The 56,492-nt window shown below is 60.1% G+C and carries 56 protein-coding genes (2 of these 56 only partly in view); 24 read left to right on the top strand and 32 right to left on the bottom strand.

Features of this window, described 5'->3' with window-relative positions:
* The 14 genes from J5278_RS06680 to J5278_RS06615 form a co-directional block, all read left to right on the top strand.
* On the top strand, nt 1–391 hold the final stretch of the coding sequence (locus tag J5278_RS06680) for a Zn-dependent hydrolase (RefSeq protein ID WP_209184439.1). Its footprint begins 863 nt before the window's first position; 391 of the gene's 1,254 nt are visible here — the last part of the coding sequence; the start codon falls outside the window, past its left edge; the stop codon is at nt 389–391.
* 162 nt (nt 392–553) lie between these two features.
* Complete coding sequence (hydA, locus tag J5278_RS06675; protein WP_209184440.1) at nt 554–2,008, top strand: dihydropyrimidinase; 1,455 nt, start codon at nt 554–556, stop codon at nt 2,006–2,008.
* A 2-nt stretch (nt 2,009–2,010) separates the two neighbouring features.
* Nucleotides 2,011–2,388, top strand: coding sequence for a hypothetical protein (locus J5278_RS06670; RefSeq protein ID WP_209184441.1), 378 nt, complete (start codon nt 2,011–2,013; stop codon nt 2,386–2,388).
* Entirely contained in the window at nt 2,379–3,194 is an 816-nt protein-coding gene (locus J5278_RS06665; RefSeq protein WP_209184442.1) for an ABC transporter ATP-binding protein, read from the top strand. Before J5278_RS06670 ends, J5278_RS06665 begins: the two co-directional genes overlap by 10 nt.
* A gap of 3 nt (nt 3,195–3,197) precedes the next feature.
* On the top strand, nt 3,198–3,533 hold the full coding sequence (locus tag J5278_RS06660) for a hypothetical protein (RefSeq protein ID WP_209184443.1): 336 nt from the start codon (nt 3,198–3,200) through the stop codon (nt 3,531–3,533).
* A gap of 2 nt (nt 3,534–3,535) precedes the next feature.
* Entirely contained in the window at nt 3,536–4,423 is an 888-nt protein-coding gene (locus J5278_RS06655; protein ID WP_209184444.1) for an ABC transporter permease, read from the top strand.
* Nucleotides 4,420–5,547 (top strand): ABC transporter permease, encoded by a 1,128-nt coding sequence (locus tag J5278_RS06650; RefSeq protein ID WP_209184445.1) that lies wholly within the window; start codon nt 4,420–4,422, stop codon nt 5,545–5,547. The genes J5278_RS06655 and J5278_RS06650 overlap by 4 nt, the downstream gene beginning before the upstream one ends.
* 59 nt (nt 5,548–5,606) lie before the next feature.
* Complete coding sequence (locus J5278_RS06645; protein ID WP_209184446.1) at nt 5,607–6,575, top strand: ABC transporter substrate-binding protein; 969 nt, start codon at nt 5,607–5,609, stop codon at nt 6,573–6,575.
* A gap of 341 nt (nt 6,576–6,916) precedes the next feature.
* Nucleotides 6,917–7,333, top strand: a complete 417-nt coding sequence (locus tag J5278_RS06640; protein ID WP_142823485.1) for a hypothetical protein — start codon at nt 6,917–6,919, stop codon at nt 7,331–7,333.
* Nucleotides 7,334–7,374: 41 nt separating this feature from the next.
* Nucleotides 7,375–8,838 carry a CHAD domain-containing protein gene (locus tag J5278_RS06635; RefSeq protein ID WP_209184447.1) on the top strand — a complete coding sequence of 488 codons (1,464 nt, stop codon included), beginning with the start codon at nt 7,375–7,377 and terminating at the stop codon, nt 8,836–8,838.
* Nucleotides 8,839–8,886: 48 nt separating this feature from the next.
* Entirely contained in the window at nt 8,887–9,360 is a 474-nt protein-coding gene (locus J5278_RS06630; protein WP_209184448.1) for an NUDIX hydrolase, read from the top strand.
* Nucleotides 9,361–9,645: 285 nt separating this feature from the next.
* On the top strand, nt 9,646–10,836 hold the full coding sequence (locus J5278_RS06625) for an efflux RND transporter periplasmic adaptor subunit (RefSeq protein ID WP_209184597.1): 1,191 nt from the start codon (nt 9,646–9,648) through the stop codon (nt 10,834–10,836).
* An 11-nt stretch (nt 10,837–10,847) separates the two neighbouring features.
* Nucleotides 10,848–14,162 (top strand): efflux RND transporter permease subunit, encoded by a 3,315-nt coding sequence (locus tag J5278_RS06620; RefSeq protein WP_209184449.1) that lies wholly within the window; start codon nt 10,848–10,850, stop codon nt 14,160–14,162.
* Nucleotides 14,163–14,292: 130 nt separating this feature from the next.
* Nucleotides 14,293–14,976: a Crp/Fnr family transcriptional regulator gene (locus J5278_RS06615; protein ID WP_219258327.1), complete on the top strand. Its 684-nt coding sequence runs from the start codon at nt 14,293–14,295 to the stop codon at nt 14,974–14,976.
* Nucleotides 14,977–14,979: 3 nt separating this feature from the next.
* On the opposite strand, the gene ureG is transcribed toward J5278_RS06615, so the two are convergent.
* The 18 genes from ureG to urtA all read right to left on the bottom strand — a co-directional run bounded on the left by ureG (nt 14,980) and on the right by urtA (nt 29,863).
* Entirely contained in the window at nt 14,980–15,591 is a 612-nt protein-coding gene (ureG, locus tag J5278_RS06610; RefSeq protein ID WP_209184451.1) for an urease accessory protein UreG, read from the bottom strand.
* Nucleotides 15,592–15,700: 109 nt separating this feature from the next.
* Entirely contained in the window at nt 15,701–16,369 is a 669-nt protein-coding gene (locus J5278_RS06605) for an urease accessory protein UreF (RefSeq protein WP_209184452.1), read from the bottom strand.
* Nucleotides 16,370–16,374: 5 nt separating this feature from the next.
* Complete coding sequence (ureE, locus tag J5278_RS06600; RefSeq protein ID WP_209184453.1) at nt 16,375–16,839, bottom strand: urease accessory protein UreE; 465 nt, start codon at nt 16,837–16,839, stop codon at nt 16,375–16,377.
* 47 nt (nt 16,840–16,886) lie between these two features.
* Nucleotides 16,887–17,669 carry a GGDEF domain-containing protein gene (locus J5278_RS06595; RefSeq protein WP_209184454.1) on the bottom strand — a complete coding sequence of 261 codons (783 nt, stop codon included), beginning with the start codon at nt 17,667–17,669 and terminating at the stop codon, nt 16,887–16,889.
* A gap of 436 nt (nt 17,670–18,105) precedes the next feature.
* A complete protein-coding gene (locus J5278_RS06590; RefSeq protein WP_142823622.1) occupies nt 18,106–18,645 on the bottom strand; it encodes a peroxiredoxin in 540 nt (179 codons plus the stop codon).
* 189 nt (nt 18,646–18,834) lie between these two features.
* Complete coding sequence (locus J5278_RS06585) at nt 18,835–19,119, bottom strand: hypothetical protein (RefSeq protein ID WP_209184455.1); 285 nt, start codon at nt 19,117–19,119, stop codon at nt 18,835–18,837.
* A 35-nt stretch (nt 19,120–19,154) separates the two neighbouring features.
* Complete coding sequence (locus J5278_RS06580) at nt 19,155–19,409, bottom strand: hypothetical protein (protein ID WP_209184456.1); 255 nt, start codon at nt 19,407–19,409, stop codon at nt 19,155–19,157.
* Nucleotides 19,410–19,917: 508 nt separating this feature from the next.
* A complete protein-coding gene (gene ureC, locus J5278_RS06575) occupies nt 19,918–21,630 on the bottom strand; it encodes an urease subunit alpha (RefSeq protein WP_111222539.1) in 1,713 nt (570 codons plus the stop codon).
* A gap of 133 nt (nt 21,631–21,763) precedes the next feature.
* The gene (locus J5278_RS06570; protein ID WP_209184457.1) at nt 21,764–22,180 is read right to left on the bottom strand and encodes a lysozyme inhibitor LprI family protein; all 417 of its coding nucleotides are present in this window, start codon (nt 22,178–22,180) and stop codon (nt 21,764–21,766) included.
* Nucleotides 22,181–22,204: 24 nt separating this feature from the next.
* Nucleotides 22,205–22,510, bottom strand: a complete 306-nt coding sequence (locus tag J5278_RS06565; protein ID WP_209184458.1) for an urease subunit beta — start codon at nt 22,508–22,510, stop codon at nt 22,205–22,207.
* 13 nt (nt 22,511–22,523) lie between these two features.
* Nucleotides 22,524–22,778 carry a DUF1272 domain-containing protein gene (locus tag J5278_RS06560; protein ID WP_209184459.1) on the bottom strand — a complete coding sequence of 85 codons (255 nt, stop codon included), beginning with the start codon at nt 22,776–22,778 and terminating at the stop codon, nt 22,524–22,526.
* 6 nt (nt 22,779–22,784) lie between these two features.
* On the bottom strand, nt 22,785–23,087 hold the full coding sequence (locus J5278_RS06555) for an urease subunit gamma (RefSeq protein WP_142823498.1): 303 nt from the start codon (nt 23,085–23,087) through the stop codon (nt 22,785–22,787).
* Nucleotides 23,088–23,106: 19 nt separating this feature from the next.
* A complete protein-coding gene (locus J5278_RS06550) occupies nt 23,107–23,928 on the bottom strand; it encodes an urease accessory protein UreD (RefSeq protein ID WP_209184460.1) in 822 nt (273 codons plus the stop codon).
* A gap of 103 nt (nt 23,929–24,031) precedes the next feature.
* Nucleotides 24,032–24,727, bottom strand: a complete 696-nt coding sequence (gene urtE / locus J5278_RS06545; RefSeq protein WP_142823500.1) for an urea ABC transporter ATP-binding subunit UrtE — start codon at nt 24,725–24,727, stop codon at nt 24,032–24,034.
* 193 nt (nt 24,728–24,920) lie between these two features.
* Complete coding sequence (gene urtD, locus J5278_RS06540; protein ID WP_111222533.1) at nt 24,921–25,676, bottom strand: urea ABC transporter ATP-binding protein UrtD; 756 nt, start codon at nt 25,674–25,676, stop codon at nt 24,921–24,923.
* A gap of 4 nt (nt 25,677–25,680) precedes the next feature.
* Nucleotides 25,681–26,841 (bottom strand): urea ABC transporter permease subunit UrtC, encoded by a 1,161-nt coding sequence (gene urtC / locus J5278_RS06535; RefSeq protein WP_209184461.1) that lies wholly within the window; start codon nt 26,839–26,841, stop codon nt 25,681–25,683.
* Nucleotides 26,838–28,454 (bottom strand): urea ABC transporter permease subunit UrtB, encoded by a 1,617-nt coding sequence (gene urtB / locus J5278_RS06530; protein ID WP_209187533.1) that lies wholly within the window; start codon nt 28,452–28,454, stop codon nt 26,838–26,840. Before urtB ends, urtC begins: the two co-directional genes overlap by 4 nt.
* 113 nt (nt 28,455–28,567) lie before the next feature.
* Nucleotides 28,568–29,863: an urea ABC transporter substrate-binding protein gene (urtA, locus tag J5278_RS06525; protein WP_209184463.1), complete on the bottom strand. Its 1,296-nt coding sequence runs from the start codon at nt 29,861–29,863 to the stop codon at nt 28,568–28,570.
* 214 nt (nt 29,864–30,077) lie between these two features.
* Here urtA and J5278_RS06520 point away from each other — a divergent pair, with 214 nt between their 5' ends.
* Genes J5278_RS06520 through J5278_RS06510 form a run of 3 tightly spaced genes read left to right on the top strand, consistent with a single transcriptional unit; the run spans nt 30,078 to nt 35,031 of the window.
* On the top strand, nt 30,078–33,464 hold the full coding sequence (locus tag J5278_RS06520; RefSeq protein ID WP_209184464.1) for an ATP-binding protein: 3,387 nt from the start codon (nt 30,078–30,080) through the stop codon (nt 33,462–33,464).
* Entirely contained in the window at nt 33,457–34,380 is a 924-nt protein-coding gene (locus tag J5278_RS06515) for a response regulator (protein WP_209184465.1), read from the top strand. Before J5278_RS06520 ends, J5278_RS06515 begins: the two co-directional genes overlap by 8 nt.
* 42 nt (nt 34,381–34,422) lie before the next feature.
* A complete protein-coding gene (locus J5278_RS06510; RefSeq protein WP_209184466.1) occupies nt 34,423–35,031 on the top strand; it encodes an AAA family ATPase in 609 nt (202 codons plus the stop codon).
* A gap of 1 nt (nt 35,032) precedes the next feature.
* Here the strand turns inward: J5278_RS06510 and J5278_RS06505 are convergent, their stop codons facing one another.
* From J5278_RS06505 to J5278_RS06455, 11 genes are all read right to left on the bottom strand, one after another.
* The gene (locus J5278_RS06505) at nt 35,033–36,157 is read right to left on the bottom strand and encodes a branched-chain amino acid ABC transporter substrate-binding protein (RefSeq protein WP_111222527.1); all 1,125 of its coding nucleotides are present in this window, start codon (nt 36,155–36,157) and stop codon (nt 35,033–35,035) included.
* A gap of 118 nt (nt 36,158–36,275) precedes the next feature.
* Nucleotides 36,276–36,629, bottom strand: coding sequence for a DUF6867 family protein (locus J5278_RS06500; protein WP_209184467.1), 354 nt, complete (start codon nt 36,627–36,629; stop codon nt 36,276–36,278).
* 23 nt (nt 36,630–36,652) lie between these two features.
* Complete coding sequence (locus tag J5278_RS06495) at nt 36,653–37,381, bottom strand: ABC transporter ATP-binding protein (protein ID WP_142823508.1); 729 nt, start codon at nt 37,379–37,381, stop codon at nt 36,653–36,655.
* A 1-nt stretch (nt 37,382) separates the two neighbouring features.
* Nucleotides 37,383–38,246: an ABC transporter ATP-binding protein gene (locus J5278_RS06490; RefSeq protein WP_142823509.1), complete on the bottom strand. Its 864-nt coding sequence runs from the start codon at nt 38,244–38,246 to the stop codon at nt 37,383–37,385.
* Nucleotides 38,246–39,637 (bottom strand): high-affinity branched-chain amino acid ABC transporter permease LivM, encoded by a 1,392-nt coding sequence (livM, locus tag J5278_RS06485; protein WP_142823510.1) that lies wholly within the window; start codon nt 39,635–39,637, stop codon nt 38,246–38,248. Before livM ends, J5278_RS06490 begins: the two co-directional genes overlap by 1 nt.
* 4 nt (nt 39,638–39,641) lie before the next feature.
* Nucleotides 39,642–40,544 carry a branched-chain amino acid ABC transporter permease gene (locus tag J5278_RS06480; protein ID WP_142823511.1) on the bottom strand — a complete coding sequence of 301 codons (903 nt, stop codon included), beginning with the start codon at nt 40,542–40,544 and terminating at the stop codon, nt 39,642–39,644.
* Between the two features lie 307 nt (nt 40,545–40,851).
* On the bottom strand, nt 40,852–43,278 hold the full coding sequence (locus J5278_RS06475; protein ID WP_209184468.1) for an FAD-dependent oxidoreductase: 2,427 nt from the start codon (nt 43,276–43,278) through the stop codon (nt 40,852–40,854).
* 233 nt (nt 43,279–43,511) lie between these two features.
* A complete protein-coding gene (locus J5278_RS06470; protein ID WP_209184469.1) occupies nt 43,512–44,066 on the bottom strand; it encodes a sarcosine oxidase subunit gamma in 555 nt (184 codons plus the stop codon).
* 10 nt (nt 44,067–44,076) lie between these two features.
* Complete coding sequence (locus tag J5278_RS06465) at nt 44,077–47,034, bottom strand: sarcosine oxidase subunit alpha family protein (protein ID WP_209184470.1); 2,958 nt, start codon at nt 47,032–47,034, stop codon at nt 44,077–44,079.
* Nucleotides 47,031–47,309, bottom strand: a complete 279-nt coding sequence (locus tag J5278_RS06460; protein ID WP_209184471.1) for a sarcosine oxidase subunit delta — start codon at nt 47,307–47,309, stop codon at nt 47,031–47,033. Before J5278_RS06460 ends, J5278_RS06465 begins: the two co-directional genes overlap by 4 nt.
* Before the next feature lie 12 nt (nt 47,310–47,321).
* Nucleotides 47,322–48,572 (bottom strand): sarcosine oxidase subunit beta family protein, encoded by a 1,251-nt coding sequence (locus tag J5278_RS06455; protein ID WP_209184472.1) that lies wholly within the window; start codon nt 48,570–48,572, stop codon nt 47,322–47,324.
* Between the two features lie 418 nt (nt 48,573–48,990).
* Here J5278_RS06455 and J5278_RS06450 point away from each other — a divergent pair, with 418 nt between their 5' ends.
* Nucleotides 48,991–49,794, top strand: coding sequence for an Abi-alpha family protein (locus J5278_RS06450; protein ID WP_209184473.1), 804 nt, complete (start codon nt 48,991–48,993; stop codon nt 49,792–49,794).
* Between the two features lie 229 nt (nt 49,795–50,023).
* The gene (locus J5278_RS06445) at nt 50,024–50,755 is read left to right on the top strand and encodes a polysaccharide deacetylase family protein (protein ID WP_247749776.1); all 732 of its coding nucleotides are present in this window, start codon (nt 50,024–50,026) and stop codon (nt 50,753–50,755) included.
* Here the strand turns inward: J5278_RS06445 and J5278_RS06440 are convergent.
* Entirely contained in the window at nt 50,727–51,572 is an 846-nt protein-coding gene (locus J5278_RS06440) for a glycosyltransferase family 2 protein (protein ID WP_209184474.1), read from the bottom strand. The two genes, J5278_RS06445 and J5278_RS06440, sit on opposite strands and share 29 nt — an antisense overlap.
* A gap of 362 nt (nt 51,573–51,934) precedes the next feature.
* Here J5278_RS06440 and cysQ point away from each other — a divergent pair, with 362 nt between their 5' ends.
* From cysQ to J5278_RS06420, 4 genes are all read left to right on the top strand, one after another.
* Nucleotides 51,935–52,729: a 3'(2'),5'-bisphosphate nucleotidase CysQ gene (gene cysQ, locus J5278_RS06435; protein WP_209184475.1), complete on the top strand. Its 795-nt coding sequence runs from the start codon at nt 51,935–51,937 to the stop codon at nt 52,727–52,729.
* 136 nt (nt 52,730–52,865) lie between these two features.
* Nucleotides 52,866–53,906: a DUF2793 domain-containing protein gene (locus J5278_RS06430; protein WP_209184476.1), complete on the top strand. Its 1,041-nt coding sequence runs from the start codon at nt 52,866–52,868 to the stop codon at nt 53,904–53,906.
* A gap of 23 nt (nt 53,907–53,929) precedes the next feature.
* On the top strand, nt 53,930–54,115 hold the full coding sequence (locus J5278_RS06425) for a hypothetical protein (RefSeq protein WP_209184477.1): 186 nt from the start codon (nt 53,930–53,932) through the stop codon (nt 54,113–54,115).
* A gap of 213 nt (nt 54,116–54,328) precedes the next feature.
* Nucleotides 54,329–54,604 carry a DUF1153 domain-containing protein gene (locus J5278_RS06420; protein ID WP_111222512.1) on the top strand — a complete coding sequence of 92 codons (276 nt, stop codon included), beginning with the start codon at nt 54,329–54,331 and terminating at the stop codon, nt 54,602–54,604.
* A gap of 25 nt (nt 54,605–54,629) precedes the next feature.
* On the opposite strand, the gene J5278_RS06415 is transcribed toward J5278_RS06420, so the two are convergent.
* Both J5278_RS06415 and J5278_RS06410 read right to left on the bottom strand, forming a co-directional pair.
* The gene (locus J5278_RS06415) at nt 54,630–55,100 is read right to left on the bottom strand and encodes a paraquat-inducible protein A (protein WP_209184478.1); all 471 of its coding nucleotides are present in this window, start codon (nt 55,098–55,100) and stop codon (nt 54,630–54,632) included.
* A 180-nt stretch (nt 55,101–55,280) separates the two neighbouring features.
* Nucleotides 55,281–55,631, bottom strand: coding sequence for a flagellar export protein FliJ (locus J5278_RS06410; RefSeq protein ID WP_111222510.1), 351 nt, complete (start codon nt 55,629–55,631; stop codon nt 55,281–55,283).
* 439 nt (nt 55,632–56,070) lie between these two features.
* Between J5278_RS06410 and ctrA the strand changes: the two genes are divergently transcribed.
* On the top strand, nt 56,071–56,492 hold the 5' portion of the coding sequence (ctrA, locus tag J5278_RS06405) for a response regulator transcription factor CtrA (protein WP_111222509.1). It continues 280 nt past the right edge of the window; 422 of the gene's 702 nt are visible here — the first part of the coding sequence; its start codon is at nt 56,071–56,073; its stop codon lies off the right edge, out of view.

Here is a 56,492-nt window from a genome sequence, read left to right as displayed (position 1 = left end):
CACAGTCGACATCCGGACGCCGGATCTAGCCAAACTCGACCGGATGCGCGAAAGGATCGAGACCGAGGCGGCAGGCATCGCCGAAGCCCTCGGCGTCGGCTGCTCTATCGAGGCCGTCGGCCATTTCGATCCGGTCACCTTCGATCCAACATTGGTGTCAGCGGTCCGCAACGCCGCCGAAAAGCTCGGCCTCAGCCACATGAACATCATCTCCGGCGCCGGCCACGACGCCTGCTGGGCCGCAAAGGTGGCCCCTGCCACGATGATCATGTGCCCCTGCGTCGGCGGCCTCAGCCACAACGAGGCGGAAGAGATTTCCAAGGAATGGGCGTCAGCCGGCGCCGACGTACTGTTCCACGCGGTGGTGGAGACGGCGGGGATCGTGGAGTAGACGATGCTGGTCACGTCGAGCGATAGCAAGGCTGCGGGGGCTGTGTCTTCTCCCTTCTCCCCTGCGGGGAGAAGGGGACGCATGCCGCACTCCCGGCGAGGCACGATCCTCTCTTAAGAAAACGTTTGAACACCGAAAATTTCACAATCGGGAACGAAAGCCATGAGCACAGTCATTAAGAACGGCACCGTTGTCACGGTCGACCTGACCTACAAGGCCGACGTCAAGATCGAGGACGGTGTGATTGTCGAGATCGGGCCAAACCTTTTGGGCAACGAAGTGCTCGACGCCACCGGCTGTTATGTCATGCCGGGCGGGATCGATCCGCATGTGCATCTCGAGATGCCGTTCATGGGCACCTACTCGGCCGACAATTTCGAAAGCGGCACGCGCGCAGCGCTTGCAGGTGGCACGACGATGGTCGTCGATTTCTGCCTGCCGGAGCCCGGCCAGTCGCTGCTCGATGCGCTAAACCGCTGGGACAACAAGTCCGCCAGCGCCAATTGCGACTATGCCTTCCACATGGCGGTGACCTGGTGGGGCGAGCAGGTCTTCAACGAGATGGAGACTGTCGTCAAGGACAAGGGCATCAACTCCTTCAAGCACTTCATGGCCTACAAGGGTGCCCTGATGGTCGACGACGACGAGATGTTCCACTCGTTCTCGCGCTGCGCCGAGCTTGGCGCCTTGCCGATGGTGCATGCCGAGAACGGCGATATCGTCGCCCAGATGCAGGCAAAGCTGATGGCGGCGGGTAACAATGGTCCCGAGGCCCACGCCTATTCCCGGCCTGCCGCTGTCGAGGGCGAAGCGACCAACCGCGCTATCATCATCGCCGATATGGCCGGCGCGCCGCTCTATGTCGTCCACACCTCCTGCGAGCAGGCACACGAGGCGATCCGCCGCGCCCGCCAGAATGGCATGCGCGTCTATGGCGAGCCGCTGATCCAGCACCTGACGCTCGACGAGACCGAATATTTCGACGAGGACTGGGACCACGCCGCCCGCCGCGTCATGTCGCCACCGTTCCGCTCGAAGCTGCATCAGGACAGCCTGTGGGCGGGTCTGCAGTCAGGCTCGCTGCAATGCGTCGCGACTGACCACTGTGCCTTCACCACCGAGCAGAAGCGCTTCGGCGTCGGCGACTTCACCAAGATCCCCAACGGCACGGGCGGCCTCGAAGACCGTCTGCCGATGCTGTGGACCCATGGCGTCGCCACTGGCCGCCTGACGATGAACGAGTTCGTCGCGGTCACCTCCACCAACATTGCCAAGATCCTGAACATGTATCCGAAGAAGGGCGCGATCCTAGTCGGTGCGGACGCCGATATCGTCGTCTGGGACCCCACGCGCGCCAAGACGATCTCGGCTGGAAACCAGCAGTCGGCCATCGACTACAACGTCTTCGAGGGCAAGCAGGTCATCGGACTGCCGCGCTATACGCTGACGCGCGGTGTCGTTGCCATCGAGGAGACGACGGTGAAGACCCAGGAAGGCCACGGCAAGTTTGTAAAGCGCGAACCCTTCGCCGCCGTCAACAAGGCCCTCTCCACCTGGAAAGACGTCGTCGCGCCCCGCAAGGTCCAGCGCACCGGCATCCCGGCAAGCGGGGTGTAACTGTGCGCGCCCGCCACCTTCTGGTCACCGCCATTCTGCTCGTCCCGACCTATGCCAACGCCGATGGCCTGGGACTGGCCATCGGCGGCAACTATGGCAGCAAGGAAGGATGCATCTATGCAAAGACCGGAGAATCGAGCGGCGCCGATACATTCCTGCTGCTGACGCCGGATGCCGTGACGACGTCCGTTTCTAGCTGCGAGTTCAAGAAGATCGTCAAGACCAGCAACGACAGGTTCACCGTCACTGCCGCGTGCCAGGCAGAAGGTGAAGACAGCGCTGGAGAAGAGAGAGTTGATATCATCCGTGTAGACAAGAGCAGTTACCGCATCCTTTTCGAGGACGGGACAAAATTGGGACCCGTGAAGAAATGTCGGTAATCGCATCCACGCCAGAACAGAAGATCGCGGCATCCGTCGTGTCTGCCCGAAATCTCTGTCTCACCTACCAGACGAGCGATGGTCCGGTGCATGCGCTGAGCAACGTCGATCTCGATGTCCGCAAGGGCGATTTCATCTCCTTCATCGGCCCTTCCGGCTGCGGCAAGACAACCTTTCTGCGCTGCATCGCCGATCTCGAAAAGAAGACCTCAGGTGAAATCGACGTCAACGGCATGACGCCTGAAGAGGCCCGCAAGGCGCGTGCCTATGGCTATGTCTTCCAGGCACCCGCTCTCTATCCGTGGCGTACCATCGAGAAGAATATCTCCCTGCCGCTGGAGATCATGGGCTACGCCAAGGACGAGCGCGACAAGCGCATCGCCCGGACGCTGGACCTCGTCAACCTCACAGGCTTCGAGAAGAAGCATCCCTGGCAACTGTCGGGCGGCATGCAGCAGCGCGCCTCGATCGCCCGGGCGCTCGCCTTTGACGCCGACCTCCTGCTGATGGACGAGCCTTTCGGCGCACTCGACGAGATCGTCCGTGATCATCTGAACGAGCAACTGCTGAAACTCTGGGCCCGCACCAACAAGACGATCTGCTTCGTCACCCACTCGATCCCCGAAGCGGTCTACCTGTCGACGAGGATCGTCGTGATGTCGCCGCGCCCCGGCCGGGTGACCGATATCATCGAATCGACGCTGCCGGCGGAGCGCCCTCTCGGCATCCGAGAAACGCCCGAATTCCTTGCCATCGCCCATCGCGTCCGCGAAGGCTTGCGCGCCGGCCACTCCTATGAGGAATAAGCCATGAACGGCACCTTCCTCCTCTGGCTCGGCGGCGCCATGCTGATCTTCCTCGGCGGCGCCACCGCATCGCGGGCCTATATCGCCACCAGCAATGTCCTGATCCTCGTGCTGTCCCTCGGGCTCTACTGTGTCGGAAACCTGATGATGGTGCGGCTGATGCGCGAGGGCGGCCTTGGCCTTGCCATCTCCGCCTCGGCCATCGTGCAATTGGTCGCCATCAACATCATCGCCTTTGCCGTCTTCGGCGAACGCCTCAGCTTGGCGCAGATGGCAGGCGTCGGGCTCGGCGTCGTCTCGATGGCGCTGATGCTGCTTCCTTTGCAGGGAAAGGCGTGAGCATGGAGAACGAACAGTTTTTCCGGCACAAGTTCATTCCCGTGACGACCGTTCTCCTCGCCATCCTGGCGATCTGGTATGTCGCCACCGTTATCATGAACGCCCCTTTCCAGATCGACCTCGACAGCCGCGCCGGCGTGTCCACAGGCCCACTGGAGTTCATCGGCAGGACGATGGCGCAGCCGAAGCCGACGCTTCCGGCGCCGCACCAGGTGGCAATCGCGGTTTTCGACAACACCTTCCTGCGCGCCATCGATAGCAACCGCAGCCTCGTCTACAACGCCTGGATCACGCTGACATCCACAGCCGTCGGCTTCGTTTTCGGCACGCTTCTCGGCATCCTCATCGCCATCGGCATCGTCCATGTGGTCACGCTCGACCGCAGCCTGATGCCTTGGATCATCGCCTCCCAGACCGTGCCGGTGCTCGCCATCGCGCCGATGGTCATCGTCGTGCTCGCCGCGGTCGACATCACCGGGCTGATCCCCAAGGCACTGATTTCGACCTACTTGTCGTTTTTCCCGGTGACGGTCGGCATGGTCAAGGGTCTTCGCTCACCCGAAGCCATGCACCTAGACCTCATGCGCACCTACAAGGCCACAGCCACCCAGACATTCTGGAAGCTGCGTCTGCCCGCGTCCGTGCCTTACCTGTTCACCTCGATGAAGGTCGGTATTGCGGCGAGCCTGGTCGGCGCCATCGTCGCTGAATTGCCGACCGGCGCTGTCGCCGGCATCGGCGCAAAACTCCTCGCCGGCTCCTATTACAGCCAGACGATCGACATCTGGGCGGCCCTCGTCGCGGGCTCGGTGCTGGCGGCCCTCCTCGTCGGCATTGTCAGCATTGCCGCCCGCATCGTCGACCGTGCGATGGGGAGGCGCCCATCATGAAGAACCTCCAGTATTCCTGGCAAAGCCTCGTGGCGATCCTACTTTGCATCGGCGCCGCCCTCACCTTTCCGCTGATCGAGCCGGGCAGCGGCGACCCCATCCTGCCCGGTATCAGCGCCCTGATCTTCTTCATGATCATCATCTCATGCTTTCTGTCGCAGTTGACACTGCCGCCGGCGATCAGTGCTGCCATCCTGTTTCTGGCAGCCCATGAAGTCGCCTGGCTGCTGTTGACCGCAATCACCGGCAATGAGGGCGCCGCCAGACTGTCATTCTTCCTTTTGCTGGCATCGGCGTGGCTGCTTGCCTGGCGCTGCGTCAGCATTCTTTCGGATATCCGCCCGCACTCGCGCTTTTCCGGTACGGTCCTGAGGCTGCTTATTCCGGCGATCTTCGGTGCCTGGATCCTGATCATCTGGGAGGCCGCTACGCGTGGCGCCGGCATCCCGTTCATCATCCTGCCGCCGCCGAGTGCCATTGCCGTCCGAATTGCCAGCTCCTTGCCGATCCTTGCCGCCGACGTTCGCCAGACGATCTTCAAGGCGGTGATCGCCGGCTACGTCATCGGCTGCATCAGCGGATTTCTGGTGGCGATCCTCGCCGACCGCTTCGCTTTCCTGAGGCGCGGCCTGATGCCGATTGCCAACCTCGCCTCCGCCCTGCCAATCATCGGCGTCGCCCCGATCATGGTCATGTGGTTCGGCTTCGACTGGCAATCGAAGGCGGCCGTGGTTACCATCATGACCTTTTTTCCGATGCTGGTGAACACCGTGGCAGGCCTTGCGGCATCGGGAGCGATAGAGCGTGACCTGATGCGCACCTACGCCTCGAGTTACACCCAGACCCTGTTCAAGCTCCGGCTTCCAGCCGCAGCACCGTTCATCTTCAACGCATTGAAGATCAACTCGACGCTGGCTCTGATCGGTGCGATCGTCGCGGAATTCTTCGGCACCCCCATCGTCGGCATGGGCTTTCGCATCTCGACCGAAATCGGCCGGATGAACGTCGACATGGTGTGGGCGGAAATCACGGTGGCGGCGATTGCCGGCTCCGTTTTCTATGGCGTCGTGGCCTTGGTGGAAAGGGCAACGACTTTCTGGCATCCGTCGAGCCGTGGTGGCTAGACGGCCTGCTATCCTGGCCAGGGATCGCAGGCATAACTTCAGAGGGAAAAGGGAAGAAAATGAAAAAAATAGTCATGACATTGATGGCCGGCACCATGGCCGTTGCCGCAGCCCAGTCAGCACTTGCTGCCGACAAGGTGACGCTGCAGCTGAAATGGGTCGCGCAGGCCCAGTTCGGCGGCTACTACGTCGCCAAGGACAAGGGCTTCTACAAGGCGGAAGGCCTCGACGTCGACATCAAGCCGGGCGGTCCTGATGTCGCTCCTGAGCAGATCATCGCCGGCGGCGGCGCTGACGTGATCGTTGACTGGATGGGCGGCGCCCTGGTTGCCCGCGAAAAGGGCGTGCCGCTGATCAACATCGCCCAGCCATTCGAGAAGTCCGGCCTTGAAATGGTCTGCCGCAAGGACGGCCCGGTCAAGACCGAAGCCGACTTCAAGGGCCACACGCTCGGCGTCTGGTTCTACGGCAACGAATATCCATTCTTCGCCTGGATGAACAAGCTGAAGATCCCGACATCGGGCGGCACGGACGGTGTCACCGTCCTGAAGCAGAGCTTCGACGTCCAGCCGCTGATCCAGAAGCAGGCCGACTGCATCTCGGTGATGACCTACAACGAATATGGCCAGGTCCTCGATGCCGGCTTCAAACCTGAGGACCTCACCGTCTTCAACTATACCAAGCTCGGCGTGAACCTGCTGGAAGACGGCCTCTACGCCAACGAAACGAAGCTCAAAGACCCGGCCTTCAAGGAAAAGATGGTCAAGTTCGTCCGTGCCTCCATGAAGGGCTGGAAATACGCCGTCGAGCATCCTGACGAAGCCGCCGAAATCGTCGTCGACAATGGCGGCCAGGACGAAGCCCACCAGAAGTTCATGGCCGGCGAAGTCGCCAAGCTGATCGGCTCCGGCAAGCTCGACAAGGCACTCTACGAGCGCACCGAGAAGGCCCTGCTGGACCAGAAGATCATCACCAAGGAGCCAAAGGACGCCTGGACGCACGCCATCACCGATGCCGCGCTGAAGTAGTCTCTGAAGCTCGAAAAATCCTGAAACGCGCGGGTCCTCATGCCTGCGCGTTTCTGCGTTTGAGGGGTGGTGAAATTGCGGCGTCAGATCCCGGATCCCGAGGCAAAATAGGCTCGGAAACGATCGGTTCATCAACCACTTTCGCCCGACCCGGCCGAAATGAAGGCGCACGGGCTGTAAACTGATTGTCACCCGCAGCAGCTATCGTCGCGATATCTGGGTCCTCGACCTGCAGATTTTCATCCTGCGGTGGAGCATCCGCTCGGTAGCGGACTGCGTGTTGCCAGCCGCGCCATTTCCAGCGACACTCGCTTTGATCGCAGCCGAACGAGGAGACCGATATGAACAACATCTCCAGCGAAAACGACCCGGATTTCCGCCCGGCGTCCGCCTGCACGCTCTCGGCGATCTTCGACAGCAGGAGCGAAGCTGCATCGGCAGTCGCCCGCCTGCAAGACGCCGGCATTCCGTCCGAAGCCGTCCATTTCCTGCCCAATATCGCCAGCGAAGGCGACGAGCCGGCAACTGCAGCGGAGCCGGTCGACTTCTGGCACAAGCTCGAAAACTGGTTCTTCGCCGACCACGAGCGAGCCGCCTATTCCGAAGGCCTGCGACGCGGCGGTTTTCTGGTATCGGTGATCGACGTCGACAAGGCGCAGTACGACATCGCCCGCAATATCCTCGACGACGAAGGCTCCATCGACATCGACGAGCGTGCGGACCAGTGGCGTCGGGAAGGCTGGAGCGGCAAGCCTTAACACTTGAGGGCTATGGCGTGTTGCAACCTGGAGAATGACATTTGACACGCGAAATCGAACTGAAGCTCGAATTGTCGCAGGAAGCCAAGGACAGGCTTCTGAACTCGCCACTGCTGGGCGAGCCATTGGCGGTCTTCGAGCAGCGCGCGCTCTACTTCGACACCGCTGACCAGACGTTGCGCAACGCAGGCTTTTCGCTTCGCATCCGGCAGGCAGGCGATGTCCGCACCCAGACGATCAAGGCAACGCACCAGAGCACTGCCGGCCTGTTTGCACGCCCTGAATGGGAATCGACCGTCGAGACGGACGTCCCTGTTCTCGATCACACCGCGCCCATTTCCACAGACCTATGGCCCGATCTCGATGCCGATGCACTGGTGGTCCAGTTCATAGTGCAGGTGCAGCGAAAGAAATGGCTGCACAGGGAGGACGGCTCCGAAATCGAGATCGTCGTCGACGAGGGCATTGTCATCGCCGGGGACCGCCGAAGCCCGGTGTGCGAGGTCGAACTGGAATTGAAGGACGGCAACACCCTCGATCTCTTTCGCGCCGCGCGCACCATCCAGGATATCGACGGCCTGCGCCTCGGGGTGCTTTCGAAATCCGAACGCGGTTACGCCCTGATCGCGCCTTTGCAGCATTTTTATAAGGCCGAGCCCGTGCAGCTCGACCGAACGGCCAACGCCGTGACGGCCTTCCAGACCATTGCCCAATCCTGCTTCCGGCAATTTCGCCTGAACGAGACGGTGCTGGCCGATCGACGAAACCCGGAAGTGCTGCATCAGGGCCGCGTCGCCCTGCGCCGGCTCCGTTCGGCCTTGTCGATCTTCAAGCCTATCCTGGTCGATCCCGAGGCAGGCAGAATTGCCGCCGAACTGAAATGGCTGGCCTCGGTCATGGGCGATGCGCGCAACTTCGACATTCTCGTATCGACCGCAGACAACGGCGAGCTTCGCGACCGCCTGAAGGTTCTGCGCACCGAAAAATACGATCACGCCATAGAGGCGATGGCATCTCCGCGCGCACGGCGGTTGGCCATGGATTTCATCGAGTGGCTATGGTGCGGCGCCTATCTGGAGATGGAGGAAACCCGGGAAGCGCGCCACGCGCCGGCCTCGGAGTTCGCCTCCCATGCTCTCGACCGCCTGCGCAAGACCATCAGGCGAAATGCGAGACTTCTGGCAGATGGAACCGACACGGAGCGCCACGAGGTTAGAAAGGATGCGAAGAAACTTCGCTACGCCGCCGAGTTTTTCGCCTCCTTGTTCAGCGACAAGCAAGGACGAAGGCGCCACAGGGAGTTCGTGAAAGCTCTTGAGAAACTCCAGGAACATCTGGGCGGCGTCAACGATCTCGCCACGGCGCCGGCAGTCCTTCGTGATCACGGCCTGGAAGACCACCCGGATGCCGGCAGGCTATCCCCGACAGGAAAGAAGACCAAGTTGCTCCATGCATCCGCGGATGCGCTGGACGATCTGCTCGATGTCAAAAGGTTCTGGCGATGACGTCATCATTGGTATGGGTCCCATTGAAGGCTCCAGGTATGCGCTGCCATGGATGAGCCGACGGTGAAGCTGCAGACGGGGGCGCCTGCCCTGAAGCAGACTGCACAGCCGCTGTTCGAGCAGGCGGGCGCAATCTGCTATCGCCGGATTTCGCGCGAGGTGCTGCTGATCACCAGTCGTCGGAGCGGGCGATGGGGCATCCCCAAAGGCAATGTCGAAGCTGGCGAAACCTCCGCACAGGCGGCGGAGCGCGAAGCTTTCGAGGAGGCCGGCATACGCGGCACGTGCGCGCCCGAGATACTCGGAGCATTTGCCTACCGCAAGGAGGGCACGAACGCGTCCTACCGTGTTTCAGTCCACCTTCTCGATGTCCGCCTTGCCGTTACGGAGTTTCCGGAGAAAGGTCAGCGCATCATGAGATGGGTACCCTTTCCGGAGGCCATTGAAGCCGTGCACCAGCCCGGATTGAGAATGCTGCTCGGTGTCCTTGGAAAGAGCAGTCTTTTCGCCGAAAATTCATAGAGCCGGAACAGCATCCCGACGCCTTGTGGAAGTCCAACGGAGTGTCGCCACCTCCAATCTGGAGGGCGCTCTCAGGAACTTTCAAACAAGGCGCTTTCAAAACTTATTTTTGCTAGTATTGAACTTCATGATCCGAAGTTTGGAACGGGTCGTAACCTTGTCAAAGGGGTCTACGGCGCGTTTTCACAGGTGAGAGCGCTATTGCAGATGGCGAGTAAACCGAGCATCGAGAACTGCCGCATTTCCAAACGCCCGACGATCGACCGCAACATTCGAAAGAACAGCATGTTCCGCACGCCGCTCAAAGCCCAGACCACCGCATTCCTGCTCTTGAGCTTGCTGCCCGCCTTTGCCGCAAGCGCGGAGGAAACTGCTGTTGCGGCTCCCAAGCAGAACCTTCCAGCCATCGTCGTGACGCAGGCCGTGAAGCGCAACATGGTCGAGAAAATCGTCGCCACCGGAACGGTCAAGGCAGTCGAGGAAGTCTACATCCAGCCGCTCGTCGATGGCCTGCCGATCAAGACGTTGCATGCCGACGTTGGCGACAAGGTAACGGCCGGCAGCACGCTGGCGACGCTGAGCGACGATGCGCTGGTGCTCCAGAAAGCCGAGACGCAGGCAACGCGCGCCAAGGGTCAGGCGACGCTTGCCCAGTTGCACGCCCAGCTGATCGAGGCGCAAGCCAACGACGCCCAGACCGAATTGCAGCGCGCACGCTCCGTCGCCATGGGTGAAAAGGGGACCGTCTCGGTTTCGACCGTCGAGCAGGCAACGGCGTCGGCAGCAGCCAACAAGGCAAGGGTGACGTCGGCCGAACAAGCCATCGCCGTCCAGGAAGCCGATCTCAAGGTGGTCGACAGCCAGATCGCCGACATCGACCTGAAGCTTGCCCGCACCGGCGTCAAGACGCCCGTCAGCGGCACGGTCGCTTCGCGCAACGCCCGCGTTGGCGCCATTGCCAATGGCTCAGGCGATCCGCTGTTTACCATCATCCGGGACAGCGCCCTCGAGCTGGTCACCGACGTCTCAGAGAGCGATATAACCAAGATTCAGGCAGGGCAGAAGGCCACCGTCTCGCTCTCCGGCAGTCGCGAAAAGCTGACCGGCTCGGTGCGTCTCGTCTCCCCGACCGTCGATGCCGTCACCCGGCTCGGCGCGGTCCACATTTACATCGACGATGGCAGCAAGGCACGCGCCGGCATGTACGGCAGCACAGAGATCGTCATAAACCAGACGGACGGCATCGCCTTGCCGCTGACTGCTGTCAACAACGAGCCACAGGGATCGTCCGCCCGCAGGGTCGAAAACGGGATCGTCAAGTTCGTCAGCGTTGAAACCGGTATCCAGGACGGCGCCTACATCCAGATCGTCAAGGGCCTGAATGCCGGCGACGAGGTGGTGGCCAAGGCGGGTGCCTACGTGCGCGACGGCGACCACATTACGCCGGTGCACGATATGCCCGCTGCAACCAACTGAACGGGGCTCAGATGAATTTCTCCGCCTGGTCCATCCGCAATCCCGTCGCACCGCTGCTGGCTTTTGTGCTGCTGCTGTTTGTCGGCGTGCAAGCTTTCAACAAGCTGCCGATCACGCGCTTTCCGAATATCGACGTTCCCGTCGTCAACATCACCGTAACCCAGAACGGCGCCTCACCGGCGGAACTGGAAATGCAGGTGACCAAGGAGATCGAGGACGCCGTCGCCAGCATCAACGGCATCGACGAAATCCAGTCGACGATCAATGACGGCGTTTCCCAGACGGTTGTCGTCTTCCGCCTTGAAGTGCCGACGCAGCAGGCCGTCCAGGACACCAAGGACGCCGTCGACCGTATCCGCGGCAGCCTGCCGGGCAACGTCGACGAGCCGATCGTCTCCAAGGTCGATGTCGAAGGCCAGGCGATCCAGACCTTTGCGGTCTCGTCTCCCAATATGACGCTCGAGGAACTCTCGTGGTTCGTCGACGACACCGTCAAGCGCTCGCTACAGGGCCAGAAGGGCATCGGACGCGTCGACCGGTACGGCGGTGCGAACCGCGAGGTGCGCATCGAGCTCGATCCCGACAAGCTGAACGCCCATGGCATCACCGCGCTCAGCGTCAACCAGCAACTGCGCGGCACCAATATCGATCTCGGCTCAGGCCGTGGCCAGGTGGCCGGCAGCGAGCAGGCAATCCGCGTGCTCGGCGATGCCCGCGACGTGGCCCAGCTTGCCGACACCACGATTGCGCTGTCAAACGGGCGCTTCGTGAAGCTGTCCGACCTTGGCGCGATCAAGGATACTTACGAGGAGCCGAAATCCTTCTCGCGCTTCAACAACAATCCGGTGGTTACCTTCGGCGTCTTCCGCGCCAAGGGCGCCAGCGAAGTCAGCGTCGCAAAGACCGTGTCCGAAAGCCTCGCGAAGGTCAGGACGGAAAACCCGAACGTCAGCATCGAACTGATCGACGATTCGGTCTACTTCACCTATGGCAACTACGAGGCGGCCATCGACACACTGATGGAAGGCGCGCTGCTCGCCGTCATCGTTGTGTTCCTGTTCCTGAAGAACTGGCGCGCCACGTTGATCTCGGCCATCGCCCTCCCCCTGTCGGCCATTCCCACCTTCTGGATCATGGACCTGATGGGCTTCTCGCTCAATCTGGTGAGCTTCCTCGCGCTGACGCTGGCGACCGGCATCCTCGTCGACGACGCCATCGTCGAGATCGAAAATATCGCCCGCCACATCAAGATGGGCAAGACGCCGTACCGCGCGGCAATCGAGGCTGCCGATGAAATCGGCCTGGCGGTCATCGCCACCACCTTCACCATCATCGCCGTATTCGTGCCCGTCTCCTTCATGCCCGGCATCCCCGGCCAGTATTTTATCCAGTTCGGCCTGACCGTCGCCTTCTCCGTGTTCTTCTCGCTGCTGGTCGCCCGGCTTATCACGCCGATGATGGCAGCCTATCTGATGCGTGCCGAAGACGGCATGGACGATCATCACGACAATGACGGACGCATAATGCGCGGCTACACGCGGATGATCCGGGTGACCACGCGCTGGCGCTATACGACGCTGCTGGCGGCCATCGCCTTCCTGATCGGGTCCGTCTATTTTCTCTTCCAAGTGCCGGGCAGCTTCCTGCCGCCTGACGATGCTTCGCGGATCGTGCTCTCCGTCGAACTGCCGCCAAATGCCCGCCTCGACGACACCGACAAAGCGACTGACGCCGTCTACAAGCGGGTCAAGGATATCGCCGGCGTCGAAAGCGTCTTCGTGCTCGGAGGAGCGTCTCCGAAGGGCGACCTGGAATTGCGCCGCGCGACCGTGACGCTCGGGCTTTTCAAGCGCGACCAGTCGCTGGTAACAAGGCTCGTCAACGACGTCCTCGGCTCTATCCCGATCATCGGCCCACATTTGCCGAAGGTCACGCCGAAGGGCCGCGTTAGGCCACAGTGGGATATCGAGAAGGAAGTCTTTGCCAAGCTGCGTGATATCCCCGATGTCCGGATCACCAAGCTGAACGACCGCGGCGAACGCGATCTGTCGTTCAACTTCCTGTCGCGCAGCTCAACCGATCTCAACGGGGCCATTGCGACGCTGGAATCGAAGCTGCGGGCCGATCCGCTTCTGGCAAATGTCAGCCCCGATGGTGCCTTGCCGCGTCCGGAACTGCAGATCCATCCGCGCAAGGACGAGGCTGCCCGGCTCGGCATCACGCCGCAGGCGATATCCGACACCTTGCGGGTGGCTACCATCGGCGACAGCGATTCGTTGCTTGCGAAGATCTCGCTCGACGACCGCCAGATCCCGATCCGCGTTCAGGCATCTCTCGACATGCGGCGCGATCTCGCCGCCATCCGCGCACTCAGGATCCAGACGGCAACCGGCGGCACGGTGCCGCTATCGACGGTGGCCGACATCGACTATTCTGAAGGCCTGAGTTCGATCAAGCGCAACAACCGTTACCGCGTCGTCTCCATCGGCGCCGACCTGCCGCAGGGAGTCGCGCTGAACAGTGCGTCCGACCGTTTCCGCCAGATCGTCGCCGGCGCGAACATTCCGGCAAGCGTCCACCTGGCCGAAAGCGGCGACGCCAAGGTACAGAACGAAATGCAGCAGGGCTTCATCAATGCCATGCTGCTGGGGCTGCTATTGGTTCTGTCGGTGCTGATCCTGCTGTTCAAGGATGTCATCCAGCCCTTCACCATCCTGTTCTCGCTGCCGCTTGCCATCGGCGGCGTCGCAGCAGCGCTGATCGTCACCCACAACCCGCTGTCCATGCCGGTGCTGATCGGCATCCTCATGCTGATGGGCATCGTGACCAAGAACGCCATCCTGCTCGTCGATTTCGCCATCGAGATGATGCACAAGGGCATGCCGCGCGTCGAAGCCATGGTCGAAGCCGGACGCAAGCGCGCGCGGCCGATCATCATGACTTCGATTGCCATGTCGGCCGGTATGCTGCCCTCGGCATTGGGCGTCGGCGAAGGCGGCTCGTTCCGCGCGCCGATGGCAATTGCCGTCATCGGCGGCATCATCGTCTCAACCGTGCTGAGCCTGATTGTCGTGCCGTCCTTCTTCCTCATCATGGACGACTTGTCGCGTCTGCTCGGCTGGCTCTTCGGACGTCTGGTCGGGCGCAGGGATGCCGACGACGTCGTTGTTACCCAGGAAAGTCTCGCAGCAGCCATGGCGGCGAACCGGGCGGAACTCACCGATCTGGAGCGGCGCTTCGAGCGGCTGGAGCAAAAGGATCCTTCCCACCGGGCGGGCGACGATAAACGGTATATCCTCAACTTGCCGCCTCACGCCGCTGAATAATGTGCGATAGTAACAGGCGGGTACGAAAGCGCTGCGATGGCTGGCCGACAGGGGCATCCTTGATCCAGGTCAAGTTGGTGAAAGCCTCGGGTGGCTATAATGAACATTATATTCTTGGAGGGCTTCGTGCATGAGCAGTCTGCTGCCGATGGGCGAGCGTGAGAAGTCGCTTCTCCGAACAATGCCGTTTATAAGTTCGCTGATCGGAGAAGCCTCGGACCAGCTGGTCGAGAGCGCCTCAGCCGTGCACTGCGAAGCGCGCGATATTATCTTCCGCCAAAATGAGCCGTCGGAATTCTTCTACTGCGTGCTGAGCGGCTATGTTCGCCTCTACCGCCTGAACAAGGACGGCAGGGAGGCGGATATCCGCCTTTGCGGCCCAGGAGACACCTTTGCGGAGTGCGTACTCTATGCAGAGGGCGGATACCGCTACAATGCCCAGGCGACGGACACGACGCTCCTCTGCCGGTTCGAGACGCACTCCGTGCGGCGTCTTGCGGAGCGCTATTGCGCGATCGACAAGGCGATGGTGAGCGTCATATCGAGCCACTTTCTAGACAGCATCGATTGCATCGCCAATGACAGGCTGCAGACGGCCCCGCAGAGGGTCGCCAACTATTTGCTGAATGCCTGCGCCGGCAGCGGCGAAGCCGCCCAGCTCCGCCTTTCCTTCCCCAAAAGCCTGCTGGCAGGAAAACTGGGCCTCGCGCCGGAAGCCCTGTCGCGGGCGTTCTCGACCCTCAGAAGCTCCGGCGTTACAGTCCACGGCCGCCTGATCGAGATCAAGGATCCGGAAGCGCTTCGAAACGTCTGAGCTTCAAAGCCCGCCGTGGAGCTTGAGGAAATCGACGATTGTGCCGACACCGTCGCCGCGCTTCATGTCTGAGAAAACGAAGGGCAGATCGGCCCGCATGCGAGTTGCGTCGCGGTCCATGACCTCGAGATCGGCACCGACATGCGGCGCAAGGTCTTTCTTGTTGATGACCAGCATGTCCGATTTCGTAATGCCGGGCCCACCCTTGCGCGGGATTTCCTCGCCCTGGCAGACCGAGATCACATAGATGGTGATGTCGGCAAGATCCGGAGAGAACGTTGCGGCAAGGTTGTCGCCACCAGATTCGATGAAGACGATATCGAGATCCGGAATCCGCGCATTCAGTCCGGCTATCGCCTGCAGGTTGATGGTTGCATCCTCGCGGATGGCGGTGTGCGGACAACCGCCGGTCTCCACGCCGACGATACGATCGGACGGCAACGCCTGCATCCGTACCAGTGCCTCGGCATCTTCAGTCGTGTAGATGTCGTTGGTGACGACGGCGACGGAATACTCGTCGCGCAATGCCTTGCACAGCTTCTCCGTCAGCGCCGTCTTGCCGGAGCCAACAGGACCGCCGATACCGACGCGCAGGGGACCGTTTCTGGATTTCATGGTTCGAACTCCGATAAAACATCAGGATAGTGAAACGCGACGGTGGCGGATAGAGGCAAATGACGTATCCGCAGCCCGCCCCGCCGGGATGGGAGTGGTAAAACGGCGATCACGAGCGGAACAACCTCACCCGTTGCGTTTCGTGTCTGAGCGCAACGATGTCCGCCTGAACAGCGGCCGAACCCAGATCGTCCAAGGTGGAAAACGCTGCTTTGGCGGCGGTAGTCGCAACCATGGCTTCAAGCCCCGCAAGCACCTCGACGCCGTCCCGCTGGCCACAGACACTGAGCCGGATGGACGCCGAGACGCCCTGCGATACGAAAGCGTGCAAATAGGCCGCGATCGCGTCACGTGCCCCGATCCCATGGGCTGCGGCAACCGCGCCGACGGCAACGGGGTAGGCAAGCCTCTCGGGAACCAGCATCGGCATCTGTGGCCATGCGCTCGCAGCCGCCAAGAAAGCTTCCCCCAGTAGCATTGTCTCCTGATGCCGCTCCCGCGAACCGGCCAAAGCTTCTGCGAGTTCGGCGCAGGCAGTAAGCCGCTCGGGATCAGATGCCGAAGTATGCGCCTCCGCCATCAACACCGCATCGTTCCAAACAGCACCATGGGTAAGGACCGAGGATAACCATGCATCGAGATCCTGGACATTGGTCACCAGTCCGTCGTGCACCGCTCTTTCGAGACCTCCGGAATAGGCAAACGAGCCGATCGGGAAAGCCGGCGAAAGCCAGGCCATCAGCCGCAGCAGGGCAGTTGTTTGACTGACGTCACCCATGACGGTCAGTCGTGTGCCGGATGGCCGTGGTCGTGACCATGCGAATGGTAGGCGCCGCGCGCCGGCTGGAAAGGCTCGGTGACATCGGCAACATCGGCACCCAGGCCTTCGAGCATCGATCGAATGACGTGATCGCGCAGGATGAGGATACGATCTTCCTCGATTTGTGCCGGCAGATGCCGGTTGCCGAGGTGCCAGGCGAGCTCGATCAGATGCAACCGGTTGCGCGGCTTGATCTCGAACAGCTTCTCCGGCGCAGCAACGATCTCGATGAGTTCGCCGTCCTCGCGCACCAGAAGATCGCCGTGTGCCAGCAGAACCGCTTCCTTGAGGTCGAGCATGACCATGTCGCCGCTCTCCAGATGCAGAAGCTTGCGGCGAAGATGGCGCAAATCATGCGGCAGGACGACCTTTTCGATCGGATGGGAAGATGGGGTGCCAGCCGGAAGATAGGAGGTGATGCGTTGCATGGAAGGTTCCGTTTCTGTGAAGCGTGACCATGCAAAATAGTCATCGTCTATGCAACAGGAATGCGAACGCGACGTTTGGTTTCCCAGGCGCCAAACCCGGGCCGAGGCATTGCGGTCATATATGTCATGTCGGGATCGAGCAAACTGGAACAGTGCACGACGGTGTGGGGTCTCTCGTTTTCATGCACGACCCGGTTTCGGCCCAGGGCCTTCGCGAGATAAAGCGCGTTGTCGGCAGCCGCATAGACAGCCTCCGGACTGCGCCCCGGGGTGAAGTCGGCAATACCCGCCGAGATGGTGACGGAGATCGCGCCACAATCGATCAAAATACTGGTGTTGCAGACTATGACCTTCGCAGCTTCGATCCGCGCAATACGATCTTCGGCACTGCCTCCGGATAGCAGAACACCGAACTCCTCGCCCCCGAGACGACCGACCACGGCCTGCTCGCTGAAAATTTTCGACAACACCCCGGAGATCGCAACGATAACGGCATCACCGGCGGCGTGACCATAGCGGTCGTTGACCGACTTGAAGCGGTCGACATCGAAGATGACCAGCGATGCATCTTTATCCGCGCCCGCCATGGATTCGGCGAAGGCGCGACGGTTGAACAATCCGGAAAGCGTGTCGGTGCGGCTCAAGCGTTCGAACTCGGCGCGCGACACCGAAATTTCATGGATCGAATAGCCCGTCAGGACCGCGAGAATGGCGGACACGGTCCCCCCGATCAGCCAGGAGAGCATGATGCCAAGCCGGATGCAGTCCGCCAGCGGCAGCCGCAAAATGCCGAGCCACGACATCACCGGCAAGGCCGTCACGACCACCATGAGCGAGAGGAGAACCGATAGAAAACTCGCCTTTAAGGCGAAGATATAGATCGTCCGGCGTTGATGAAAGTTACCGAGCTCGACCTGTAGCGGTATCCATCTAGACATGCAAACCGCCCTCCCAACTCCCGCGACACCCGCATTTGGGATAGCCGCCGTTCTCATTCCAGAGTGTTAAGGAAATCGATAGAATGCGGCCTATCGATAAGTTGTGAACGACCAGCTAACAAACCATAAGCATTTGATTATAATGTTCTAATTTAGACAGAAACGCAATAATTGCCGAAGGTTACGTGCCGCCAAATCCATGCCGGAATTCTGTCTCGCTACGGCACGCAATCGCCTCAAAACCACGCAAAGTATTTACCGCTACAATATCCCTGGTAAACGAATTGAGCCCCGAAGTCGGGGCTCAATCAAGACAGGATATTTTTTGTTAGGCAGCAACCTGAAGCGACTTGAGGTTCTCCAGGATGTTCTGCGGCGAAGAAATGCCATAGGGATCGTTCTCGGCGTTATCCGAGTAGCCCTCTTCTTCAAACCACTGCTCGACGACACCGTCATTGATAACGGCAGCATAGCGCCAGGAGCGCATGCCAAAGCCGACATTGTCCTTGCAGACGAGCATGCCCATCTTGCGCGTAAACTCGCCGGAACCGTCTGGAATAAGCTTGATGTTGACGAGGTTCTGCGACTTGCCCCAGGCATTCATGACAAATGCGTCGTTGACCGAGATGCAATAGATATCGTCGATTCCCGCTGCCTTGAACTCACCGTACAACTTTTCGAAATCAGGAAGCTGGAAGGTCGAGCAGGTCGGCGTGAACGCACCCGGCAGGGAAAACACGATGACGCGCTTGCCGGCGAAATAGTCGGCCGATGTCACGTCCTGCCAGCGGAAGGGGTTGGAGCCGCCAACAGATTCATCGCGAACGCGGGTGCGGAAGGTGACGGAGGGTACTTTTTTCCCGATCATCATAATCATCTCTCCTTCGAAGGATGGGTCAGCAGCAAGTCTTGGGAGAAAATCTGCTGACCCGATTGAATACCCCTCCGTAGCGAAGAAAATGCGGCAGTGCAGCATAAAAATTGGAGTCCACAGGCCCGCATGACAGTCATGCGGGAAGCGCATGGCCTGCTTGTCAATGGATAGGCTGTGACGGCGTCAGGATGCCTGGAGAGACTGCCATTCCCTTAGATCGTCCGTCTGGATCCAGATCGTGTCCTCGTCGCCGGCGCGGCCATGCTCCAGCTTGAAGGCTGCAACCTCGAGAAACAGGGACTGATATTCAAGCAACCGCGAAAGGGATGCATCCGCAGGCTCGGCGACATCTTCGAGCGCCTCGCGGGTGACAATTACCAGCCAATTCTGGCTTTCGTCGCAGACCGAGATATGGCCGTTCTCATCCGACAGAAAGGGTGGGAAACCGTCTCTCAACGACAGCGTCATGACTTCGCCTCTCTCTTGGCCGGCAGTTCCGGGTATTATTTTTGGCGATTGGATTTGCCGCCTGCGCCGTGCAGCTTGATATCGCCGTTGTCGGGAAAGAACTGCGGACCGACGATACGCACCACCCTACTGGGTCGGGCTTCGTTGCCGGACAGGCTTGTGTCGGCCTGAGCTGTCGTCGGCCGTTCCAGCGCAACACTACCGCCAGCGGAAGCCCCGTACACGCCGACGGTCGTTACAGCCGCCAGGAGACCCAGGATGACAACGGTCGTTTTCGAAAATGTATTCATGGTGAACTCGCCAGGGTTGGTGTGTTTGCTGGCGAAATGGTTGAGCGCTCCATAAGTTCCCGCGACGGGCGACTTAAGCGACAGACAGCGAGGCGCATGCGGAAATACTTAACGAAGCAGCCGTAATTCGCGTCGTTATTGCACTGTCCACCCAGCCCCGCCCGGGTTTGCAATCGTCAACCCACGCATTTTGCATGGCTGCAGTGAAATATGAAGGTATTGTGACAATGCCCCGCGCGGCGTACACGCGGCCTCCTCGGAATAAAAGTATACGCAAATCACATGCTCAATATCAAAACTCTTTTAAGCGCCAAGATAGTCAGGCGCGCGATCTGTCGTGCAAACGTCGTTGGCAGACGCCGTCGACGTGCCGAACTGCTGGCGAAGAACGCCGTGCATCCATCGATGTTCGGAGACAGCCTCGGCTGATAGCCGGTATACGCTTTCGTTGAAAGACAAGGCCCGCCAGCATCCATTTGCGATGCTGGCGGGCCGATATGTTTGTAGCCTAGAACAAGAAGTAGCGCTGCGCCATCGGCAGCACCGTCGCCGGCTCGCAGGTGAGAAGCTCGCCGTCCGCCCGCACCTCGTAGGTTTCCGGATCGACCTCGATATGAGGCAATAGGTCGTTGTGGATCATCGATGCCTTGGAGATGCCGCCGCGGGTGTTCTTGACGGCAACAAGCTTCTTGGCGACGCCCAGCCTGTCCTGAAGTCCGGCATCCAGCGACGCCTGCGACACGAAGGTCACCGAGGAATTCGTCAGGCTTTTGCCGAAGGCGCCGAACATCGGTCGGTAGTGCACCGGCTGCGGGGTCGGGATCGAGGCATTCGGATCGCCCATGGGTGCCGCTGCAATCGTGCCGCCGATGATGACCATGTCCGGCTTGACGCCGAAAAACGCCGGGCTCCACATCACAAGGTCGGCGCGCTTGCCGACTTCGATCGAGCCAATCTCGTGGCTCAACCCCTGCGCAATCGCCGGATTGATGGTGTATTTGGCAATATAGCGCTTGACCCGGAAATTGTCGTTTTCACCGATTTCCTGCGCCAGCCTGCCGCGCTGGCGCTTCATCTTGTCGGCTGTCTGCCAAGTGCGGATGGCCACCTCGCCGACGCGGCCCATGGCCTGGCTGTCCGAGGAGATGATCGAAAAGGCGCCGATGTCGTGCAGGATGTCTTCCGCCGCAATGGTTTCCTTGCGGATGCGGCTCTCAGCAAAGGCAATGTCTTCCGGGATAGATGACGACAGGTGATGGCAGACCATCAGCATGTCGAGATGCTCGGCAATCGTGTTGACGGTGTAAGGCCGGGTCGGGTTCGTCGACGACGGAATGACGTTCGGCTGGCCGCAGATCTTGATGATGTCAGGCGCATGCCCGCCGCCCGCACCCTCGGTATGGAAGGCGTGGATCGTCCGGCCCTTGATCGATCCGATGGTATCCTCGACAAAGCCGCTTTCGTTCAGCGTGTCCGTGTGGATCATCACCTGCACGTCGTATTCGTCTGCAACCGTCAGGCAGCAGTCGATGGCTGCCGGCGTCGTACCCCAGTCTTCGTGCAGCTTCAGCGCACAGGCGCCGCCCAGTACCATTTCCTCGAGCGCGCCAGGCAGCGAGGCATTGCCCTTGCCGGCAAAGGCGAGGTTCATTGGAAATGCGTCGGCAGCCTCGATCATCCGCGCGATGTGCCAGGGACCGGGCGTGCAGGTCGTGGCAAGCGTACCGTGCGCCGGGCCGGTGCCGCCGCCAAGCATACAGGTGATGCCGGACATCAGCGCTTCCTCGATCTGCTGCGGCGCGATGAAGTGGATGTGGCTGTCCATGCCGCCGGCGGTGATGATCTTGCCTTCGGCGGCAATCGCCTCCGTGCCCGGTCCGACGATGATGTTGACACCAGGCTGCATATCGGGATTACCAGCCTTGCCGATGGCCACGATGCGTCCATCCTTGAGGCCGATATCGGCCTTGACGATGCCCCAGGTGTCGATGATCAGTGCATTGGTGATGACCGTATCGACGGCACCGTCGGCGCGCGTCACCTGGCTCTGCCCCATGCCGTCGCGGATGACCTTGCCACCGCCGAACTTCACCTCTTCGCCATAGGTGGTGAAATCCTTTTCGACCTCGATAAACAGTTCGGTGTCGGCAAGCCGCACTTTGTCGCCGGTGGTCGGCCCGAACATGTTGGCATAGGCGGCGCGGGAGATCTTGTAGGCCATCGTCTTTTTACCTCTGGAGCTCGGATAGTTGCGTGTCTCTGGCTTATGCCCTGTCTAGGTCGTCGCTGTCGGTCGATGTGTTACCGTGCCATCCGGGGACACCAGCGGGCCCGGCGGCATCGTTCGACGAAGCTCAATTTCCCAAGCCTTCCGCCATTTCCTTCAGTTCCTTCGTCCGCAGCCGGGTCATCGTCGCCTTGCAACTTGATACGAGCATTGGCTCCATCGATCCGCCGCGCGCCTGGAAGCCCTCCGCGTCGCAGTGACCGTCCCGGTAGGCGATCCAGCCGCGCTGTCCGGCAAGCAGTGCCTTTTCAGCACCCTTCATGTCTGCCTCGAGATCGGCATCGACTGCCTGCAGGGATGCCCGGGTCTTCTTGTATTGCGTGTTGAGCTCCGCATCCGCGGTATCGAAATCCTGTTCCGCGCAGATGTTCATATCCATTTGCGTTTCGGCCTTGCTGCAGTCCGGCGTTTCATCGGCCATTGCCACACCATGGGCCATCGCCATCATCATGCCTGCCGCAGCCATCATCAGGTTAAAACGCATCTGAAGTCCTCGGTTGCGGTGGTATCAGAGCTTGCCCATGACCAGCTGGCGAAAACCGTAGACCTCGCGCTTGCCGGACAAGGGAATGAGCGTCACCGAGCGTGTCTGGCCCGGCTCGAACCGCACGGCCGTCCCGGCTGGAATATCGAGCCGCATGCCCCTCGCCTGCTCGCGGTCGAAGGCGAGCCCGCCGTTTGTCTCGGCGAAATGATAGTGGCTGCCGACCTGCACGGGCCTGTCGCCGGTATTGGAGACATCGATCGAGATCGTCGGGGCGCCGGAGTTCAGTTCGATATCGCCGCTGGCGGCAATGATTTCACCGGGGATCATCGGATGTTCCTCCTCATGCGGCTTCAGCGGGCATGCAGCCCCCGGCCTTCAAGATACGTTTCGTCGAGGCCGGATTGGCCGCAAGCTTGGCGGCCGGCCGCACTGGGCGACGGACCAGTTCGCCACCGCAGTTCGGGCATATGCCGGAGAGCGTGCCGGTGGCGCAATCGGCGCAATAGGTGCATTCGAAGCTGCACATCATCGCCGCGAGGCTATCCGCCGGCAGGTCGCGGTCGCAGCATTCGCAATTGGGCCTGAGCTCGAGCATGACAGTCTACCGGATAGGTTCGTGGACGGTGACGAGCTTCGTGCCGTCAGGGAAGGTCGCCTCGACCTGCACATCGTGGATCATCTCGGCGATGCCTTCCATCACCTGGTCGCGGCTGATGACATTTGCACCGGCCGACATCAGGTCGGCAACGGACCGGCCGTCGCGCGCGCCCTCGACGACGAAGTCGCTGATCAGCGCGATGGCCTCGGGATAGTTGAGCTTGACGCCGCGCTCCAGCCGCCGGCGCGCCACCATCGCCGCCATGGAAATCAACAGCTTGTCTTTTTCTCTCGGAGTGAGGTTCATCGTCTGCCTATCGCTTGAACTAGAGATTCCAGACTTTCGGCACTGGCGCGCCATTGCGCAAGGCCGAAATGATCGGGATGAGGATTTTTCTCAACGCAAAGCCATCTGCCGCCGCAAGCCGGATCACCAGCTTGCCGTTCCAGTGGCTGACGCCGCCGTTGCGCCCCTCCAGCATCGGCCGAACGGTCGAGAGATAGCGCTCCGCCGAAGGGCCTGCGTACAGAACCGTGACGAAGGCAACCTGCCCGCCCAGCACCGCCCGCTCGGCAGTCAGTGCCGCGACATCGCCGTCGAACCGCAAGTCCTCGGCATGGATCAGCTTGCCGTCGCGACGAATGCGCCAGCGGTCGCGGAAAAGTCCGGTCAGCATCGCCTCGCCCATCGCCTTGCGGCCCAGCAATACGGCTTCGACAGCGAGGAATTCCGCCGTCCCGTCGAGGTCGACATCGAGCGTGCGCGACAGCGCAGCGCGGTCGAAGAGGATCGTTTCCTGCGGCAACCAGTCGACCCGCGCTCGGGCGCCGACCTCGATCCTCGTCCTGATTTCGGCAATACCGGCGGATGCCTTGTAGATCTTCTCGCAGGCCTGGGTCGTCACGTCGATCCGCGTCTGCGCCGCCGCCGTGACGCTCCAGTCCATGCGGTCGCCACCGGTCAGCCCGCCCGCCGTGTTGATGATGACGGCTTCCATCGAGCTGTCGAAGGTGTCTGGCAGCCGTATCTTGGCAGCGCCTTCCTGGAAGAATTCGGCAAGCCGGGTACGTCCGTCGAGCCACTTCGCCGCCAGGTGGCCGCGTCCCTCGGCCCTTTGCGGCCTGGTGCTCGCTGCCATCATCGTCATTATGCGATCCTTGCGGTAAACTTACACAATAGCCGCCATTCAACCTCGCAAGCGTCTGAATGCAAGCTCTTTTTCGTTTCGCCGTATTTCTGAGAAGCTTCCATCAGACCGTCAGGTGGCGTCGGGCTTCCGGCTTATCCAGCGTTTCGGCCAACCCTTCATGAACGATCTCGCCGCGGTCCATGATGTAGACATAGTCGGCAAGCTCCCGGCAGAAATCGAGATACTGCTCGACCAGCAGGATCGCCATCCCGGTCGAATCCCGCAGATACTGGATGGCACGGCCGATGTCCTTGATGATCGAGGGCTGGATACCTTCCGTCGGCTCGTCAAGCACGAGGATCTTCGGCCGCGTCACCAGCGCCCGGCCGATGGCTAACTGCTGCTGCTGTCCGCCCGAGAGATCGCCGCCGCGCCGCGACAACATGGATTTCAGCACTGGAAACAATTGAAAAATGTCGTCCGGCACGGTCCGGTCGCGGCGCGCCAGCGGCGCAAAGCCGGTCTCCAGATTTTCCTTCACCGTCAGCAGCGGGAATATCTCGCGCCCCTGCGGCACATAGCCGATACCCTGCTTGGCCCGCGCATAGGGCGCCAGGCCGTCGAGCTTATGATCGTTGAAGCTGATGCTGCCGGCACTCAGCGCATGCTGGCCGGTGACAGCCCGCAGCAGCGAACTCTTGCCGACGCCGTTGCGCCCCAGCACGCAGGTGATCTTCCCCATCTCCGCCTTGATCGAAATGCCCCGGAGTGCCTGGGCGGCGCCGTAATGGAGATTTGCGTTTTCGACGGTCAGCATGGTGCGGGTTCCTCATTCATCGGGGCGGGCGCCCCCCTCTGTCCCTCCGGGACATCTCCCCCACAAGGGGGGAGATCAGCCGAGACCTTTTGGCCAGAAAGGGAAAAGAAGGATCTCCTCCCTTGTGGGGGAGATGTCAGCGAAGCTGACAGAGGGGGGTAAGCCCACCCCAGACTGTGGATCATGCCGTTCATCACCGCCCCAGATAATTCTCGATCACCTTCGGATCGCTGCTGACGAAATCGATCGAGCCTTCGGCCAGCACGGAGCCTTCCGCGAGGCACGTCACCTTGACCCCGAGGTCGCGGATGAAGCCCATGTCGTGCTCGACGACAACCACCGAACGGGTCTTAGCGATCTCCTTCAGCAGGATCGCCGTTTCCGCCGTCTCCGCGTCCGTCATGCCGGCAACGGGTTCGTCGACCAGCAGCAGCTTCGGCTCCTGCGCCAGCAGCATGCCGATCTCAAGCCACTGCTTCTGGCCATGGCTGAGGTTGGCCGCCAGCTCGTCGCGCCGATGGTGCAGCCGGACGGTATCGAGGATCTCGTCGATGCGGGCGCGGTCGGTCGGGGTCATCCTGTAGAACAGCGTCGCGAACACGCCGCGACTGCGGTTCAGTGCCAGTTCCAGATTGTCCCAGACCGTATGGCTCTCGAATACCGTCGGCTTCTGGAATTTCCGTCCGATACCGAGCAATGCGATGTCGGCCTCGTCCTTCTTGGTGAGATCGACGGCGCCGTTGAAGAACACCTCGCCTGAGTCAGGCTTGGTCTTGCCGGTGATGATGTCCATCATCGTCGTCTTGCCGGCGCCGTTCGGGCCGATGATCGCCCTGAGTTCGCCGGGCTCGATGACCATCGACAGCGAATTCAGCGCCTTGAACCCGTCGAAGGAGACAGACACGTTGTTGAGGTAGAGCATGCTTGTCGGTTTGCCGTCAGTGATCATGCTCTTACTCCGCCGCCTGAATGGGTTCGTCGCTCTCGCCTTTTTCAGCCGCCGCGGACGCCCGCCGCGACCTGCCGCCGCCGGTACCGTAATGGGCAATCGTGCCGACCACGCCACGTGGCAGGAACAGCGTCACGGCGACGAATAGCCCGCCGAGCGCAAACAACCACACCTCGGGGAATAGTCCGGTAAAGATAGTCTTGCCGCCGTTGACGAGGATCGCCCCGATGATCGGGCCGATCAGCGTGCCTCGTCCGCCGACAGCCGTCCAGATGACCACTTCGATAGAGTTGGCCGGTGCGAATTCGCCGGGGTTGATGATGCCGACCTGCGGCACGTAGAGTGCACCGGCAATGCCGGCCATCATCGCCGAGACAACGAAGGTGAACAGCTTGATGTTCTCGACTCGGTAGCCGAGGAAGCGGGTCCGGCTTTCGGCATCGCGCACACCGACCAGCACCTTGCCGAACTTGGAGCGCACGATACCCGACGCGATCAGCAGGGCCAGCGCCAGAAACAGCGCGGTCAGCGCGAACAGCGCCGCACGGGTGCCGTCGGCCTGAATGTTGTAGCCGAGGATTTCCTTGAAGTCGGTGAGGCCGTTATTGCCGCCGAAACCCATGTCGTTGCGGAAGAAGGCCAGCAGCAGCGCGTAGGTCATCGCCTGCGTGATGATCGAGAGATAGACGCCGTTGACGCGCGAGCGGAAGGCAAACCAGCCGAATACGTAGGCGAGCAGCCCCGGCACCAGCAGCACCATCAGGGCTGCAAACCAGAAATGGTCGAACCCGTACCAGAACCACGGCAGCGCCTTGTAGTTCAGGAACACCATGAAATCGGGTAGGATCGCGTTGCCATAGGAGCCGCGGGCACCGATCTGGCGCATCAGGTACATGCCCATGGCATAGCCGCCGAGCGCAAAGAAGGCGCCGTGACCGAGAGACAGGATGCCGCAAAAACCCCAGACGAGATCGAGCGCCAGCGCCAGTAGCGCGTAGGTCAGGTATTTGCCGAACAGCGACATGATGTAGGTCGGCACATGCAATGCGCTCTGCGGGCTCGTCAGGAGGTTGGAGGCCGGGACGAGGATTGCCACTGCAATCAGCAGCAGGATTGCAATGATGATCTTGCGGTCGAGAGACCGGAGCAGGAAGGCCGTTATCATGCTTCCACCGCCCTTCCTTTGAGTGCGAAGAGCCCACGCGGTCGCTTCTGGATGAACAGGATGATGAGGACGAGCACCAGGATCTTGCCGAGCACGGCGCCGGCATAGGGCTCGAGGAACTTGTTGAGGATGCCGAGCGACATGGCGCCTACCAGTGTTCCCCAGAGACTGCCGACACCGCCGAAGACGACGACCATGAAGCTGTCGATAATGTAGGCCTGGCCGAGATTGGGCGAGACATTATCGATCTGACTGAGCGCGACGCCAGCCATGCCTGCAACGCCCGAGCCAAGCGCGAAGGTGAAGGCATCGACCCAGGCGGTGCGGATACCCATCGAGGACGCCATGCGCCGGTTCTGCGTTACCGCCCGCATCTGCAGCCCGAACGATGAGCGCTTCAGCAGCAGCAACAGGGCGACAAAGACGACCAGCGCAAAGGCGATAATCCAGAGCCGGTTCCAGGTGATATCGAGGCCGCCGAGGTCGAACGAGCCGGACATCCAGTTTGGATTGCGGACTTCCCGGTTGGTCGGACCGAAGATCGATCGCACCGTCTGCTGCAGGATGAGCGAGATCCCCCAGGTGGCGAGCAATGTTTCCAGCGGCCGCTTGTAGAGGAAGCGGATGACCGTGCGCTCGATCAAGAAGCCGACGGCGCCGGTGAACAGGAAGGCGGCGGGCACGGCAAAGGCCAGGGAATAGTCCGCAAGTCCCGGCGCATATCGGGTAATGGCCTCCTGCACGACATAGGTCGTGTAGGCACCGAGCATGACCATTTCACCATGCGCCATGTTGACGACGCCCATGACGCCGAAAGTGATGGAGAGGCCGATGGCAGCCAGCATCAGAACCGAGCTCAGCGACAGGCCGTACCAGATGTTCTGCGCGACATCCCAAAGCGCCAGGGTATCCTTGATCGCATCCATATCCTTTTGGATGGCAGGCTGCAGGTCGGCCGATGCCGTCTGCATCGCTGCCGTCAGGATGGTCAGCGCATCGCGGTCCCCACGGGCGGCGATCATGTCGATGGCAGCCTTCTTGTCGGCCGGGCTGGCGTCGGTCTTCAAAAGCACGACAGCGCGCGCCGCTTCCATGGTCTTCTTGACCTGCGGATCTTTTTCCTCGGCAAGCGCGGAATTGAGCAGATCGATATTGCTAGGGTCGGCGTCCTTCAACATGCCCTCGGCTGCCGCCAGGCGGGCGCCGCGATCCGGGCTCAGCAATGTCAGTTGGCCGATGGCGGCGCTGATTACGCCGCGCAGCGAATTGTTGACCTTGACCTTGACCATCGTGTCCGGATCGACGTCGGCCACAGCCTCGCCGGTGAGCGGATCGGCAAAGGTCGGCGCATCGTCGGTGCCACCCTGCAAAAGTACCGGGCCGCCATCCTGGTTGACGAACAGCAGGCCGTCGCCCAGTTCCTGCAGGATCTTGCCGACATGCGGGTCCTTGGAGGCAACCAGCGCCTTGATCGCCGCTTCGCGTTCCGGAAAATCGCCGACGCCGAGTGCATCGATCAGCGGGTGAATGGTGTCCTCGGCCTTCAGCACCGTCGCAAAAGCCGGCATGGCGAGGCAGAGGGTCACAAGGAAAATCTTGATGGCGCGATACATCGGCTCTTTTGCCTCGGTTATCGTGGGAGCCTTCCGGCGCAGCCTGGAAGGACGGTGCTTCCGCCCGGAATAACCGGACGGAAGTGATTGCGGTCGTCGATCAGGCGATCGAATTACATGCCCTTGCCGCCGCACTTGCCGGTAGCGACGTTGAAGTTGCCGCAGGACATTGGCTTGCGCCAATCGGAGATCAGGTCCTTGGAGTCGGGCAGGTAGTCCGACCATTCGTCGCCAACGACAGCAGGCGTCTGCTGGACGATGTCGAACTGGCCGTTGCCCTGGATTTCACCGATCAGCACTGGCTTGGTGATGTGGTGGTTCGGCATGACGGTCGCATAGCCGCCGGACAGGTTCGGCACGGTGGTGCCGATGATCGTGTCGAGCACCTTGTCGGTGTCGGTGGAGCCGGCAGCCTGAACAGCCTTAACCCAGGCGTTGAAGCCGATATAGGCCGCTTCCATCGGGTCGTTGGTGACGCGCTTGTCGTTCTTGGTATAGGCATGCCACTGCTTGATGAAAGCCTTGTTGGCAGGCGTTTCAACGGATTCGAAGTAGTTCCAGGCAGCGAGATGGCCGACCAGTGGCTTGGTGTCGAGACCGGCCAATTCTTCTTCGCCGACCGAGAAGGCGATGACCGGGATGTCGGTGGCCTTGATGCCCTTGTTGCCGAGTTCCTTGTAGAACGGCACGTTGGCGTCGCCGTTGATCGTCGAGACGACGGCGGTCTTCTTGCCGGCCGAACCGAAATCCTTGATCTTGGAGACTTCAGTCTGCCAATCGGAGAAGCCGAACGGCGTGTAGTTGGTCATGATGTCTTCTTTCGGAATACCCTTCGAAATCAGGTAAGCCTCAAGAATCTTGTTGGTGGTGCGCGGATACACGTAGTCGGTGCCTTCGAGAACGAAGCGCTTTACGCCTTCCTTCTGCATCAGGTAATCGACGGCCGGGATCGCCTGCTGGTTAGGCGCGGCGCCTGTGTAGATGATGTTGCGCGAGGATTCTTCGCCTTCATACTGAACCGGGTAGAACAGCAGCGAGTTCAGCTCCTCGAATACAGGCAGAACCGACTTGCGGGACGAGGATGTCCAGCAACCGAATACGGCCGAAACCTTGTCCTTCTGGATCAGTTCGCGGGCCTTTTCGGCAAACAGCGGCCAATCGGAGGCGGGATCGACAACGACGGCTTCGAGCTTCTTGCCGAGAAGGCCACCCTTCTTGTTCTGCTCGTCGATGAGCATCAGCATGGCATCCTTGAGAGTGGTCTCGGAGATGGCCATGGTGCCGGAAAGCGAATGAAGAATGCCGACCTTGATCGTGTCGTCCGCAGCATAGGCGGCGCCGTTGAACAAAGCCGACGTCGACAGGACGGTACCGATAACGGCACCCGTGACGTAGTTCTTGAAATTCATTGTTTTATCCCCTCTTCGAATTCGACAACACCGGCGAAAACCCGCCGTTAACTGTTGCTTGAGGGACTATGGTTTGGCGCGGGAGAAAACCGTATACGCAATTTGACGTAGGCGGTGGGCGAAACGTGCATCCTTTGCGTCGCGCCGCTTTAAGGCCAGCGATGAACCGTGTTAGCTATCCTCACAGCAAATCGCAGAGGACGTCGACAAAGGCATGGCCGCACGCCAACGCATCATCCCCGTCAGGCGCGAATATAATCGCTGGGTCGCCAACCAGACGCTGGAAGACTACGCCCTGCGCTTTACCGCCAAGAGCGCCCGGCAATTCTCCTCGGCGCGGATTTCGCAGACGGCCATCGGCGCCATCTCGTTCCTGGCGCTGGAGGCAATCGGCGGCGCCATTACGCTGTCATACGGCACCACCAACGCCTTCTATGCAATCATCGTCGCCAGTCTGGTGATGCTTGGCGTCGGCCTGCCGATCAGTCGCTATGCCATCCGCCACGGTGTCGATATCGACCTCCTGACCCGTGGTGCCAGCTTCGGATACATCGGCTCGACCGTGACCTCGCTGATCTATGCCAGCTTCACCTTCATGCTGTTTGCCATCGAGGCGTCGATCATGTCCGGTGCGCTGGAGCTGACGCTCGGGATCCCGCTGTGGATCGGTTATATCATCAGCGCCTGCATGGTCATTCCGCTGGTCACTCACGGGGTCCGCCTGATCAGCCGCTTCCAGCTTCTGACCCAGCCCTTCTGGATCGTCCTGAATGTCCTTCCCTTCGTGTTCATCGCCTTTTCCGACTGGGAAAAGTTCGATATTTGGCGGGCCTTTGCCGGCCTCGACCGGCCATCCTCTTCGGGCGCCCTTGCGCCCTTCAACCTGATCGATTTCGGCGCTGCCTCGGCTGTCATCCTCGCGCTGATTTCGCAGATCGGCGAACAGGCAGATTTTCTGCGCTTCCTGCCGCCGGAAGGCCATCGCAAGCTTCGCCACCGGCTGGCGATCTTTCTTGCCGGTCCCGGCTGGGTGATCATAGGCGCGCCGAAGCTGCTGGCCGGCTCGTTCCTTGTCGTGCTGACGCTAAGCGCCGGCGTGCCGCCCGACCGTGCAGCCGACCCGGCCCAGATGTATCTCACAGCATTTGGCTACATGATCCCCTGGCACAATGCAGCGTTGCTGCTGATGGTCGCCTTCGTGATGGTCTCGCAGCTGAAGATCAACGTCATGAACGCCTATGCCGGCTCGCTGGCCTGGTCGAATTTCTTCTCGCGCCTGACCCATAGCCATCCCGGCCGCGTCATCTGGCTGGTGTTCAACGTCGCCATCGCGCTGCTACTGATGGAGCTTGGCATTTACCGGCTGCTGGAAGAGACGCTCGGCATCTTCTCGATCATCTCCATGGCCTGGCTCTGCACGATTTCGGCGGACCTGTTCATCAACAAGCCGCTCGGCCTCGCCCCAGAAGGCATCGAGTTCAAGCGCGCCCATCTCTACGACATCAACCCGGTCGGCCTTGGCGCCATGACCCTGTCGGCCGGCATCGCACTGACGGCGCATTTCGGCCTGTTCGGCGCGGTCGCCGCATCGCTTGCCCCCTACATCACCCTGATCGTAGCGCTGGTCGCCTCGCCTGCCATCGCCTGGGCCACCAAGGGCAAGTTCTACCTCGCGCGCAAACCGCGCCAGAGCTGGAAGAACCTCACCGATATCACCTGCTCGATCTGCGAGCACCCGTTCGAGCCGGAGGACATGGCCTGGTGCCCCGCCTACGCGGCGCCGATCTGTTCGCTTTGCTGCTCGCTCGACAGCCGCTGTCACGACATGTGCAAGCCGAACGCCAACCTCAACGCCCAGATCGGCACCGTCGCCCGCGCCGTGCTGCCGGCGACGGTCATCGCCAAGCTCACCACGAGGCTTGGGCGCTACGGCATCGCCGTTGTACTCGCGCTCAGCGCCGTCGGCGTCATCCTCGCCCTCATCGCCCACCAGGTATCCTCCGCCTCGCCGGAGACGGCCGAAGTGGTCAACCGCACCATCCTGATCGTCTTCTTCGTCTTCGCCGTTATCGCTGGCATCGTCTGCTGGTTCTACGTGCTGGCCCATGACAGCCGCGTCGTTGCTGAAGAAGAGTCCTCGCGGCAGAATACGCTGCTGCTGAAGGAGATCGCCGCCCACAAGAAGACCGACGCGGCGCTACAGTCCGCCAAGGAAACAGCTGAAAGCGCCAACCGCGCCAAGAGCCGCTATGTCGTTGGCCTCAGCCACGAATTGCGCACACCGCTCAACGCCGTGCTCGGCTATGCCCAGATCCTCGAGCGCGACGAAACGATACCGGCTCCGCGCCAATCCTCGATCCGGGTCATCCGCCGCAGCGCAGAGCACCTGTCGGGGCTGATCGACGGACTGCTCGATATTTCGAAAATCGAGGCCGGTCGCCTGCAGGTCTATTCGAACGAGATCAACATCCGCGATTTCCTCGACCAGATCATCGACATGTTTCGGCCGCAGGCACAGGCAAAAGGCCTCACCTTCATCCATGAGCGCGCCGCCTCCCTGCCGGATTACGTCCGCACCGACGAGAAGCGGCTGCGGCAGATCCTCGTCAACCTGCTGTCCAACGCCATAAAATTCACCGACCGGGGAACGGTGCGCTTCGACGTCGGCTATCGTAGCCAGGTGGCGACATTCTCGCTGTCCGACACGGGACGCGGCATCGCCGAGAAGGATCTCGGACGCATCTACGAGCCGTTCCAGCGTGGCGAGGCCGAAACCGTCCGGCCGATGCCGGGCCTCGGCCTCGGCCTGACCATCACCCAGCTCCTCACCAACACCCTGGGCGGCGAGATTTCGGTGACCAGCGAAAAGGATGTCGGCTCGACCTTCAAGGTGCGGCTGATGCTGTCCGCCGTGCAGCGGCAGATGAAGCCCGTGCCGCAGGAGCGCAAGATCGTCGGCTATGACGGCTCGAGGCGGACAATCGTTGTCGTCGATGACAACGAGGATCACCGGGAGATGATGCGCGAGATATTGGTGCCGCTCGATTTCGTTGTCCTGACCGCCGTCAGCGGCCCGGATTGCCTGACACTGATCGAAGGCATCAAGCCCGATCTTTTCCTTGTCGACATCTCGATGCCCGGCATGAACGGCTGGCAACTGGTAGCAAGGCTGCGCGAAAGCGGACAGGCGGGACCGATCCTTATGCTCTCGGCCAATATAGGCGATGGAACCGCCGGTCGCGAAAACAGCAGCGGCCACGACGACGCCATCAGCAAGCCAGTCGATATCCGGCAATTGCGCGACCGGCTGGCGCTGCATCTCGGCCTCAAATGGATCTATGCCGACACCGTTGCAGTCCCTGCCATCAAGGCACCGCTGCCGATGAAGAGCCCCGGCCTCGATCATATCGGAGAGTTGATAAGCCTTGCCGAAATCGGCTATATCAGGGGCATTGAGGCAAAGCTTACAGATCTCGCCAGGCTGCCCGAGAACCAGCCTTTCATCGATGCGCTGCGGGTCTATGTTCAGGCCTTCGATCTGACCGGCTTTCTGGCATTCCTGCGTGAATTCGACATCGAAAAGGTAGAACCGATTGGCTGAACCCGCCCTGCCCCGCGACATCGTTCTGCTCGTGGATGACTCGCCGGAAGCCCTCGGATTTCTGACCGACGCCCTCGAACAATCGGGCTTTTCCGTTCTGATCGCCACTTCCGGTCCGGCGGCGCTCTCCATCGTCGAGCGTATCACGCCCGACCTTATCCTGCTTGATGCCGTGATGCCCGATATGGACGGTTTCGAAACCTGCCGCCGGCTGAAGGCGAATTCCGGCATTTCGCAGGTGCCGGTGATCTTCATGACGGGGCTGACCGAGACCGAGCATGTCGTCCACGCGCTGGAATCCGGTGGCGTCGATTATCTTACCAAGCCGATCAATATCGACGAGTTGCGCGCCCGCATCCGCGTTCATCTGCGCAATGCCCGCTCGGCGCAAAGTGCAAGGGTGGCGCTCGATGCCGCCGGCCGTCACCTGCTCGCCGTCAGAGGCGATGGCAGCATCCACTGGTCGACTCCGCAGGCAACGCGATTGGTCAATGCCGCCACCGGCAGCGACGATGGCCTTGAGCTTGTCGTGGCTGAAATCAGCGGCTTCATGCGAAAAGGCGGGCGCACCCTTCCCACTCGTGACAACGTTCTGTCCATCAGCCCCAACGGCCATGCAGCGCTGCAACTGGCTTTTCTCGGCACGATTGGTCCCGACGAGCACCTGTTCCGGCTGACCGCTGCACGGCAACATGCCGACGACAGCGTGCTGCGTCAGCATTTTTCCCTCACCCAGCGCGAATCCGAAGTGCTGCTGTGGATCGCCAAAGGCAAGGCCAACCGCGATATCGGCGAAATCCTCGGCCTTTCCGCCCGCACGGTGAACAAGCATCTGGAGCAGATCTACGTCAAGCTCGGCGTCGAGAACCGCGCCTCGGCAGCCGTCAAGGCCGCCCATGTGCTGCGCGAGATGTAGCGACGCAATCGATCCTCCATTTTGCAAGCAAGGACCAGCACGATGAACTACCGTGTCGTTCTCTCCGGCTGCTCAGGCGGCGGCAAATCAACCCTACTCGCCGAACTGAAGCGTCTCGGCCACAGTGTTATTGAGGAGCCAGGCCGGAAGATAGTCGCCGAGGAGCGACAGGGCGAGGGCAAAGCCCTGCCCTGGGTCGATCTCGCAGCATTTGCGCGGCGCGCCTTGGTGATGGCCAGGAGCGACTGGAACACTGCCAGCCAACTTGAAGGCTGGGTGTTCTTCGACCGTGGTCTTGTGGATGCCGCCACAGCGCTGGCATACGCGACTGACGAAAATACGCTTTTGCCACTCATCGACGGCTGGCGCTACCACCATCAGGTTTTCCTGACGCCTCCGTGGCAAGAAATCTTTCAGACCGATGCTGACCGCCGCCATGCGTTTGACGATGCAGTGCGGGAATACGAGCGCCTTCTGATTGCTTATTCGAGGCTCGGATATGAAGTCGTCGTCCTGCCGAGATTGTCTGTGACAGAGCGTGTCCGCTTCGTGTTGGAAACGCTGTCGCCATTCGGCGACACGACGTCTCCGGTCGATAACGGAAAAGGCCCGGACGAGCCGGGCCTTCCCAAAATCAACGACAGAAAATGAGTTACTTCACGTCCTGCGGGAAGTAGCTGATCTTGCCGTCAGGACCCTTCTTCCATTCGTACATGATGTAGCCCGGGATCTTCGGGTCGCCCTTGGCGTCAAACGAGATATCGCCGAGAACGGTCGAGAACGGACCCTTTTCGTGCATGGCCTTGGCAACGGTTTCAGCGTCAACCGAAGCAGCAGCCTTGGCAGCGGCAGCGATCGTCTGAACGGCAGCATACGAATACAGCGTGTATGCTTCCGGGTTGAAGCCGGCAGCCTTGAACTTCGCAACGAGGTCCTTGTTGGCCGGGTTCAGTGTCGGATCGGGACCGAAGGTGTTCAGCGTGCCGATGACGGCGTCGCCAGCGATCGAAGCCAGTTCGTTCGAAACGATACCGTCGCCCGAAACGAGTGTAGCCTTGACGCCCTGGTCGGCAGCCTGGCGAATGATCAGGCCGGCTTCCGTGTGCAGGCCACCCCAATAGATGATCGAGACGCCGGCTTCCTTCATCTTGGCGATGAGGGCCGAGAAGTCCTTGTCGCCTACGTTGATGCCTTCGTACATGACTTCCGTCATGCCGGCGGTGTTCAACGCCTTCTTGGTTTCATCGGCGAGACCCTGACCGTATGGGGTCTTGTCGTGAATGATGGCGATCTTCTTGTCCTTGAAATGGGCAGCGAGATAGGCGCCGGCAACGCCGCCCTGCTGGTCGTCACGACCGCAGGTACGGAAGGTGTTCCACAGGCCGCGTTCCGTGAAGGTCGGGTTGGTCGCGGCAGGCGTGATTTCGAGAATGCCGTTTTCGGCATAGACTTCCGATGCCGGGATGGAAACGCCCGAGTTGAAGTGACCAACGACGTACTTGACGCCATCGGCAACGAACTTGTTGGCAACCGAGATGCCCTGCTTCGGGTCGGAAACGTCGTCGCCGAGTTCGATCTTGATCTTTTCGCCATTGATGCCGCCGGCAGCATTGATGTCTGCTGCGGCCTGTTCGGCACCCTTCTGGAGCTGTGCACCGAAGGCTGCGTTCGGACCGGTCAGGGGACCACCGACGCCAATGATGATATCGGCCCATGCAGTACCGCTGAAAGCGACGAGCGCCGTCAGAGCCACTGCCGAAAGAAGAGATTTCTTCATATTATTACTCCCAATTTTTGGGCGGGGACCGGTCAAGAACCCAACGCATTACCCACCATTGTCCGCGTCGGGGAAGCTGTTCCACTCCAGGCAATTCATGCCCAGTTTCAACGGGCTGTCAATGTTTGTCCTTCCACGAAAACGCGGAAGTCCGTTCGTACAGCCAGTAATAGTTGTTGACCATCTGATTGGTGCGGCGATAGCGGAAACCGGCCATCGAAACGATCAGGAGGACAACGAAATCGATGCCGAAATACAAGGCGCTGAGCATGGGCCCATCGAAGAGCGCATGGTGCAGGAACTGCATCACCCACGCCAGAAGAAACGTATAGGCGATGACCAGGCCGTAGCCATCCCAGTTCTCGGCAACAGCCTTGCCGGCCCGCGACGCGGTCCACAGGCCGAGCAGCAAGACGAGGCCCCGGATGATCATCCGCACGCCGGTGTCGGGCTCGAAGAAAAGTCCCTGCATATTAAAGCTCCCCTTCTGTCGGCCTAATGCCGGCCGCCTTCGAGATAGGCCGCGCGGACTTCCGGATTGGCAAGCAGTTCCCTGCCGGAGCCGCTCATCGTCACCTTGCCGTTGACCATCACATAGGCCCGATGCGAAAGCTTCAGGGCTGCGAATGCGTTCTGTTCGACGAGGAAAACCGTCAGGCCTTCCTTCTCGTTCAGCTGCTTGATCGTCTCGAAGATGCCCTTGACGATCAGCGGTGCGAGACCGAGCGACGGTTCGTCCAGCAACAGCAGCTTCGGGCGGGCCATCAGCGCGCGGCCGATAGACAACATCTGCTGCTCGCCACCCGACAGTGTCCCGCCGCGCTGCGCATGGCGCTCCTTGAGGCGTGGGAACATCGTGAAGATCTTCTCGACGTCTTCCTTAAAGTATTTGAGATCGTCCAGGCCTGCGCCCATCTGGAGGTTTTCCATGACTGTCATGCGCGGAAAGATGCGACGACCTTCCGGTGACTGGGCGATGCGCAGCCGGGCGATCTCGTGCATCGGCAGCTTCGTGATGTCGCGGCCTTCGTAGATGATCGAGCCGGAGCGCGCCTGCGGACTGCCGCAGATGGTCATCATCAGCGTCGATTTGCCGGCACCGTTGGCACCGATCAGGCTGACGATTTCGCCGCTGTTGACGTAAACATCGACGCCGGCGAGCGCGCGGATATTGCCATAGTAGGTTTCGACGTTCTGGACGTGAAGCAAGGGTTGGGTTGTCATGTTACTGGGCGCCCCCTTCGAGGTGCTCGACTTCGGCGATCACGTCTTCCACTTCGTCGTCCTCGACGCCGAGATAGGCGGCAATCACCCTCGGGTCGTTCTTGACGTGGTCAGGCGTGCCGTCGGAAATCTTCTGGCCATATTCGAGAACGATGACGTGGTCGGAGATCTCCATCACCACGGACATGTCATGCTCGATCAGCAGGATCGACGTCCCGGTTTCGGCGCGGATGGCACGCAGCAATGCGTTCAGCACCGCCGATTCCCGCGGGTTCAAGCCTGCTGCCGGTTCATCGAGGCAAAGCAGCTCCGGCTCTGTGCACATAGCACGGGCGATTTCCAGACGACGCTGGGCGCCATAGGGCAGATCGCCGGCAGGATCGTCGGCGCGTTCGATCAGATCGGCCTTCTCCAGCCAGAAGCGGGCCAGTTCGATCGCCTTCTTGGCTTCCCGGCTGTATCCGCCGATGCCGAGCAGGCCGAGGATCGTGTAGCCGGAAGCCTTCATCAGCTTGTTGTGCTGCGCCACCAGCAGGTTTTCCAGCACGGTCAGGCCGGAAAACAACCTGATATTCTGGAATGTGCGGGCGACCTTGGCTTCGCGGGTGATGCGGAAATCCGGCAACCGCTCGAGCTGGAAGGTCTTCCCGCTCTTCTGGTTCATGGTGATCATCCCCATCGTCGGCTTGTAGAAACCGGTGATGCAGTTGAACACGGTGGTCTTGCCTGCACCGTTGGGGCCGATCAGTGCTGTGATATTGCCGCGCTTGGCCTCGAAGGAGAAGTCGTTGATGGCCATCAGGCCGCCGAACTTCATCGACAGGTGCTCGACCTTGAGAAGCGTTTCGCTGGACAGGGTGTTCATCAGCCGTGTCCCTCCTTGGTAAAGCTGCCGGAAACTGACTTGCTTTCTTTCAGGAAGGCCGTCGGCGAGCGAGACCCGACAAAGCCGCGTGGCTTGAAGAGCATCACGATCACCATGGCCAGCCCGAACAGCAGCATGCGGTAGAGTTCAGGGGTGAAATCGGGACCGAAGATCGCTTTCAGGAAGTCGAGTTCGCGCAGGATTTCCGTGCCGCCGACCATGACGACGGCAGCGATGGCAATTCCGGTCAGCGATCCCATGCCGCCGAGGACGACGATGGCAAGGATGACGGCCGATTCCAGGAACACGAAGGATTCCGGCGAGACGAAGCCTTGGCGGGCGGCGAAGAAAGATCCGGCGAAGCCACCGAACATCGCGCCTGTTGCAAACGCCGTCAGCTTTGTCGTCACCGTGTTGATACCGAGCGAGCGGCAGGCGATTTCGTCTTCGCGCAAGGCTTCCCAGGCACGGCCGATCGGCATGCGACGCAGGCGGATGGTGACATAGGCGGTCAGCATGCAGAGCGCCAGGATCAGGTAGAACAGGAAGATCTTGTAATAGGCGGACGAAATCGGCAGGTCGAACATCTTGGCAAAACCGGTCGACGTCGCGTCGAACTTGATGCCGAACAGCGTCGCCTTCGGGATACCGGAGATACCGAACGTGCCCTTGGTAACCTCAGTCCAGTTGATCAGCACCAGGCGGATGATTTCACCGAAGGCAAGCGTGACGATCGCGAGGTAGTCGCCGCGCAAGCGCAGCACCGGGAAGCCGAGGATGACGCCCCACAAGGCAGCGAAGATACCAGACAGCGGCAGCAGCAGCCAGAATGACAGGCCGAAATGTGTCGAGAGAAGCGCGTAGGAATAGGCGCCAACGGCGTAGAAAGCCACGTAGCCAAGATCCAGCAGTCCGGCAAGGCCGACGACGATGTTGAGACCCCAGGCTAGCATGACGTAGATAAGGATCTGGATGCCGAAGTTATCGACGTAGAGCAGCGAGCCCTGCGCGCCCACGAGGCCGACGACGATCATCGGATAGAGGATCATCAGAACCAGGGCAGCCTTGAGAAAGTGCTTTTGAAGAAACGTCTTTTCAGTCGATATCGCGAGTTCGCCGGCGCGCGCCTTGCTGAGCTTGCGCTCGTCCAGGTGCGGGCGGAGAAAGACGATGACGGCAAAGCGGCCAACGGCGGCGATGGCGACGAATATCGCCAGCAAGCCCCAACGCTGGACGATGATCAGCTCGTTGTGGATGTTCTGGTCGGTTTTCAGGCCGATGTAGAGAACGAACATGCCGAACGAGATGAGGGCGGCAAAAAAGGCTTCGATGAGGCCTCTCCGGATCAGGCCCGAGGAGGTCTTGCCGGTATCGGTGGTCGCATTTGCCATGTTATTAAACCTTCTCGACTTCAGGCCGTCCGAGGATACCAGTCGGCTTGAAGATCAGCACGAAGGCCAGGATCGCAAAGGTTGCAACGTCTTTGTATGCGATGGTGAAGTAGGCAGACCATAGCGACTCGATGAGGCCGATGAGTACCCCGCCAAGCACCGCCCCCGGGAGGGAACCGATCCCGCCGAGAACCGCCGCGGTGAAAGCCTTGACGCCGGGGGTGAAGCCATCGGTGAAGGAGGCCACACCGTAATACATGAGGTACATGGTACCCGCGACGGCAGCGAGCGCTGCGCCCATGATGAAGGTGATGGAAATCGTCTGATCGACATTGATGCCAAGCAGTGCGGCCATCTTGCGGTCTTGTTCGGTGGCACGCTGGGCACGACCGAGCGCTGTGAACTTGACGATGTACCAGAACACAGCCAGCAACACCGCAGTGATGATCAGGATGATGATCTGCTTCAGCGATACGGAGATGCCGGCAATGGTGTAGACGTCACGCACAAGCGCGGGGATAGGCTTGTTGCGCGGGCCCTGGGCAACCTGGATGAAGTTCGACAGGGTGATGGACATTCCGATCGCGGTGATCAGCGGCGCCAGCCTGAACGATCCGCGCAATGGCCTGTAGGCAACGCGCTCGATGACCCAATTCCAGAGGCTGACGACCAGCATGGCGACGACCATCATGATCAGAAGGATAACGGCAACCGGCAACCCGATGAAGATCGATGTCAGCACCAGATAGACGATGAGAGCAGCAAACCCGCCCAGCATGAAGACGTCACCGTGGGCAAAATTGATCATGCCGACAATGCCGTAAACCATCGTATAGCCAATGGCGATGAGGCCATAGATGGACCCAAGAGTCAGCCCGTTAAGGAGCTGCTGGATAAAGTACTCCATATATCTCTTTCCCCTGGACGCGAATTTTTTTCGCGTCTCTTATTGGTTAACGTTTGCCTGCAAAAGAGGCATCCATTCCTCAAAATCCATAGCGCTTTCGGCGCGAATGTGAAGACAAAAATACAGTACGTTGATAAATTCTTTTCAGAAAATGAGGGATTGGCGCATTTTAATCCACAGGATGGTCAAAAAAAGCACGCTCCGGCTGAAAAATAACCACTGGTGCGCGTAAAAGCATTTTAGGCTGAAAATATTCAAACAGAAACGGGCCCCGCGAGGCCCGTTCGACAGCAAAGCTCAGTGACAATCAGGACCGCATGCGCGAGCCGTCGGCGTCGAACAGCGGCGCAGACTGAAGGCTCGCCGGCAGCAATTCGCCGAGCAATTCGATCGACCAACCCTCTGTCTCATCCGCGATTTCCTTCGGAACGTAGCCGAGCGCCACCGAGACACCGGAGCCATGGGCAAACCCGCCAGATGTCACCCAGCCCTTCACCTCTCCCTGGTAATAGATCGGCTCGTCGCCGATGACGTCAGCATCCCTAGCCGAAAGGATGAAGGTTTTCAGCCGCATAGAGCCGCCTTCCGCCTTTTCCCTGGCCGCCGCCTGCTTGCCAACGAAATCGGCGCCCTTCGACAGAGCCACGAATCGACCGAGGCCTGCCTCGTAAGGACCGTAAAGTGGCCGGTATTCGCGCGACCAGCTGCCATAGGATTTTTCGAGACGCAGCTCATTGAGGGCGCGAAGTCCAAACAACCCGATACCGTACTCTTTTCCCGCCTGCATGATGAGATCGAAGAGATAGTTCTGGTACTCCGGCTTCATCCACAGCTCATAGCCGAGATCGCCGGTATAGGAGACGCGACCGACGATGGCCGGCGCCATGCCGATATCCATTCGCCTGATTTCCATGAACGGGAACGCTGCGTCGGAGATGTCCTGATGAGTAAGCTTTTCCAGCAGCTTTCTGGCATTGGGTCCGGCAATCGACAGGCCGAGCAGCGACAGGCCGAGCGCCCTGAGTTCGACCGAGCCATCCTTCGGCAGATGATCCTCGAACCACCGCATGTGGTAGGATTCGGCGACGCCGGAGCCGACGAGCAGAAAATCTCCCTCCCCGAGTTTGGCGAGCGTGAAATCGCCGATGAGCTTGCCGTCGTCCTTCAGCATCGGCGCCAGCGTCATACGACCGGTGGCTGGCAGGCGGCAGGTCAGCAGGCCATCAAGCCAGGCCTGCGCACCCGCACCCTTGACGGTATATTTGGCAAAGCCGGATGTCTCCATCATGCCGACGCTCTCGCGCACCGCCTTGGCTTCGGCGCCGACCACGTCGAAATCGTTCGAACGCCGCCATGAGAACGCATCCTCCTCGCCTGCAGGCGCAAACCACAGGGCCTGCTCCAGTCCGTAGTAAGCGCCGAACACGCCGCCGGCAGCTTTCAGCTTGTCGTAGATCGGCGTCGTCAGCAGCGGCCGGCCGGCCGGCAATTCCTCATTCGGATAGCGGATGGAGAAGCGGCGCTGGTAGTTTTCGCGCACCTTGGCGTTGGTATAGGCAAGCGTCGCATAATCGCCGTAGCGAGAGACATCCATGGCGAAGACGTCAAAACCCGGGTCGCCGTAGATCATCCAGTTGGCAAGCGCCAGACCGACGCCGCCACCCTGGCTGAAGCCGGCCATGACAGCGCAGGCCGACCAGTAGTTGGTCATGCCGCGCACCGGACCGACCAGCGGATTGCCATCCGGCGAGAAGGTGAAGGGACCGTTGATGATCTTCTTGATGCCGGCATTGTTGAAGGCCGGGAAATGCCGGAAGCCGACTTCGAGCTCGGGTGTGATCCGCTCGATGTCCTCGGCCAGCAGCTCATGGCCGAAATCCCAAGGCGTATTCAGCGGCGACCACGGGCGACAGGCCTTTTCATAGGTGCCCATCAGCATGCCCTGCCGCTCCTGGCGGAGATAGATCTCGCCATCGAAATCGACGCAGTGCATCAGCTCCTTGCCGGTCGCGGCATTGAAGTCGGTGACTTCCTTCATGTCCTCGGTGATGAGGTACATGTGCTCCATGGCGAGAACCGGCAGCTCGATGCCGACCATGCGGCCGACTTCACGAGCCCAGAGGCCACCGCAGTTGACGACATGCTCGGCGATGATCTCGCCCTGGTTTGTGATCACCCGCCAGCAGCCGTCCTCGCGCTGAACGAGATCCTCGACCTTGGTGTGGAGGTAGATGTCTGCGCCGTTCTTCTTGGCGGACTTGGCATAGGCATGCGTCGTGCCGTAGGGGTCGAGATGACCTTCGACAGGATCGTAGAGCGCACCGACGAACTGGTCGGGGTCGAGAAGCGGCATCATCTCGTGCGCCTCTTTCGGCGACAGCAGCGTCGCCTCGAGCCCGTTGTAGCGACCCTTGGCAAGGATGGACTTCAGCCAGTCGAACCGCTGCGGCGTTGCGGCCAGCATCAGGCCGGAGGTCATGTGCAGGCCGATATCCTGGCCGGAATACTCCTGGATTTCCTTGTAGAGTTCGACCGTGTATTTCTGCAACTTGGCGACATTCGGATCGCCGTTGATCGTGTGCATGCCGCCGGCCGCATGCCAGGTCGAGCCGGATGTCAGCTCCGAGCGCTCCAGCAGAACCACGTCGGTCCAGCCGAATTTCGTCAGATGGTAGAGGACCGAGCATCCGACGACACCGCCGCCGATGACGACGACCTTCGTATGGCTTTTCATGGATAATCTCCGGTTGCATGCGCTGGCTGGCAGCGCAATCGAAACAGTCTGGAATGGGTTGGCGTTCGATGCCGGCGAAAGGCCGTTCGGCAAGACAATCCCCGCCGAAAAACTCCCTTCGATCCGTCGAATTGAGGATCAGCCTAGAGGCAAAATTTCAGGCCACATAGCCCGAACTGCGAAGCCGATACTCCCATTTGCGACATGGAGATTGTCCTCATCGCGCCATAATCCTAGTCTGCGAAACCAGCCGTCAGGTTGAATTCGCGACCCATCTCCAGCACCTCGTCAAACACCGTTCCCGCGAAGGAGCGCATCACGGCAATCTCGAACGTATCGGGCCCGGTCCGGGCCACATTGGCGCTGACATGGCAGCAGAGCATGGTGCCCGACTGTCCCTCGGCAAAGACGTCGCGGTGCAGATCGACCGGCACGCACTTGGCAAGGATAGCGCGGACATTCGGCCCGGAGAGACGTAGCAGCGTCCGTCCGTCGCTCTGCTCGAAAAAAGACAGCCGTGCCGCGTCGAGCATGGAAAGATCCCGCGCCAGGCTTTCGGCCCCCAGCGTCTCGGAAATCACCAGCCATTCGCCGGGTCCGACGCTGCGCACCGACACATCCTGCATTGCCCCCAGCGCCGCAAGCGCCCAGGCTTCATGACCCGCGTGCGCGAGAACGGAAAAAATGGCGGCGTGGCGGATGATCGACAGGTGATCGGCGCTTGGCTGCGAATGGAAGCCGGCGATCCGCTCTTCCAGGATATGGCGGTTGGTGAATGCGACGCTCATGGCCCGCTCCTCAAACATGCAGTTTCTGGGCGTCCGGATCGACGAATACCGGACTGCAGACCTCGGCCAGGAACTCCTCTCCGCGCAGCCGATCCCACACCAGCACCTTTTCGCCAATCCGCTCGCGCCCTGATTTGAGCATGGCAAGCGCGATGGAATGACCGAGCACCGGTGAGAAGCAGGCAGATGAGACATGCCCCTGGTCGTGGGCTGTCGACGGCGCAGCGCCTTCTTTGAGGATATGCGCGCCCGCCTTGATTTCCTTGTCATGGTCGACCGGCTTCAGGCCAACGAGCTGCCCACGGTCCGCTGCCGTCAGCCCGAAGCGGGTCGACAGTCGCTTGCCGATGAAATCTGCCTTCTGCGTCGACAGCATCCGCCCGAGACCGACGTCGTCCGGCGTGGTGCGACCATCGAGTTCGTTATGGGTGACGTGCCCCTTCTCGATGCGAAGCACATTCAGGGCCTCGACGCCGTAAGCGCAGATGTCGTGTGCCTTGCCCGCTTCCATCACCGCATCCGCCACCGCCTCACCGAAACCTGCCGGCACAGCCAGTTCGAAGGCGAGTTCGCCGGAAAACGAAATCCGGAACAGCCGCCCCTTCAGTCCGCCCTTGAGCGTCACGCTGGCCGCGGCCAGGAACGGAAATGCCTCATTGGAAATATCGTCGTCGATCAATTTCTCCAGCACCAGTCGCGCCTTCGGGCCGGCAACCGACATCTGCGCCCACTGGTCCGATGACGACACGAAGCGCACGTCGAGATCGGGCCAGAGAACCTGCGCGCAGAATTCCATATGGCTCATGACTTCGCCCGCATAGGCGGTCGTCGTCGTCACGAAGAAATGGTTTTCAGCGAGCCGGCTCGTCGTGCCGTCGTCGTAGACGAAACCGTCTTCGCGCAGCATCAGCCCATAGCGCGCCTTGCCGACCGGGAGCTTGAGGAAGGCGTTGCTGTAGATCCGGTTCAGGAACTCGGCGGCATCCTTGCCGAACACCTCGATCTTGCCGAGTGTCGAGACATCGCAGATGCCGACATTGGCGCGGACGTTGAGCACTTCGCGGTCGACGCTTTCGCGCCAGGTCTTTTCGTCGCCCCTCGGAAACCACGAGGAGCGGTACCAGGCACCGGCCTCGACAAAGATTGCGCCGTTCTTCTTCGCCCAGCCGTGCAGCGGCGATTGCCGCACGGGCCGCGCATGCTTTCCACGCGCCGTCCCCGCCATCGCACCGAAGGAGACCGGCGTGTAGAAAGGCCGGAATGTCGTCGTGCCAACCGCTGCCGGGCTGACGCCGCGCATGCCGGCGATGATGCCGACCGCGTTGACGTTGCCGAGCTTGCCCTGATCGGTCGCCATGCCGTTGGTGGTGTAGCGCTTGGCATGCTCGACATGGCCGAAACCTTCGCGCAGTGCGAGGCCCATATCCTTGGCATGGACATCGTTCTGGAAGTCGATGAAAGCCTTGTCCCGGGCGCCGGGCACGTGCCAGGCGGCAGCGAAGGACGGATCGTACTCGCCCTCAACCTCGGGCAAGTCATGGCCCTGAACACTGAAGCCCAGGCTCTCTATGACGGCGGCAGCCTTCGCCGCACCGTCGGAGAGGCAACCAGCGACGCTGTCGATACCGCCGGCAGCTCCGGCCACCACTAGCCCGCCTGTATCCTCCGGCGCCATGAACGCCTGCCGTTCGTCCGACCAGACGGGCTTGGCGCCGCGCTGGCAGGCGAGATGGATGATCGGCGACCAGCCGCCGGACATTGCCAGCGCATCGCAACCGATGAACTCGTCCAGTCCGCCACGATCGGCAAGCAGACCCTCGATCCGGTATTTGCCCTTGGTGGCAACGACCGTGCCGCCATGGATAACGCGCACGCCATTCGGCGCGACATCCGATGTCCCCGGGCGGGTGTCAATGATCGCGGCGATCTCGACGCCTGCGGCGATCAGGTCGTGCGCCGTGCGATAGCCGGAGCCACCATTGGTGAACACAGCAACCTTCTGGCCGATGGCAACACCGTAGCGGTTGAGATAACTACGCGCGGCCCCAGCCATCATCACCCCCGGCCGGTCGTTGCCGCCGAAAACCAGCGGCCGCTCCTCGGCCCCAGTAGCGACGATGGCCCGCTTGGCAATGATCCGCCACAGCCGCTCCACCGGCAGATCCGCCGACGGCATGGCGATATGCTTCTGCACCTTCTCGACTGCGCCGAAAACATTGTCGTCGTACCAGCCGAAAACCGTCGTGCGCGGCATCAGCGTGACGTTGGGGAAGCCGGCGAGTTCGTCGAGCACGGTTCTCGCAAAAGCATCGGCGCTCACGCCGCCGATGGCGAGCCTTTCCGACAGCAGCGAGCCCCCGAGACGAAAGCCTTCGTCGGCGAGGATGACGCGCAGTCCGGCGCGCGCCGCAGTACGGGCCGCCATCAGCCCAGTAGGTCCGGCGCCAACCACCAGCAGGTCGCAATGGGCCCAGGATTTTTCATATCGATCGGGATCGGCCTGCATCACAGCGCGACCGAGGCCTGCGGCCTTGCGGATGATCGGCTCGTAGACCTTTTCCCAGAAGGCCGCCGGCCACATGAAGGTCTTGTAGTAGAAACCAGCCCCGAGGAACGGCGACAGCAGGCTGTTGAGCGAGCCGATATCGTGCTTCAGCGACGGCCAGCGGTTCTGGCTGACCGCATCGAGCCCCTGGTAGAGTTCGGCAACGGTAGCGCGCGTATTGGGCTCGGTGCGCCCACCCTTGCCAATGGTCACCAGCGCGTTCGGCTCGGCGGATCCCGCTGTGACGATGCCGCGCGGACGATGATATTTGAAACTGCGGCCGACCAGCATCTGGTCGTTGGCCAGCAGTGCCGAGGCGAGCGTATCGCCACCCAGCCCCTGCAGGCGCTTGCCGTCGAAGGTGAACCCGAGGGAGGTGCCGCGATCGACAAGACCGCCGGTGGAAACGCGATAGGCCGTCATTCCACGCCCTCCCGCACAGCATCGGCGACATCTGTCACGGAAAACACCTCGTGCGTGACGTTGCTGCGCTCGACGACCAGCCAGCGGCGGCAGCCGGAGGCGTGGTGCCAGTGTTCGCGGTAGCGACCGCGGGGATTGTCGCGGATATAGACGTAGCGGTTCCACGCGTCGTCGGATGCCGTGGGTGACGGGCGCGATACCGAAGCATCGCCGCGGATCGCGAATTCTTCCTTCGGGCGGATGCCGCAATGCGGGCAGTGTATCAAGCTTGCCATTATCTCATGCCCTCAATGCAGGTTCGGCTGCGGGCCCTTGCCGCCTTCGTCGATCTCGAAGCCATGGGCGAAGCGGTCGAGCCGCAAAAACCGGCTGACGTCGTGGGTCTCGTTCCGGGCGATCAGATGTGCAAAGCAAAAGCCGGAAGCTGGCGTCGCCTTGAAGCCGCCGTAGCACCAGCCGCAGTTCAGATAGAGATTGTCGATAGGCGTCCGGTCGATGATCGGCGAACCGTCCATGCTCATGTCCATGATGCCGCCCCAGGCGCGCAGCACCCGCACGCGCGACAGTCCGGGGATAAGCGACACCCCCTCCTCCAGCGTATGCTCGACCGTCGCAAGGTTGCCGCGCTGGGCATAGGAACTGTAGCCGTCGATATCGGCGCCGAACACCAGCCCGCCCTTGTCCGACTGCGAGATATAGAAGTGGCCCGCACCATAGGTGATGACATTGTCGATCACCGGCTTCAGCCCCTCGGTCACGAAAGCCTGCAGCACATGGCTTTCGATCGGCAGGTCGAGATCGGCCATGCGACCGAGCGTCGAGGTATTGCCAGCAGCAGCCAGTGCCAGCTTGTTGCAGCCGATGAAGCCGCGCGTCGTTTCGACCCCGGTGACCTGACCGTTTTCCCGCCGGATGCCGGTCACTTCGCATTGCTGGATCAGATCGACGCCGCGCGTATCGGCGCCGCGCGCATAGCCCCAGGCAACCGCGTCATGGCGGGCCGTTCCGCCACGCTTCTGCAGCAGACCGCCGAGGATGGGGAACCGGGCCTGGTCGTAGTTCAGGTATGGCATCATCTTGCGGACTTGCTCGCGGTCGAGCAAGTCGGCATCGACACCGTGCATCCGCATCGCATTGCCGCGCCGCGCATAGGCGTCGCGCTGGCCGTCGGAATGAAACAGGTTGACGATGCCGCGCTGGGAGACCATTGCATTGTAGTTAAAGTCCTGCTCCAGACCTTCCCACAGCTTCATGGACAGCTCATAAAACGGCTCGTTGCCAGGCAGCAGGTAGTTCGAACGGATGATGGTCGTGTTGCGACCGACATTACCGGAGCCGATATAGCTCTTCTCCAGCACGGCGACATTGGTGATGCCATGCTCCTTTGCGAGATAATAGGCCGTCGCCAGCCCGTGCCCGCCGCCGCCGACGATGATTACGTCGTAGTGCGGCTTAGGCTCCGGCGTCCGCCAGACCGGCTTCCAGTCACGGTTGCCGGTAAATGCCTGCTTCAAGATGTTGAGTGCTGAATAACGCATGCGATGTCCCAAACTCGATCCCGTCAGACATTCGCACATGCAGCAAAAACAACAAGCCTCCGAAGGACCTAAAATTCGCTGATAAGGACATGATCCCTTTTCTGACCTCAGAGGCGCTTGGACAATACCTTGGGGTCCATCCATACTGCATTCGGTTCAGATTATGGCAAGAAACTGCATCCATCAGAGATTAGCCTGTCTCATTGCAGGACACGCTTCACCAAGAAAAGCGGAGGACATTCCTGAAGCTCGACAAAGCGGCCAACCGCCTTGCACAACGCGCGTGAGAACGTGCGGCTGAGAACGCTTGCGGCCCTAATCGTGCGCTTATTTTCGTCGACTGAAAGAATAAAAGACATTTGATTGAATTGCCTGATTTGCTCTGCAATATGTAGGCTACGAATAAGGGGAACTGAGGATGGCGGACCCGAATGAAGTTGTTAATGCAGCAGTAGCTGCCGCGAATGCAGCGGCATTTGTGGTTCCAAAAACTGTTGAACAGATCGACAAATTCGGTGCTGACGTTGTTAAGACCGTTCGCCTTCTCACGTTCCCCTTCCAGTTCACTGGAGCGCTACAGGCTCGGTTGGAGAGTTACATCGAGCGGGCGATACGCCAGGTTCCAGAAGAGCGGCGCATCGAACCGGTAGAATCCATAGCATATCCCATCGTGGAAAAGCTTCGATTTCAGACCGAGCATGATCCAATCACGAAACTGTATATTCAGCTACTTTCCAGGGCTATGGACCGAGAGCGGGTTGGAGATGCCCATCCTGCATTTTTCAGCATCATCACGCAGATGGCTCCTGATGAGTTGATATTCCTTCAGGATTTCGCCAGCCGAGACGAGACGCTTATAATGTCGCCCACTGGCCAGAAGATCTACCCCGACCCGGCACGGAGACGGGCAAGGCTGGATAGAAGCGAGATATCAGCGGACATTAGGCGGGAAGTGGAGGATCGCACATTCAGCTACGAGGCTCTAAGCCAGCCAGAGATGTTCCCAGTCTATCAGGAGCATCTGCAGCACCTCGGACTGATTGAATATTGTGGCAATAGTGCATATCACCCGCCGCTCGAATTAAAGCAGAGCGACTACTACGAGTTGTCGGTGTTCCTGATGAAGATCACCCACTTTGGCGGCATGTTTCTAAGGGCCTGCACCAATGGAAACTCCAGTTCCGCTGCCAGCACCGACACATCCAATGGCCCGAATTCTTAAGTGGAATTCTCAGCAAGCATTTGCGTCATTAAGGAACCTTTTCAGGGTTTCGTGCGGTCACCCCCACATTTGCCGAACCGAAGATTAATCATGCGCCACAAAATAGAAAACGCATTCATAGAATTCCTAGCCGTGGAAAATCAGCATTATGACGCGAATTTCACATTACCGCTTACCAATCCCCGGTGCCTTGAAGTAAACGACGGATCTCTGAAATTGGTATCGTGTCATGAATACTGTCGTACCCGGCAATAAGGCGAGCAATCGGAGCTTCCCGATACTCATGTATCATCACATCGCCGATGCTCCGCCGCGCGGGGTGGGGTCGCGATATATGTTCGTCAGCAAGCGGCGTTTTCGAAGCCAGATGCAGGCCTTGAAACTGCTTGGCTATACCGGCTGCTCGATGGCGGAACTGGGCCTCTACATGTCGGGCGAGAAGAAGGGCAAGGCGGTCGGCATCACCTTCGACGACGGCTACCGCAACGTTCATCACAATGCCCTGCCGGTTCTGGCCGAGTTCGGGTTCACCTCCACCACCTATTTCGTCAGCCGCCAGGTCGGCGGCTACAACAAGTGGGACGAAGGGAGGATGCCAGTCGACCCTTGCATGACAAAAGAAGAACTCCGGGAATGGATGGCTGGCGGCCAGGAGGTGGGTGCCCATACCCTCGATCACGCCCGTCTGGGCCTGCTCGGCGAGGCCGAGGCACGCGAGCAGATGGCAGGCAGCAAGGCCGAACTCGAGGATATCAGCGGCAGCGCGGTAACGGCTTTCAGCTACCCGTTCGGAAGCCATAATGATCTCGTCGTGGCAATCGCCCGAGACAGCGGCTTCCTGACGGCAACGACCACCATCAAAGGCAAGGCAAACGCCAGCCTTGACCAGATGCGCCTGCCACGCGTCACGGTGCGCCGAAAGGATATCGTTCCTAAATTTCTCTGGAGCCGGATTCTGTAACGAGCCGGATTTCAGTCGCTTCATTCGCCTCGGGCGCTGTGTCAGTCCAATAGGACTGGCCCGCAACCACCTGCTTGACGATATTGCGCTCTTTCCTCCAACTCCGGCCGATATCCTCGATGTAATAAGCATCGATCTCGCCGACGATCAGGTTCCGATATTGCGCTGCATAGCGCTCCAGCGGGCGGTTGACCCCTCGGCAAAATTGCTTTTCCGGATCGAGAGCGAAATCCATCAGTTCGGCAGACCGGTGAGCGAAGGATCCCCTGAGAAAGGATGGCCCCGTCAGAAATGTCGGCTTCTTCTGGCCGATGGAGCATTTTATGCCAATCAGCCGGAAGTGCTTCAGGGCGTAGCAGAATGACCCATTTTTACGGACATCCCATCGCTTGTTGGCGTGATTGAAGCTGATCTGGCCGATCCATGGGTAGTCTACGAAGGCATGCAGGTGATCCGGGCGAACAGGGCGATTGAGAAGCCAGTCGTCTTCCAGATGGAGGATGACGTCGGTTGAACTGGCCAGCCAGTTACTGGCGACAGCCTTCGCGAAATTCGGCCGCTCGGGAAGAGAGATCAAGGCATTCGGGTCATACTGGCGAATGATGGCTATGCATCTATCTTGATCCGCCTCGCTCCCGAACAGCGGATCGATATTTGCAATGATCCTGCGTATCCTGAAGGCACTGAACAGATTTGCGTGGAAAGACCGAAGTGTCCGCTCCAGCAAATCGGGGCGACGCGTTGCAACAATACAGACGTCGATCCACTTCAATTCTGCTGGCATAACAGAAGTATTGTACTCTTCCTGCTGATACATTTTCGCATTTCTCGTAGAGCAAAATAAAATTTTCTTATTCTATCGATCGCATAGATCGAATGGACCTTCAGAAGTGCGGTGAAAAACTTTTATGTTTTAAAATTTAAAATCATAGAAATCAAATGATACTCTCAAGTTTATTTATATATTCGCGAATTTTTTCAGTCATTTTTTTGTAAAAAATCTAAAATTAAGTTTCACCTCATAAAGTAAAAACAATAAGGTATTTTTCGATAGTGAAGCGAAGCTGATTTTTACTAATATTTTTGGCAACAGGATCTCACTCGCCCATGGCGAGTTGAGGCTGCCGCTGCCCAAGCACTCCCTTGGCACCGAGACGAAGGATGGCGTAAAAGAGGAGCATGCTTGCAGTATTTGAAAAAGCCGCGTTGGAAGCGGGTCAAGCCATTCTGGCCGTCTACCGCTCCGGACATGCGGTGACCCGGAAACTCGACCTGTCGCCCGTAACTGTTGCGGATGAGAGGGCGGAGGTGATCATCCTTGCCCATCTTGCGGCGGCTTTTCCGGACATTCCCGTCATCGCGGAAGAGGCAGTGGCCGCCGGCTACAGTCCGGCAACCGGCACGACGCCGTTCTTCCTTGTCGATCCGCTCGACGGCACACGTGAATTCATCGAGCATCGCGACGAATTTACCGTCAACATAGCCTATATCGTTGACGGCAAGCCTGTTGCCGGAATCGTCTATGCCCCTGCCCTCGGCGTCGCCTTCACAGGCGAGGACGGCGTGGCTGAAAAGCTGGTGGTGGATGCCGACTTCAGGATCGCCAGCCGCACGCCGATCACCGCGCGCCAGGCTGGTAAAACGCTGACGGGGCTCGCCAGCCGCTGCAACGGCAACGACCGAACAGACGGTTTTCTCTCCGACAACGCCGTCAGTGCTTGCACGATGATCGGCTCATCGCTGAAATTCTGCCTGCTCGCCGAAGGCAAGGCGGACGTTTATCCGCGTTTCGCAAGGACGATGGAATGGGACACGGCCGCCGGCGATGCCGTGCTTCGCGCAGCAGGCGGAACGACAGTCACCCTCGATGGCAAACCGCTCGGCTACGGCAAGCGAAACCAGCCGACCGACAGCGACTTCGCCAACCCCGACTTCATCTCATGGGGTGCACGGAATGCAGTTTCGGGGGGATAAACCGTCTGGAAAATCCAGCAAAAACAATGCCGACTAGCGTTTTTCATCCCCGCACTCTCCATCGGCTTTAAACTCGACGGTGAATGACGCCGGCAAGCTGACCTGAAAGCTCCGGCCCACACCGCGGGAGATGCCAATGTCAGACCAGACCGCTAACCTATCGCTACCCTATATCCTGCCATCCCAGGCTCAAAAGCACGTCACCCATAACGAAGCGCTGCAACGGCTGGATGCCATCGTCCAGCTCGCCATCACCGCAACCCGTTCATCGCCACCGCCCGACCCCATCAGCGAGGGCGACTGCTATCTCGTCGCGTCGGCGGCGACAGGCATCTGGTCAGGCAAATCCGGACAATTGGCTCTCAGGCAGGACGGAGCCTGGATTTTCCTGCAGCCGCGCACCGGTTGGCGCGCCTGGTTCACGGCCGACAACCGCCTTCGCGTCCTCGAAGGCGGCACCTGGAGCGAAATGAGCCTTCCGTCCGAGGGCACGATGTCTGCGCTCGGCATCAATGCGTCCGCCGATGCCACCAACCGCCTCACCGTCAGCGCGGCAGCAACGCTGTTCAACAATGCCGGCAACGGCCACCAGATCAAGGTCAACAAGAACTCTTCCGGCGACACTGCCTCACTGCTCTTCCAGACCGGTTGGTCTGGGCGCGCGGAACTGGGACTGGCGGGCAACGACAGTTTCTCCATCAAGGTCAGCCCGGACGGTGGGACATGGCAGACCGGGCTGTCAGTGTCGCCGCAGGGCATCGTCGACATGCCGCAACAACCGGCCGCGCGTGCATCGCTCGCCGTCGGCGCGCTGACACCGTCGAGCGGCAGTCAGACCGGCTTTACACAGCTGAGCGCAGCGCGTGGCGGCTTCGCACTCGGTACCAGCCTCGGTGGCAGCCTCGGCAATCGCCTCGTGGTGCCGGTCGCCGGCCTCTATCTTCTGTCGATGAGCGCAAGCATTCTCACCTCCGGTGGGCATTCCGCCAGCCTTGTCGCCAACGGCAGCACCACGCTTGCCACTACCAGTGCAGTGGCGAGCAGCAACCCGTTTCGCCACAGTGGCGTGGGATTGGCCACCCTTAACGCTGGCGATCTGCTGACCTTGCTTCATTCCGGCACGGCGCAATACGATTTCGGCGCCGGTAAAACGGAGATAACCATAGTCCGGCTTTGAGAAATTAACGGAGGGGCCGGCAGATGCAAAAACTGCCGGCCGATGGCGCGGCTGGCGCTGGACGTATCCTCCGACCTCGCCTCCACACCGGAAAGTACGCCCAGTGGCCCACCGGTTTGCGCCAATCTGTGAGAGATCAGCTGGATGCCATTGAAAAAATACAAAATAATTTCAGCTGTTCGCTGCTGCTCAAAAACACAAAATACTGAATTAGCGACTTAAAAGAAATGCCGAGAATCAGCCAGTTTCTGCGCGAACGTAAGGACTTGGCGGCGATCAGCGACGATTGGAACGCCGCCGCAAATCAATTCGGCGCCACACTCCGTAAAATTGTTATCAAAGTGTTACTGAGGGCTTAGTCAATTTTTAAATGTGGCGAGATACAGTCCTGGAAGTGGTCTTGAGTGTGTGTAGAGAGTCCAATGACCGAAATGATACGTCCCCGGGTGAAATACGTCATCGGCCCCGATGGCAGCCCCCTTACGATTGCTGACCTGCCACCGCCCAATACGCGGCGCTGGGTCATCCGCCGTAAAGCAGAGGTTGTCGCGGCTGTGCGCGGTGGCCTGTTGAGCCTGGAAGAAGCCTGTGACCGTTATACGCTGACGGTCGAGGAGTTCCTGTCTTGGCAGTCCTCCATCAGCAGCCACGGTCTTGCCGGCCTGCGCACCACGCGCATCCAGCAATATCGCCACTGACGCGATAACCTGATCTTCGCAGAACCTATTTTTTCGGGCCCGATCCATTCCTCAGTAGGAAATGGAGGAGGCCCGAAATTATTGTCGAGCCCGCGTAAAACCAGAGACCGGGCTGCGTGAAAGCGCTCGCCAGACCACTGGTCTTGGCAGCCGCGATGACAATTGCCACCAGCATCACATCCATCATCGACCAGCGCGAGAGTTGCGGAACGACCCGCTCGAAAAATGCCCCGCCTTCGCCCCTGCCATCGCTGGACAGGGCCTCCATCGCCAGGGCCACGAGCTTCACGATCGGCAACCCGATCGACACCACCGCCACGACAGCCGAAAGCACACCGTTGCCGCTCTGCCAGAGCGATGCGACGATGGCAAGCAACGACGGCGTCTCGCTGAAAAAGTAGAGCCGGTCGAAACGCACCAGCGGCAAGACCAAACCGAGGGCCAGGAAAAATGGCGCCGCAATCAGGAGAACGGCCCTGACGCTCCTGATGTCCATGACCCGACCCCTCCAAGACGATGCTGCGGGTGCAGCGATAGCCTGAAGCCGGCCCGGGGCGCAACTGTGCCCCGAATGTCGAACCGACAGAAAAACACCAAAAGCCGTGCATGGCTGGCCACCAGGCCAGTCATGCACGGCTCTTCGCGGTGACTTTCACAAACCCCAGCGAAGATGCGATCAGGCGCGGGCTCTCGCCCCACCGTCACGCTCTTCCAGCGCTGCCGCCTTGGCATACTCGGCCTGCATCTCTTCGAGAGTGCTTTCCAAGGCCTCCTCCTGCGTCCGCAGTTCCCGGATCGAGACCTGCAGGTTGTCCGCACGCTGCCGCGCAGCCTTGGCAAAAGTCGGATAGGCAAAGTGGTTCGGGTCCGTAATTCCGGACTTTTTCTCTTCCAAGACGATCTGGCTCTCCAGATCCTTGGTCATCCTGTCGAATTCCGCTGTCATCATTTGCAACTGCTGCAACTGGCGACGTTTTTCGTTTACCTGGAACTCTTTCAGACGGACTAGGCTCTCACGTGACTTCATACGCATTACTCCCGTGATGAGAGACCCCGGATCTCTACACATTACCCGCCCACGTCGATTTGAATCGCAATGGGACAAAAAAATTCCGGCGGCGTTAACAAAAAGCTACCTCTGGTAACCTTTCGTTTACGGGCATCGTTAATGATAGGCCCTATCATTTAAGGGTCGGTAAATACCTCGGACGAAATCGAAACAAAGGCATTATCGATTCAAAAGAATCAGTTGGCTTATTTTCTTAATGTAGAAGTTAAGAAAATCAGAATGCTGATTTACGTGGAAAATCAGGGAAGTGAGAAAAATATTTAATAAAGTCGATACAGCTTGCCAGATGGAATCAGAATTTGTTAACCATTCCGTGGCAGCTTTCAAATCAGGCAGTGGTTGAATCGGTATCGCGTAGGAGGCTTTCGACCTTTCGGCGGCGGTAAAGGGGAATATTATGCGGGTTCTACTCATTGAAGACGACAGCGCGACAGCGCAGAGCATCGAATTGATGCTCAAATCCGAAAGCTTCAACGTCTACACGACCGACCTCGGTGAAGAGGGCGTGGATCTTGGCAAGCTGTATGACTATGATATCATTCTACTCGATTTGAACCTTCCAGACATGTCTGGCTACGAAGTTCTTCGTACGCTGCGTCTGTCGAAGGTCAAGACACCGATCCTCATCCTTTCCGGTATGGCCGGCATCGAGGACAAGGTTCGCGGTCTCGGCTTCGGTGCCGACGATTACATGACAAAGCCGTTCCACAAGGACGAACTGGTCGCTCGCATTCATGCGATCGTCCGTCGCTCCAAGGGTCACGCCCAGTCGGTCATCTCGACGGGCGAACTGATTGTCAACCTCGACGCCAAGACCGT

This window comes from Rhizobium sp. B21/90, assembly GCF_019355815.1.
Classification (GTDB): Bacteria; Pseudomonadota; Alphaproteobacteria; order Rhizobiales; family Rhizobiaceae; genus Rhizobium; species Rhizobium rhododendri.
The sequence above is the reverse complement of the archived record's forward strand: the minus strand, read 5'-3'. Positions and strand labels throughout refer to the sequence as shown.

What these genes read in the sequence shown, in the direction of transcription:
- J5278_RS06605 (WP_209184452.1), bottom strand. Translation starts at nt 16,369, where the DNA reads ATGGGTGACGTCAGTCAAACAACTGCCCTGCTGCGGCTGATGGCCTGG.
- J5278_RS06505 (WP_111222527.1), bottom strand. Translation starts at nt 36,157, where the DNA reads ATGAAGAAATCTCTTCTTTCGGCAGTGGCTCTGACGGCGCTCGTCGCT.
- J5278_RS06470 (WP_209184469.1), bottom strand. Translation starts at nt 44,066, where the DNA reads ATGAGCGTCGCATTCACCAACCGCCATATCCTGGAAGAGCGGATCGCC.
- J5278_RS06640 (WP_142823485.1), top strand. Translation starts at nt 6,917, where the DNA reads ATGAACAACATCTCCAGCGAAAACGACCCGGATTTCCGCCCGGCGTCC.
- urtC (WP_209184461.1), bottom strand. Translation starts at nt 26,841, where the DNA reads ATGATAACGGCCTTCCTGCTCCGGTCTCTCGACCGCAAGATCATCATT.
- J5278_RS06650 (WP_209184445.1), top strand. Translation starts at nt 4,420, where the DNA reads ATGAAGAACCTCCAGTATTCCTGGCAAAGCCTCGTGGCGATCCTACTT.
- J5278_RS06455 (WP_209184472.1), bottom strand. Translation starts at nt 48,572, where the DNA reads ATGCGTTATTCAGCACTCAACATCTTGAAGCAGGCATTTACCGGCAAC.
- J5278_RS06645 (WP_209184446.1), top strand. Translation starts at nt 5,607, where the DNA reads ATGAAAAAAATAGTCATGACATTGATGGCCGGCACCATGGCCGTTGCC.
- J5278_RS06475 (WP_209184468.1), bottom strand. Translation starts at nt 43,278, where the DNA reads ATGAAAAGCCATACGAAGGTCGTCGTCATCGGCGGCGGTGTCGTCGGA.
- J5278_RS06665 (WP_209184442.1), top strand. Translation starts at nt 2,379, where the DNA reads ATGTCGGTAATCGCATCCACGCCAGAACAGAAGATCGCGGCATCCGTC.
- J5278_RS06420 (WP_111222512.1), top strand. Translation starts at nt 54,329, where the DNA reads ATGACCGAAATGATACGTCCCCGGGTGAAATACGTCATCGGCCCCGAT.
- J5278_RS06580 (WP_209184456.1), bottom strand. Translation starts at nt 19,409, where the DNA reads ATGAATACATTTTCGAAAACGACCGTTGTCATCCTGGGTCTCCTGGCG.
- J5278_RS06445 (WP_247749776.1), top strand. Translation starts at nt 50,024, where the DNA reads ATGAATACTGTCGTACCCGGCAATAAGGCGAGCAATCGGAGCTTCCCG.
- J5278_RS06450 (WP_209184473.1), top strand. Translation starts at nt 48,991, where the DNA reads ATGGCGGACCCGAATGAAGTTGTTAATGCAGCAGTAGCTGCCGCGAAT.
- J5278_RS06660 (WP_209184443.1), top strand. Translation starts at nt 3,198, where the DNA reads ATGAACGGCACCTTCCTCCTCTGGCTCGGCGGCGCCATGCTGATCTTC.
- J5278_RS06590 (WP_142823622.1), bottom strand. Translation starts at nt 18,645, where the DNA reads ATGATCGGGAAAAAAGTACCCTCCGTCACCTTCCGCACCCGCGTTCGC.
- J5278_RS06565 (WP_209184458.1), bottom strand. Translation starts at nt 22,510, where the DNA reads ATGATCCCCGGTGAAATCATTGCCGCCAGCGGCGATATCGAACTGAAC.
- J5278_RS06415 (WP_209184478.1), bottom strand. Translation starts at nt 55,100, where the DNA reads ATGGACATCAGGAGCGTCAGGGCCGTTCTCCTGATTGCGGCGCCATTT.
- urtE (WP_142823500.1), bottom strand. Translation starts at nt 24,727, where the DNA reads ATGCTGACCGTCGAAAACGCAAATCTCCATTACGGCGCCGCCCAGGCA.
- J5278_RS06620 (WP_209184449.1), top strand. Translation starts at nt 10,848, where the DNA reads ATGAATTTCTCCGCCTGGTCCATCCGCAATCCCGTCGCACCGCTGCTG.
- J5278_RS06460 (WP_209184471.1), bottom strand. Translation starts at nt 47,309, where the DNA reads ATGGCAAGCTTGATACACTGCCCGCATTGCGGCATCCGCCCGAAGGAA.
- J5278_RS06630 (WP_209184448.1), top strand. Translation starts at nt 8,887, where the DNA reads ATGGATGAGCCGACGGTGAAGCTGCAGACGGGGGCGCCTGCCCTGAAG.
- ureG (WP_209184451.1), bottom strand. Translation starts at nt 15,591, where the DNA reads ATGAAATCCAGAAACGGTCCCCTGCGCGTCGGTATCGGCGGTCCTGTT.
- ureE (WP_209184453.1), bottom strand. Translation starts at nt 16,839, where the DNA reads ATGCAACGCATCACCTCCTATCTTCCGGCTGGCACCCCATCTTCCCAT.
- J5278_RS06555 (WP_142823498.1), bottom strand. Translation starts at nt 23,087, where the DNA reads ATGAACCTCACTCCGAGAGAAAAAGACAAGCTGTTGATTTCCATGGCG.
- cysQ (WP_209184475.1), top strand. Translation starts at nt 51,935, where the DNA reads ATGCTTGCAGTATTTGAAAAAGCCGCGTTGGAAGCGGGTCAAGCCATT.
- J5278_RS06465 (WP_209184470.1), bottom strand. Translation starts at nt 47,034, where the DNA reads ATGACGGCCTATCGCGTTTCCACCGGCGGTCTTGTCGATCGCGGCACC.
- J5278_RS06425 (WP_209184477.1), top strand. Translation starts at nt 53,930, where the DNA reads ATGCAAAAACTGCCGGCCGATGGCGCGGCTGGCGCTGGACGTATCCTC.
- J5278_RS06490 (WP_142823509.1), bottom strand. Translation starts at nt 38,246, where the DNA reads ATGAACACCCTGTCCAGCGAAACGCTTCTCAAGGTCGAGCACCTGTCG.
- J5278_RS06560 (WP_209184459.1), bottom strand. Translation starts at nt 22,778, where the DNA reads ATGCTCGAGCTCAGGCCCAATTGCGAATGCTGCGACCGCGACCTGCCG.
- J5278_RS06410 (WP_111222510.1), bottom strand. Translation starts at nt 55,631, where the DNA reads ATGAAGTCACGTGAGAGCCTAGTCCGTCTGAAAGAGTTCCAGGTAAAC.
- J5278_RS06595 (WP_209184454.1), bottom strand. Translation starts at nt 17,669, where the DNA reads ATGGTGGTCGTGACGGCCTTGCCGGTGATGTCGTGGCTCGGCATTTTG.
- J5278_RS06655 (WP_209184444.1), top strand. Translation starts at nt 3,536, where the DNA reads ATGGAGAACGAACAGTTTTTCCGGCACAAGTTCATTCCCGTGACGACC.
- ureC (WP_111222539.1), bottom strand. Translation starts at nt 21,630, where the DNA reads ATGGCCTACAAGATCTCCCGCGCCGCCTATGCCAACATGTTCGGGCCG.
- hydA (WP_209184440.1), top strand. Translation starts at nt 554, where the DNA reads ATGAGCACAGTCATTAAGAACGGCACCGTTGTCACGGTCGACCTGACC.
- urtB (WP_209187533.1), bottom strand. Translation starts at nt 28,454, where the DNA reads ATGTATCGCGCCATCAAGATTTTCCTTGTGACCCTCTGCCTCGCCATG.
- J5278_RS06615 (WP_219258327.1), top strand. Translation starts at nt 14,293, where the DNA reads ATGAGCAGTCTGCTGCCGATGGGCGAGCGTGAGAAGTCGCTTCTCCGA.
- J5278_RS06495 (WP_142823508.1), bottom strand. Translation starts at nt 37,381, where the DNA reads ATGACAACCCAACCCTTGCTTCACGTCCAGAACGTCGAAACCTACTAT.
- J5278_RS06550 (WP_209184460.1), bottom strand. Translation starts at nt 23,928, where the DNA reads ATGACGATGATGGCAGCGAGCACCAGGCCGCAAAGGGCCGAGGGACGC.
- livM (WP_142823510.1), bottom strand. Translation starts at nt 39,637, where the DNA reads ATGGCAAATGCGACCACCGATACCGGCAAGACCTCCTCGGGCCTGATC.
- urtD (WP_111222533.1), bottom strand. Translation starts at nt 25,676, where the DNA reads ATGATCACTGACGGCAAACCGACAAGCATGCTCTACCTCAACAACGTG.
- J5278_RS06520 (WP_209184464.1), top strand. Translation starts at nt 30,078, where the DNA reads ATGGCCGCACGCCAACGCATCATCCCCGTCAGGCGCGAATATAATCGC.
- urtA (WP_209184463.1), bottom strand. Translation starts at nt 29,863, where the DNA reads ATGAATTTCAAGAACTACGTCACGGGTGCCGTTATCGGTACCGTCCTG.
- J5278_RS06570 (WP_209184457.1), bottom strand. Translation starts at nt 22,180, where the DNA reads ATGCGTTTTAACCTGATGATGGCTGCGGCAGGCATGATGATGGCGATG.
- J5278_RS06500 (WP_209184467.1), bottom strand. Translation starts at nt 36,629, where the DNA reads ATGCAGGGACTTTTCTTCGAGCCCGACACCGGCGTGCGGATGATCATC.
- J5278_RS06585 (WP_209184455.1), bottom strand. Translation starts at nt 19,119, where the DNA reads ATGACGCTGTCGTTGAGAGACGGTTTCCCACCCTTTCTGTCGGATGAG.
- J5278_RS06440 (WP_209184474.1), bottom strand. Translation starts at nt 51,572, where the DNA reads ATGTATCAGCAGGAAGAGTACAATACTTCTGTTATGCCAGCAGAATTG.
- J5278_RS06480 (WP_142823511.1), bottom strand. Translation starts at nt 40,544, where the DNA reads ATGGAGTACTTTATCCAGCAGCTCCTTAACGGGCTGACTCTTGGGTCC.
- J5278_RS06510 (WP_209184466.1), top strand. Translation starts at nt 34,423, where the DNA reads ATGAACTACCGTGTCGTTCTCTCCGGCTGCTCAGGCGGCGGCAAATCA.
- J5278_RS06625 (WP_209184597.1), top strand. Translation starts at nt 9,646, where the DNA reads ATGTTCCGCACGCCGCTCAAAGCCCAGACCACCGCATTCCTGCTCTTG.
- J5278_RS06430 (WP_209184476.1), top strand. Translation starts at nt 52,866, where the DNA reads ATGTCAGACCAGACCGCTAACCTATCGCTACCCTATATCCTGCCATCC.